52 protein-coding genes and 1 pseudogene (2 of these 53 only partly in view) are annotated in these 55,579 nt (G+C 63.8%); 16 read left to right on the top strand and 37 right to left on the bottom strand.

Features of this window, described 5'->3' with window-relative positions:
• Positions 1 to 825, bottom strand: partial view of a zinc metalloprotease HtpX gene (htpX, locus tag JQ621_RS24730; RefSeq protein WP_212237613.1) — the 5' portion only. It extends 108 nt beyond the left edge of the window; the window shows 825 of its 933 coding nt (coding positions 1-825); it begins with the start codon at positions 823 to 825; the stop codon falls past the left edge of the window.
• A 209-nt stretch (positions 826 to 1,034) separates the two neighbouring features.
• On the opposite strand from htpX, the gene JQ621_RS24725 reads away from it, so the two are divergent.
• From JQ621_RS24725 to JQ621_RS24715, 3 genes are all read left to right on the top strand, one after another.
• Positions 1,035 to 2,339: a lytic murein transglycosylase gene (locus JQ621_RS24725; protein WP_212237611.1), complete on the top strand. Its 1,305-nt coding sequence runs from the start codon at positions 1,035 to 1,037 to the stop codon at positions 2,337 to 2,339.
• Between the two features lie 110 nt (positions 2,340 to 2,449).
• Positions 2,450 to 2,953: a DUF1993 domain-containing protein gene (locus JQ621_RS24720; protein WP_212237604.1), complete on the top strand. Its 504-nt coding sequence runs from the start codon at positions 2,450 to 2,452 to the stop codon at positions 2,951 to 2,953.
• 194 nt (positions 2,954 to 3,147) lie between these two features.
• Positions 3,148 to 4,248, top strand: coding sequence for an alkene reductase (locus JQ621_RS24715; protein WP_212237602.1), 1,101 nt, complete (start codon positions 3,148 to 3,150; stop codon positions 4,246 to 4,248).
• A 203-nt stretch (positions 4,249 to 4,451) separates the two neighbouring features.
• Here the strand turns inward: JQ621_RS24715 and JQ621_RS24710 are convergent, their stop codons facing one another.
• The 7 genes from JQ621_RS24710 to glpD all read right to left on the bottom strand — a co-directional run bounded on the left by JQ621_RS24710 (position 4,452) and on the right by glpD (position 12,155).
• Entirely contained in the window at positions 4,452 to 6,248 is a 1,797-nt protein-coding gene (locus tag JQ621_RS24710; protein WP_212237600.1) for an ABC transporter substrate-binding protein, read from the bottom strand.
• Positions 6,249 to 6,323: 75 nt separating this feature from the next.
• Positions 6,324 to 6,653: a DUF2160 domain-containing protein gene (locus tag JQ621_RS24705; RefSeq protein ID WP_212237598.1), complete on the bottom strand. Its 330-nt coding sequence runs from the start codon at positions 6,651 to 6,653 to the stop codon at positions 6,324 to 6,326.
• A gap of 9 nt (positions 6,654 to 6,662) precedes the next feature.
• Entirely contained in the window at positions 6,663 to 7,469 is an 807-nt protein-coding gene (locus JQ621_RS24700) for a carbohydrate ABC transporter permease (RefSeq protein WP_212237596.1), read from the bottom strand.
• The gene (locus tag JQ621_RS24695; protein ID WP_212237594.1) at positions 7,469 to 8,371 is read right to left on the bottom strand and encodes a carbohydrate ABC transporter permease; all 903 of its coding nucleotides are present in this window, start codon (positions 8,369 to 8,371) and stop codon (positions 7,469 to 7,471) included. The genes JQ621_RS24700 and JQ621_RS24695 overlap by 1 nt, the downstream gene beginning before the upstream one ends.
• On the bottom strand, positions 8,371 to 9,456 hold the full coding sequence (locus tag JQ621_RS24690) for an ABC transporter ATP-binding protein (RefSeq protein WP_212237586.1): 1,086 nt from the start codon (positions 9,454 to 9,456) through the stop codon (positions 8,371 to 8,373). The genes JQ621_RS24695 and JQ621_RS24690 overlap by 1 nt, the downstream gene beginning before the upstream one ends.
• A 12-nt stretch (positions 9,457 to 9,468) precedes the next feature.
• Positions 9,469 to 10,608 carry an ABC transporter ATP-binding protein gene (locus JQ621_RS24685; protein ID WP_212237584.1) on the bottom strand — a complete coding sequence of 380 codons (1,140 nt, stop codon included), beginning with the start codon at positions 10,606 to 10,608 and terminating at the stop codon, positions 9,469 to 9,471.
• Positions 10,605 to 12,155, bottom strand: coding sequence for a glycerol-3-phosphate dehydrogenase (gene glpD / locus JQ621_RS24680; RefSeq protein ID WP_212237577.1), 1,551 nt, complete (start codon positions 12,153 to 12,155; stop codon positions 10,605 to 10,607). The genes JQ621_RS24685 and glpD overlap by 4 nt, the downstream gene beginning before the upstream one ends.
• A gap of 280 nt (positions 12,156 to 12,435) precedes the next feature.
• On the opposite strand from glpD, the gene JQ621_RS24675 reads away from it, so the two are divergent.
• Together JQ621_RS24675 and JQ621_RS24670 are read left to right on the top strand one after the other, a co-directional pair.
• Positions 12,436 to 12,687, top strand: coding sequence for a type II toxin-antitoxin system prevent-host-death family antitoxin (locus tag JQ621_RS24675; protein ID WP_212237575.1), 252 nt, complete (start codon positions 12,436 to 12,438; stop codon positions 12,685 to 12,687).
• Positions 12,687 to 13,103 (top strand): type II toxin-antitoxin system VapC family toxin, encoded by a 417-nt coding sequence (locus tag JQ621_RS24670; RefSeq protein ID WP_212237573.1) that lies wholly within the window; start codon positions 12,687 to 12,689, stop codon positions 13,101 to 13,103. The genes JQ621_RS24675 and JQ621_RS24670 overlap by 1 nt, the downstream gene beginning before the upstream one ends.
• Positions 13,104 to 13,107: 4 nt before the next feature.
• On the opposite strand, the gene JQ621_RS24665 is transcribed toward JQ621_RS24670, so the two are convergent.
• Positions 13,108 to 13,953: a DeoR/GlpR family DNA-binding transcription regulator gene (locus JQ621_RS24665; protein WP_212237571.1), complete on the bottom strand. Its 846-nt coding sequence runs from the start codon at positions 13,951 to 13,953 to the stop codon at positions 13,108 to 13,110.
• An 89-nt stretch (positions 13,954 to 14,042) separates the two neighbouring features.
• Positions 14,043 to 14,717: an HAD family hydrolase gene (locus JQ621_RS24660; RefSeq protein WP_212237569.1), complete on the bottom strand. Its 675-nt coding sequence runs from the start codon at positions 14,715 to 14,717 to the stop codon at positions 14,043 to 14,045.
• Between the two features lie 149 nt (positions 14,718 to 14,866).
• Between JQ621_RS24660 and JQ621_RS24655 the strand changes: the two genes are divergently transcribed.
• A complete protein-coding gene (locus JQ621_RS24655; protein WP_212237567.1) occupies positions 14,867 to 15,259 on the top strand; it encodes a nuclear transport factor 2 family protein in 393 nt (130 codons plus the stop codon).
• 88 nt (positions 15,260 to 15,347) lie between these two features.
• Here the strand turns inward: JQ621_RS24655 and JQ621_RS24650 are convergent, their stop codons facing one another.
• The 13 genes from JQ621_RS24650 to JQ621_RS24590 form a co-directional block, all read right to left on the bottom strand.
• The gene (locus tag JQ621_RS24650) at positions 15,348 to 15,539 is read right to left on the bottom strand and encodes a hypothetical protein (protein WP_212237565.1); all 192 of its coding nucleotides are present in this window, start codon (positions 15,537 to 15,539) and stop codon (positions 15,348 to 15,350) included.
• Between the two features lie 221 nt (positions 15,540 to 15,760).
• Positions 15,761 to 16,171: an acyl-CoA thioesterase gene (locus JQ621_RS24645; protein ID WP_212237563.1), complete on the bottom strand. Its 411-nt coding sequence runs from the start codon at positions 16,169 to 16,171 to the stop codon at positions 15,761 to 15,763.
• A gap of 7 nt (positions 16,172 to 16,178) precedes the next feature.
• Entirely contained in the window at positions 16,179 to 18,275 is a 2,097-nt protein-coding gene (locus JQ621_RS24640; protein WP_212237561.1) for a 3-hydroxyacyl-CoA dehydrogenase NAD-binding domain-containing protein, read from the bottom strand.
• Positions 18,276 to 18,277: 2 nt separating this feature from the next.
• Complete coding sequence (locus JQ621_RS24635; protein ID WP_212237553.1) at positions 18,278 to 19,561, bottom strand: acetyl-CoA C-acetyltransferase; 1,284 nt, start codon at positions 19,559 to 19,561, stop codon at positions 18,278 to 18,280.
• Positions 19,561 to 21,828 carry an acyl-CoA dehydrogenase gene (locus JQ621_RS24630; RefSeq protein ID WP_212237551.1) on the bottom strand — a complete coding sequence of 756 codons (2,268 nt, stop codon included), beginning with the start codon at positions 21,826 to 21,828 and terminating at the stop codon, positions 19,561 to 19,563. The genes JQ621_RS24635 and JQ621_RS24630 overlap by 1 nt, the downstream gene beginning before the upstream one ends.
• Positions 21,829 to 22,111: 283 nt before the next feature.
• The gene (locus tag JQ621_RS24625) at positions 22,112 to 22,735 is read right to left on the bottom strand and encodes a flavin reductase family protein (RefSeq protein ID WP_212237549.1); all 624 of its coding nucleotides are present in this window, start codon (positions 22,733 to 22,735) and stop codon (positions 22,112 to 22,114) included.
• A 137-nt stretch (positions 22,736 to 22,872) separates the two neighbouring features.
• The gene (locus JQ621_RS24620) at positions 22,873 to 23,472 is read right to left on the bottom strand and encodes a TetR/AcrR family transcriptional regulator (protein ID WP_212237547.1); all 600 of its coding nucleotides are present in this window, start codon (positions 23,470 to 23,472) and stop codon (positions 22,873 to 22,875) included.
• A gap of 33 nt (positions 23,473 to 23,505) precedes the next feature.
• Positions 23,506 to 26,643 (bottom strand): efflux RND transporter permease subunit, encoded by a 3,138-nt coding sequence (locus JQ621_RS24615; protein WP_212237545.1) that lies wholly within the window; start codon positions 26,641 to 26,643, stop codon positions 23,506 to 23,508.
• Positions 26,644 to 26,820: 177 nt separating this feature from the next.
• Complete coding sequence (locus JQ621_RS24610) at positions 26,821 to 27,927, bottom strand: efflux RND transporter periplasmic adaptor subunit (RefSeq protein WP_212237543.1); 1,107 nt, start codon at positions 27,925 to 27,927, stop codon at positions 26,821 to 26,823.
• A gap of 373 nt (positions 27,928 to 28,300) precedes the next feature.
• Positions 28,301 to 29,197: a hypothetical protein gene (locus JQ621_RS24605; protein ID WP_212237540.1), complete on the bottom strand. Its 897-nt coding sequence runs from the start codon at positions 29,195 to 29,197 to the stop codon at positions 28,301 to 28,303.
• Between the two features lie 176 nt (positions 29,198 to 29,373).
• Positions 29,374 to 30,534 (bottom strand): winged helix-turn-helix domain-containing protein, encoded by a 1,161-nt coding sequence (locus JQ621_RS24600; protein WP_212237538.1) that lies wholly within the window; start codon positions 30,532 to 30,534, stop codon positions 29,374 to 29,376.
• A gap of 117 nt (positions 30,535 to 30,651) precedes the next feature.
• Positions 30,652 to 30,906 (bottom strand): hypothetical protein, encoded by a 255-nt coding sequence (locus JQ621_RS24595; protein ID WP_212237536.1) that lies wholly within the window; start codon positions 30,904 to 30,906, stop codon positions 30,652 to 30,654.
• A 122-nt stretch (positions 30,907 to 31,028) separates the two neighbouring features.
• Positions 31,029 to 31,271: a hypothetical protein gene (locus tag JQ621_RS24590; RefSeq protein WP_212237699.1), complete on the bottom strand. Its 243-nt coding sequence runs from the start codon at positions 31,269 to 31,271 to the stop codon at positions 31,029 to 31,031.
• 384 nt (positions 31,272 to 31,655) lie between these two features.
• Between JQ621_RS24590 and JQ621_RS24585 the strand changes: the two genes are divergently transcribed.
• Positions 31,656 to 32,297 (top strand): OmpA family protein, encoded by a 642-nt coding sequence (locus JQ621_RS24585; RefSeq protein WP_212237534.1) that lies wholly within the window; start codon positions 31,656 to 31,658, stop codon positions 32,295 to 32,297.
• Between the two features lie 66 nt (positions 32,298 to 32,363).
• Here JQ621_RS24585 and JQ621_RS24580 read toward each other — a convergent pair whose 3' ends face one another.
• Entirely contained in the window at positions 32,364 to 33,629 is a 1,266-nt protein-coding gene (locus JQ621_RS24580) for a phospholipid carrier-dependent glycosyltransferase (protein ID WP_212237532.1), read from the bottom strand.
• Positions 33,630 to 33,839: 210 nt separating this feature from the next.
• Between JQ621_RS24580 and JQ621_RS24575 the strand changes: the two genes are divergently transcribed.
• Positions 33,840 to 34,541: a FecR family protein gene (locus JQ621_RS24575; protein ID WP_212237524.1), complete on the top strand. Its 702-nt coding sequence runs from the start codon at positions 33,840 to 33,842 to the stop codon at positions 34,539 to 34,541.
• Positions 34,542 to 34,543: 2 nt separating this feature from the next.
• Entirely contained in the window at positions 34,544 to 35,641 is a 1,098-nt protein-coding gene (locus JQ621_RS24570; protein WP_212237522.1) for a hypothetical protein, read from the top strand.
• Positions 35,642 to 35,704: 63 nt separating this feature from the next.
• On the opposite strand, the gene JQ621_RS24565 is transcribed toward JQ621_RS24570, so the two are convergent.
• A complete protein-coding gene (locus JQ621_RS24565; RefSeq protein ID WP_212237520.1) occupies positions 35,705 to 36,220 on the bottom strand; it encodes a cupin domain-containing protein in 516 nt (171 codons plus the stop codon).
• A gap of 128 nt (positions 36,221 to 36,348) precedes the next feature.
• Between JQ621_RS24565 and JQ621_RS24560 the strand changes: the two genes are divergently transcribed.
• The gene (locus tag JQ621_RS24560; protein WP_212237518.1) at positions 36,349 to 36,567 is read left to right on the top strand and encodes a CsbD family protein; all 219 of its coding nucleotides are present in this window, start codon (positions 36,349 to 36,351) and stop codon (positions 36,565 to 36,567) included.
• A 65-nt stretch (positions 36,568 to 36,632) separates the two neighbouring features.
• Here the strand turns inward: JQ621_RS24560 and JQ621_RS24555 are convergent, their stop codons facing one another.
• On the bottom strand, positions 36,633 to 37,097 hold the full coding sequence (locus JQ621_RS24555; RefSeq protein ID WP_212237515.1) for an FKBP-type peptidyl-prolyl cis-trans isomerase: 465 nt from the start codon (positions 37,095 to 37,097) through the stop codon (positions 36,633 to 36,635).
• A 70-nt stretch (positions 37,098 to 37,167) separates the two neighbouring features.
• Positions 37,168 to 38,754, bottom strand: coding sequence for a gamma-glutamyltransferase (gene ggt / locus JQ621_RS24550; RefSeq protein ID WP_212237512.1), 1,587 nt, complete (start codon positions 38,752 to 38,754; stop codon positions 37,168 to 37,170).
• Positions 38,755 to 38,968: 214 nt separating this feature from the next.
• On the opposite strand from ggt, the gene trhO reads away from it, so the two are divergent.
• Together trhO and JQ621_RS24540 are read left to right on the top strand one after the other, a co-directional pair.
• Positions 38,969 to 39,736: an oxygen-dependent tRNA uridine(34) hydroxylase TrhO gene (trhO, locus tag JQ621_RS24545; protein WP_212237510.1), complete on the top strand. Its 768-nt coding sequence runs from the start codon at positions 38,969 to 38,971 to the stop codon at positions 39,734 to 39,736.
• Positions 39,726 to 39,944, top strand: coding sequence for a SlyX family protein (locus tag JQ621_RS24540; protein ID WP_312015443.1), 219 nt, complete (start codon positions 39,726 to 39,728; stop codon positions 39,942 to 39,944). Before trhO ends, JQ621_RS24540 begins: the two co-directional genes overlap by 11 nt.
• A gap of 6 nt (positions 39,945 to 39,950) precedes the next feature.
• Here JQ621_RS24540 and JQ621_RS24535 read toward each other — a convergent pair whose 3' ends face one another.
• Positions 39,951 to 41,855 (bottom strand): sensor domain-containing diguanylate cyclase, encoded by a 1,905-nt coding sequence (locus JQ621_RS24535; protein ID WP_212237506.1) that lies wholly within the window; start codon positions 41,853 to 41,855, stop codon positions 39,951 to 39,953.
• Positions 41,856 to 42,021: 166 nt separating this feature from the next.
• On the bottom strand, positions 42,022 to 42,237 hold the full coding sequence (locus tag JQ621_RS24530; RefSeq protein WP_212237504.1) for a hypothetical protein: 216 nt from the start codon (positions 42,235 to 42,237) through the stop codon (positions 42,022 to 42,024).
• A gap of 110 nt (positions 42,238 to 42,347) precedes the next feature.
• On the opposite strand from JQ621_RS24530, the gene hemE reads away from it, so the two are divergent.
• A complete protein-coding gene (hemE, locus tag JQ621_RS24525; RefSeq protein ID WP_212237502.1) occupies positions 42,348 to 43,382 on the top strand; it encodes a uroporphyrinogen decarboxylase in 1,035 nt (344 codons plus the stop codon).
• 185 nt (positions 43,383 to 43,567) lie between these two features.
• Here hemE and JQ621_RS24520 read toward each other — a convergent pair whose 3' ends face one another.
• Entirely contained in the window at positions 43,568 to 44,209 is a 642-nt protein-coding gene (locus tag JQ621_RS24520) for a response regulator transcription factor (protein WP_212237500.1), read from the bottom strand.
• Between the two features lie 1,781 nt (positions 44,210 to 45,990).
• Between JQ621_RS24520 and JQ621_RS35530 the strand changes: the two are divergent.
• Positions 45,991 to 46,134: pseudogene (locus JQ621_RS35530) on the top strand (type 1 glutamine amidotransferase domain-containing protein); the annotation flags it as partial.
• 53 nt (positions 46,135 to 46,187) lie between these two features.
• Here the strand turns inward: JQ621_RS35530 and hemC are convergent.
• The 3 genes from hemC to JQ621_RS24505 all read right to left on the bottom strand — a co-directional run bounded on the left by hemC (position 46,188) and on the right by JQ621_RS24505 (position 49,651).
• On the bottom strand, positions 46,188 to 47,168 hold the full coding sequence (gene hemC / locus JQ621_RS24515) for a hydroxymethylbilane synthase (RefSeq protein ID WP_212237497.1): 981 nt from the start codon (positions 47,166 to 47,168) through the stop codon (positions 46,188 to 46,190).
• Positions 47,169 to 47,192: 24 nt separating this feature from the next.
• A complete protein-coding gene (locus tag JQ621_RS24510; protein ID WP_212237495.1) occupies positions 47,193 to 48,818 on the bottom strand; it encodes a GMC family oxidoreductase in 1,626 nt (541 codons plus the stop codon).
• Between the two features lie 242 nt (positions 48,819 to 49,060).
• Complete coding sequence (locus tag JQ621_RS24505; protein ID WP_212237492.1) at positions 49,061 to 49,651, bottom strand: TetR/AcrR family transcriptional regulator; 591 nt, start codon at positions 49,649 to 49,651, stop codon at positions 49,061 to 49,063.
• Positions 49,652 to 49,750: 99 nt separating this feature from the next.
• Between JQ621_RS24505 and JQ621_RS24500 the strand changes: the two genes are divergently transcribed.
• Entirely contained in the window at positions 49,751 to 50,116 is a 366-nt protein-coding gene (locus JQ621_RS24500; RefSeq protein WP_212237489.1) for a nuclear transport factor 2 family protein, read from the top strand.
• Between the two features lie 397 nt (positions 50,117 to 50,513).
• Positions 50,514 to 51,689 (top strand): hypothetical protein, encoded by a 1,176-nt coding sequence (locus JQ621_RS24495; RefSeq protein ID WP_212237487.1) that lies wholly within the window; start codon positions 50,514 to 50,516, stop codon positions 51,687 to 51,689.
• A gap of 3 nt (positions 51,690 to 51,692) precedes the next feature.
• Here the strand turns inward: JQ621_RS24495 and JQ621_RS24490 are convergent, their stop codons facing one another.
• The 4 genes from JQ621_RS24490 to pgm all read right to left on the bottom strand — a co-directional run.
• Positions 51,693 to 52,673: a PDR/VanB family oxidoreductase gene (locus JQ621_RS24490; RefSeq protein ID WP_212237486.1), complete on the bottom strand. Its 981-nt coding sequence runs from the start codon at positions 52,671 to 52,673 to the stop codon at positions 51,693 to 51,695.
• Between the two features lie 10 nt (positions 52,674 to 52,683).
• Positions 52,684 to 53,430: a GntR family transcriptional regulator gene (locus tag JQ621_RS24485; protein ID WP_212237484.1), complete on the bottom strand. Its 747-nt coding sequence runs from the start codon at positions 53,428 to 53,430 to the stop codon at positions 52,684 to 52,686.
• 3 nt (positions 53,431 to 53,433) lie between these two features.
• On the bottom strand, positions 53,434 to 54,483 hold the full coding sequence (locus JQ621_RS24480; protein ID WP_212237482.1) for an aromatic ring-hydroxylating dioxygenase subunit alpha: 1,050 nt from the start codon (positions 54,481 to 54,483) through the stop codon (positions 53,434 to 53,436).
• A gap of 172 nt (positions 54,484 to 54,655) precedes the next feature.
• Positions 54,656 to 55,579, bottom strand: the 3' portion of a protein-coding gene (gene pgm / locus JQ621_RS24475; RefSeq protein WP_212237480.1) for a phosphoglucomutase (alpha-D-glucose-1,6-bisphosphate-dependent). The gene runs 723 nt beyond the window's last position; only the last 924 of its 1,647 coding nucleotides appear in the window; the start codon falls outside the window, past its right edge — the gene reads right to left on this strand; it ends in the stop codon at positions 54,656 to 54,658.

Below are 55,579 nucleotides of genomic sequence, written 5' to 3'. Positions count from 1 at the left end.
TTGCCGGAGCGCCGCGATACGGTTTTGCGTCGAGGGATGGGTGGCGAAGAGATTGTCGACGCCATGGCCCGACAGCGGGTTGATGATGAACATGTGCGCGGTCGCGGGATTGCGCTCGGCCTCGACATTCGGCACCTGATGCGCCGCGCTCTCGATCTTGACGAGCGCGGAGGCGAGCCACATCGGCTGGCCGACGAGACGCGCGCCAAGATTGTCAGCGGCATATTCGCGGGTGCGGCTGATCGCCATCTGCACCAGCATGGCACCGAGCGGCGCCAGGATCATCATCAGGATCGAGCCGACAATGCCGGGCCCGTTGTTGTCGCGGTTGCCGCCGAAGAACATTCCGAACTGCGCCAGCATCGAGATGGCGCCGGCGATGGTCGCGGTGATGGTCATGAGGAGCGTATCGTGATGCTTGATATGCGCAAGCTCGTGCGCGATGACGCCGGCGAGCTCCTCACGGCTGAGCTGGCGCATCAGGCCGGTGGTGACGGCAACGGCGGCATTCTCGGGATTGCGCCCGGTCGCGAATGCATTCGGTTGCGGCTCGTCCATCAGGAACACGCGCGGCATCGGCAAGCCGGCGCGGCCAGCAAGCTCGGCAACGAGGCCGACCAGCTCCGGCGCGCTTGCACGGTCGACCTCGTGGGCGCCGTACATCGACAGCACCATGCGGTCCGAGTTCCAGTAGGTGAAGAGATTGGTCGCGGCCGCAATGACAAGCGCGATCATCGCGCCGGCGGCGCCGCCGATCAGATAGCCCACGCCCATGAACAGGGCGGTGAGGCCTGCGAGAAGCATTGCGGTACGCAGATAGTTCATGGCCGTCTCCAAAGCCGGCCATGGGCCCTGGAGGCGCTGCAAGCCGGCACACCTCAGGTAGGAATGCCTCCGGCCGGAGCGCAAGGTTTCAGGGTGCGTCGCGGAGCCGCGGCACTGGCTTGAGCTTGGTCATTCCATTAAAGTTCGCCGAGAAATTTCGCCAAGAACTTTCGCCAAGAATCCAAGCGTCTCCCCCTTCCGGAAACCTCATGCGTCAGACCCGATTGACGATCGCGGCCGTTGCCCTCGCCGCGCTCTCTGTTCCCGCCGCCGCCCAGTTCGCGCCGCCGCCAGCAAGGCCCGCCGCTCCGAAGGCCACCGCGCCCTCGCCGCGTGCCGCATCGTGCCACAACGGAGCGAGCTTCGACCGCTTCCTCGCCGACGTGAAACAGCAGGCGGTGGCTGCCGGCGTGTCGCAGCATGCGCTGTCGGAAGCCGGGCCCTACCTCGTCTACGACCAGGGCATCGTCAACCGCGACCGCGGCCAGCGCGTGTTCGGACAGCTCTTCACCGAATTCGCCGGCCGCATGGCGGCGCCCTATCGGATGCAGAACGGCCAGCAGCACATCAAGCAATACGCCGCGGCCTTTGCGCGCGCCGAAAAGGAATATGGCGTGCCGCCGGCGGTGATCGCGGCTTTCTGGGGCCTGGAGAGCGATTTCGGCGCCAACATGGGCAATCTGCCGACGCTGAAATCGCTGGTGTCGCTGGCCTATGACTGCCGGCGTTCGGAGATGTTCGTGGGCGAGACCATCGCCGCGCTGAAAGTGATCGATCGCGGCGATCTCACGCCCGACGAGATGATCGGCTCCTGGGCCGGCGAGCTCGGCCAGACCCAGTTCCTGCCGACGCATTACGTCAACTATGCCGTCGACTATGACGGCGACGGACGGCGCGACCTCTTGCGCTCGGCGCCCGACGTGATCGGCTCGACCGCGAACTACATCGCCAATGGCTTGAAGTGGCGGCGCGGCGAGCCGTGGCTGGAGGAGATCAAGGTGCCCTCGAACCTGCCCTGGGACCAGACCGATCTCAGCGTGCAGCTGCCGCGCTCGAAATGGGCTCAGTTCGGCGTCACCTACCCCGATGGCCGTCCGCTGCCGAATGACAATCTCGCGGCGTCCGTGCTGCTGCCGATGGGACGCTTTGGGCCGGCCTTCATGGCCTATGCGAATTTCGCTGCCTACACCGAGTGGAACAACTCGCTGATCTATTCGACCACCGCGGGCTACCTCGCCTCCCGCATTGCCGGGGCGGCGCCGATGCGCAAGCCTGCCGGGCAAGTCGCGCAATTGCCGTTCAACGAGATCAAGGAATTGCAGCAATTGCTGGTCCGCGCCGGCTTCAATGTCGGCAAGGTCGACGGTGTGCTGGGCCAGCAGAGTCGCGCGGCCGTGAAGGCGATGCAGCTCAAATACGGCCTGCCGGCGGATTCCTGGCCAACCGCCGAGCTTTTGGCCCGCATGCGCGGCGGTACGGCGCAGGCCCAACCGCCGGCGACGACGGTGCGATAGAATTTTCGCACCGCACAAGCCACTTTCGCGATTGTATTGTTTCATGAGGCTCCCATGTGAGTGGCTCAGGTTTTCTCCTGAAATCTCCCACCTTTTGAAGCGAGCAACACATGTCCTTTTACGACGCCGTCGTTCCCGCCTACCTGCAAATGCTGAACAGCCTGACCGGCCTGCTCACCAAAGCCGAGGCGCATTGCGCGGCCAAAAAGATCGACCCGAGCGTGCTGCTCGGATCGCGCCTCTTCCCGGACATGCTGCCGCTGTCGAAGCAGATCCAGCTCGTCAGCGATTTCGCCGCCAAGGGCTGCGCCCGGCTGACCCATAGCGAGGTGCCGGCGATGCCGGACACCGAAACCAGCTTCGCCGACTTGAAGCAGCGGCTCGCGAAGACCATCGACATCGTCAAATCGTTCAAGCCGGAACAGTTCGAGGGCGCCGACGGCAAGGACGTCACTTTCCCCGTCGGTCCCGACCGGACCATGACCCTGAAGGGCCAGCAATTCTTCAGCTCGGCGTCGTTGCCGAACTTCTATTTCCATGCGGCCACCGCGCACGGGATCCTGCGTCATAACGGCGTCGAGATCGGCAAGCGCGATTTCCTCGGCGTCAACTGATCTGACGTGAGCTGATTTGCGCAATCGCACGGCCACGGCAGCGGAATTTCGCTGTCGTGGCCGAAAATGCGCATGAATCATGCTGCGCGGAGCCTTCCGCGCAGCTCGCCTGCACTTTCCGAATGGCTCATCCCTTGCGCCTGATGCCGCAATGCACAAGTGTTCCAGACCTCTTAACCCCTGGAAGCACCCCAATGAGCCGTTCGACCAAATTGTTTGAGACCTACAAACTCGGCCCGATCACGCTGGCCAACCGCCTGGTGATGGCGCCGCTGACGCGCAACCGCGCCGCGCCCGGCACCTTCGTCCCCTCGCCGCTCGCCGCCGAGTATTACGGCCAGCGCGCATCCGCGGGCCTCCTGATCACCGAAGCGAGCCAGGTCTCGCAGCAGGGCCAGGGCTACCAGGACACCCCCGGCATCTATTCGAAGGACCAGGTCGCCGGCTGGCGCAAGGTCACCGACAAGGTGCATGAGCGCGGCGGCAAGATCTTCATCCAGCTCTGGCATGTCGGCCGCATCTCGCATGTCGACCTGCAGGCGGGCGGCGCGGCGCCGGTGGCGCCGAGCGCGATCCGCGCCAAGGGCAAGACCTTCGTCAACGGCACCTTCGCCGACGTCTCCGAGCCGCGCGCGCTCGAGCTGTCCGAAATTCCCGGGATCATCGACGACTTCAAGCGCGCCGCCAGGAATGCGCTGGAGGCCGGCTTCGACGGCGTCGAGATCCATGGAGCCAACGGCTACCTGCTCGACCAGTTCGCCAAGGACGGTGCCAACAAGCGCACCGACGCCTATGGCGGCTCGATCGAGAACCGCGCGAAGCTGATGCTCGAAGTCTCCAAGGCCGTCGCGGCCGAGGCCGGCGCCGACCGGACCGGCATCCGCATCTCGCCGGTGACGCCCGCCAACGACATCGTGGATTCCAATCCGCAGGCGCTATTCGACTACATCACCGACGGCCTTGGCGCCTTGAGGCTCGTTTATCTCCACGTCGTCGAAGGCGCCACCGGCGGCCCGCGCGACTTCGCACCCTTCGACTATGCGTCCTTGCGCAAGCGCTTCTCGGGCGCCTACATCGCCAACAACGGCTACGATTTCGATCTCGCAACCAAGGTGCTGGATGCGAACGCGGCCGACCTGATCGCCTTCGGCAAGCCGTTCATCTCCAACCCCGACCTGGTCGAACGGCTGAAGAAGGGGGCGGCATTGAACGACTGGGACAAGAACACGTTCTACGGCGGCGGCGCCAAGGGCTACACGGACTATCCGACCCTCGCAGCCGAGCCGGCGGAGTAAGAAGCGTCCCACACGACAGCTGTCATGCCCCGCGAAGGCGGGGCATCCAGTACGCCGCGGCCCCTCGATTCAACAACACTGCCGCGGAGTACTGGGTTGCCCGTTTTCGCGGGCAATGACAGCGAACGCGCCGAGACAGCCCATCTCACCAAAAACAAAAAGGCCGGGATTGCTCCCGGCCTTTCGTCGTTATGAGGCTTCGCTTACTGCAGCGAGGCGCGCTTGGGCGGGGTGGCCGGCCACGACTTGATCAGCGTGTCGTAGTCGACGGTCTCGCCCTTCGGCTTCTCGTTGGCAAGCTTGCGCTGCGGCGCGATGGTGCCGTCCTTCTCGGCCTTGGCGAACCAGTATTCGGCCGACTCCTTCTTGTGCAGCTTCGGGCCGCACTTGCCCTGCACGCCGGACTTCTCCAGGCGCTCCATCACGGAGTCCTGGGCAGCTGCCAGCGCGTCCATCGCCTGCTGCGGGGTCTTCGCACCCGACGACGCATCGCCGATGTTCTGCCACCACAGCTGAGCGAGCTTCGGATAGTCGGGCACGTTGTTGCCGGTCGGGGTCCACTGCACGCGCGCGGGCGAGCGGTAGAACTCGATCAGGCCGCCGAGCTTCGGCGCACGCTCGGTGAACGACTTGTCCCAGATGTCGGATTCACGGATGAAGGTGAGACCGACATGGCTCTTCTTCAGCGACACCGTCTTGGAGATGATGAACTGCAGATAGAGCCAGGCTGCCTTGCGGCGATCCGCCGGGGTCGACTTCAGCAGCGTCACGGAGCCGGCGTCCTGATAGCCGAGCTTCATGCCTTCCTTCCAGTAGGCGCCGTGCGGCGACGGAGCCATACGCCACTTCGGCGTACCGTCCGCGTTCATCACGGCGATGCCCGGCTTCACCATGTCGGCGGTGAAGGCGGTGTACCAGAACATCTGCTGGGCGATGTTGCCCTGAGCCGGCACAGGGCCCGCTTCAGAGAAGGTCATGCCCTGCGCCTGCGGCGGCGCGTACTTCTTCAGCCACTCGAGGTACTTGGTGATCGAGTAGACCGCCGCCGGACCATTGGTGTCGCCACCACGGTCGACCGACGAGCCGACCGGACTGCAGCCCTCCATGCGGATGCCCCACTCGTCGACCGGCAGACCGTTCGGAATGCCCTTGTCGCCGTTGCCGGCCATCGAGAGCCAGGCGTCGGTGAAACGCCATCCGAGCGACGGGTCCTTTTTGCCATAGTCCATATGGCCGTAGACCTTGACGCCGTTGATCTCCTTGATGTCGTTGGTGAAGAACTCGGCGATGTCTTCATACGCCGACCAGTTCACGGGCACGCCGAGATCGTAGCCATACTTGGCCTTGAACTTGGCCTTGTAGTCGGGGTTGGTGAACCAGTCGTAGCGGAACCAATAGAGGTTCGCGAACTGCTGGTCGGGCAGCTGATAGAGCTTGCCGTCCGGCGCGGTCGTGAACGACTTGCCGATGAAGTCGTTGACGTCGAGCATGGGGTCGGTGACGTCCTTGCCCTCGCCGGTCATGTAGTCGGACAGCACGATGGTCTGGCCGTAGCGGAAGTGGGTGCCGATCAGGTCGGAGTCGTTGATCCAGCCGTCGTACACGTTCTTGCCGGACTGCATCTGGGTCTGCAGCTTCTCGACCACGTCACCTTCCTGGATGATGTCGTGCTTGAGCTTGATGCCGGTGAGTTCGGTAAACGCCTTGGCCAGCGTCTGCGACTCATATTCGTGGGTCGTGATGGTTTCGGAGACGACGTTGATCTCCATGCCCTTGAAGGGCTCGGCCGCCTTGGCGAACCATTCCAGCTCCTTCTTCTGGTCTTCCTTCGACAGGGTCGAGGGCTGGAATTCCGCGATCCACTTCTGGATCGTGGCGTCGTCAGCGGCGCGAACCGGCGCCGAAGCTGCGAACGCGGTGGCGAGAATGGCCGCGGCGCTCGATACGGTCAGAAAACTAATCTTGGTCAATGGACCTTTCCTTCTCCTAAACTGTCGCATGTTGTTCCTCCGTTGCAGCGACAAACTTTATACAGGCCCGGGTTGACCCCGGATCTGGCCGTCCCTTCGCAAGCTTCAGACCGTGCGAAAAACAAGCACGGCCGTCACCAGCGAAATTCCACTTGCGAGCCACAGGCTCGAAATCTCGATGCCCTCCTCACCGATCGGCAGCGAGGCGATCGGGTTGGTGCCGACGAGGCCGATCCACGCGAGGTGAATGACGGCCGCCAGGATCAACGAGATGAACAGGCGATCGCCGCGCGTGGTCGGAATGCTGAGCACGCCGACACGCTCGGCCTCGGGATACGCAGCCGCGAGCCACGTCATCACCGCGAGCGTACAGGCGAGCGCGACGAAGAAGATCGCCGTCGGCAGCGTCCAGGCCATCCATGCAATGGATTCCATGAGAACCTCCTAGACCCGGCCGAGCGCGAAACCGCGCGCGATGTAGTTGCGGACGAACCAGATCACGAGCGCGCCCGGAATGATGGTGAGCACGCCGGCGGCCGCCAGCAGGCCCCAATCCATGCCGGCCGCCGACACCGTGCGCGTCATGATCGCCGCGATCGGCTTGGTCTGCACCGAGGTCAGCGTCCGCGCCAGCAGCAGCTCGACCCAGGAGAACATGAAGCAGAAGAAGGCGGCGACGCCGATGCCGCTCGCGATCAGCGGCACCAGGATCCGGACGAAGAAGCGCGGGAAGGAATAGCCGTCGAGGAAGGCGGTCTCGTCGATCTCGCGCGGCACGCCGGAGACGAAGCCTTCGAGGATCCATACCGCCAGCGGGACGTTGAAGATGCAATGCGCGAGCGCAACGGCCCAAGGAGTATCAAAGAGCCCGATCGCCGAATAGAGGTTGAAGAACGGCAGCGCATAGACCGCCGCCGGCGCCATGCGGTTCGACAGCAGCCAGAAGAACAGGTGCTTGTCGCCGAGGAAGCGGTAACGCGAGAACGCATAGGCCGCGGGCAACGCCACCGAGATCGAGATGACGGTGTTGAGGATGACGTATTCGAGCGAATTGATGTAGCCGGAATACCAGCTCTCATCGGTAAAGATGCGCTTGTAGTGCTGAAGCGTCGGCGTATGCGGCCACAAGGTCATCGTCGAGACGATCTCGGCGTTGGTCTTGAAGCTCATGTTGACGAGCCAGTAGATCGGCAACAGCAGGAAGATCAGGAACAGCCCCATGATGAGGCGCCGGCCGGGGATCGAGTGCATCACGCGGCTCCTTCCTGGGGTTTCCGTTCGCTGCCGGCATTGGTCATGACGGTGTAGAAGATCCAGCAGACGATCAGGATGATCAGGTTGTAGACCAGCGAGAGCGCGGCGGCCTTGCCGAGGTCGAACTGGCCGAGCGCGATCTTGACGAGTTCGATCGACACGAAGGTGGTCGAGTTGCCCGGGCCTCCGCCGGTGACGACGAACGGCTCGGTGTAGATCATGAAACTGTCCATGAAGCGCAGCAGCACGGCGATCAGGAGCACGCGGTTCATCTTCGGCAGCTGGATTGCCTTGAACACGGCCCAGCGTGAAGCGCCGTCGATCTGGGCGGCCTGATAATAGGCCTCGGGGATCGACTTCAGGCCGGCATAGCAGAGCAGCGCGACGAGGCTGGTCCAGTGCCAGACGTCCATCACGATGACGGTGACCCAGGCGTCGATGTCGTTGGAGACGTAGTTATAGTCGAGCCCGATGTGGTTGAGGACATAGCCGAGCAAGCCGATGTCGGGCCGGCCGAAGATCTGCCAGATCGTGCCGACCACGTTCCACGGAATCAACAGCGGCAGCGCGAGGGTGACGAGGCAGGCGGCGACGGTCCAGCCCTGACGCGGCATCGACAGCGCGACGACGATGCCGAGCGGCACCTCGATGGCGAGGATCACGAGCGAGAAGAACAGATTGCGGCCGAGCGAGGCGAGGAAGCGGCCGCCGAGATCGGTCGAGGGATCGAGCAACTCCTTGAACCAGCCGACGCCGTTCCAGAAGAACTGGTTGTTGCCGAAGGTGTCCTGCATCGAATAATTCACCACCGTCATCAGCGGCAGCACCGCCGAGAAGGCGACGACCAGGAACACCGGCAGCACCAGGAACCAGGCTTTTTGGTTGACGGTCTTGTCCATCAGGCGGTCCCTTCCACCAGAAGGCTGTCAGCATAAACGTGAATATGTGCCGGATCGAGCTTCAGCCCGGCATTTCCATCGGAGCCGGTGAAGCCAGCCGGCGCACGCGCCGCGATCTTGGCCTCGCCGATACGCACGCGCGCGAAACGGATGCGGCCAAGGTCGTCGATGCGGTCGATTTTTGCCGTCAGCAGGCCGGGCCCGGGCGCGATCGCGTCAACGAATTCCGGACGCACGCCGATCTCGATCCTGGCGCCTGCCGGCAGGTTGTCGTAGCTGCGGTTCAGCGCGATGACATGGCCCTCGACCCTTGCCTCGCGCCCCTTCACCTCGGCGGGCAGAATGTTCATGCCGGGCGAGCCGATGAAATAACCGACGAAGGTGTGGGCGGGCTTGTCGAACAGCTCCGCCGGCGTGCCGCTCTGCACCACGCGGCCGTCATGCATGACGACGACGGTGTCGGCGAAGGTCAGCGCCTCCGTCTGGTCGTGGGTGACGTAGATCATCGTGAGATCGAGTTCGCGGTGCAGCGCCTTCAGCTTGGAGCGGAGCTGCCATTTCAATTCGGGATCGATCACGGTCAGCGGCTCGTCGAACAGCACGGCGGCGACGTCGGAACGGACGAGGCCGCGGCCAAGCGAGATCTTCTGCTTGGCGTCGGCGGTGAGCCGCGTCGCCTTGCGGTTCAGATAGGGCTCGAGATCGAGCAGGCGGCCGATGTCGGCGACGCGCTTGTCGATCTCGGCCTTCGGCACGCCGCGGTTCTTCAACGGAAAGGCCAGGTTCTGCCCCACCGTCATGGTGTCGTAGATGACCGGAAACTGGAACACCTGGGCGATGTTGCGCTTCTGGGTCGACAGCGGTGTGATGTCCGCCCCGTCGAACAGGATCTTCCCCCGCGACGGCGTGATGATGCCGGAGATGACGTTGAGCAGCGTGGTCTTGCCGCAGCCGGACGGGCCGAGCAGCGCATAGGCGCCGCCCTGCCGCCAGGTCATTGTGACCGGCTTCAGCGCAAAGGTTTCCTGCGGCGCGTCGTTGCCGCCGTAGGAGTGAGCGAGATCGACGAGGTCAATGCGAGCCATCGCGCACCTCCCTCAAGCTTTTTTCTTTGACGCGTTTTCTTCACGCGAACCGCTAGGCACTTCGCTTGAAAACGCTATGGGACCAGGAGCAGCGACCAGGCGGTCGGCCGCATCGAAGACGAATACATCATTGGGGTCGAGCACGGCGTCCAGCGTCTGGCCGGGCTCGAACTCGTGCACGCCGTGCAGCACCGCAACCCAGTTCGATCCGTCGCGGGTCAAATGCACGAAACTCTCCGAACCGGTGATCTCGGTCACCGTGACTGTGGCATGGAAGGCATGGCGGTCGGTCTCGCCATTGGCGAGCGCTAGCTGGTGGGCGCGAAAACCGACGCGATAGGCGCCGTCGGCAAGAGACGAATAGAGACCGGAGGCCGGCGCAGCGATGCCGCCCGCATATTGCACGGAGCCGTTCTTCTTCTCGATGCCGACGAGATTGAGCGGCGGATCGGAGAAAACCTGCGCGACGCGCAGCGTCTGCGGACGGCGGTAGACGCCGGGCGTCTCGCCGATCTGGAGCGCCTGGCCCTCCCACATGCAGACCGTGTTGCCGCCGAGCAGCAGCGCCTCGGTCGGCTCGGTCGTGGCATAGACGAAGATCGCGCCGGAGGCCTCGAAGATGCGCGGCAATTCCGTGCGCAGCTCTTCGCGCAGCTTGTAATCGAGATTTGCGAGCGGCTCGTCGAGCAGCACGAGATCGGCGCCCTTGACCAGCGCACGCGCCATCGCGGTGCGCTGCTGCTGACCGCCGGACAGCTGAAGCGGCGTGCGCTTCAGGAACGGCTCAAGCCGGAGCAGCCTTGCGGCTTCCGCCACGCGCGTCTCGATCTCCTCGCGCGGCTTGCCCTGGACACGAAGCGGCGAAGCGATGTTCTCGTAGACCGTGAGCGAGGGGTAGTTGATGAACTGCTGATAGACCATCGCGACCGACCGCTGCCGCACGTCGACGCCCGTGACGTCCTTGCCGTTGACCAGCACCTTGCCTGAGGTCGGCTTGTCGAGGCCGGCGAGCAGCCGCATGATCGATGTCTTGCCCGACAGCGTCGGCCCGAGCAGCACGTTGAGCGTGCCGCTCTCGAGCGTCAGCGAGACGTCGCGAATGTGTGGAACCCCATCGACGGTCCGGGTCACGTGATCGAGTGTCACGCTCATGAGCGTCCTCCTGCTTGCAGAAGAGGACTTTGCGATACAACGTGGGCCTTGATCCAGTCGTCCAGGGCGGCAATTTCGTCGGCAGACAGCCGCAGTCCGAGCTTGGAGCGACGCCAGACGATATCCTCGGCGGTCACCGCCCATTCGTTGGTCATCAGGTAGCGAACCTCACGTTCGGTCAGAGTTGCGCCAAAGGCCTGGCCGAGATCGGCGGTCGATTTCGCGTCGCCGAGCAGCTTGATGGCGCGGGTGCCGTAGGCGCGCGCAAGGCGCCGCGCATGCTCGTGGCTCAGGAAGGGATAGCCGCGCTGAAGCTCGGCGATCAGGCCATCGACGGCCGACACGTCCATGTCGCCGCCGGGCAGCGGCCATTTGGCGGTCCAGCCCTCACGCGCTTTCGCGCTGCGAAGATAGGGCGCGAGCCGCTCCAGCGCCTCTTCGGCGAGGCGGCGATAGGTCGTGATCTTGCCGCCATAGATCGACAGCAGCGGCACCCCGCCCGGCGTGTCGAGCTCGAATACGTAATCGCGGGTCGCGGCCTTGGCTTCGCTGGCACCGTCGTCATAAAGCGGTCGCACGCCGGAATAGGTCCAGACCACATCCCCATATGCCACGGGCTTGGCGAGATATTCGCTCGCGGCCGCGCAGAGATACTGGATCTCTTCCGCCGTGGCCTTCACCTTGGACGGATCGCCGTCATAATCGCGATCGGTGGTGCCGATCAGGGTGAAATCGTCCTGATAGGGGATGACGAAGATGATGCGGCCATCTGCGTTCTGGAACATGTAGGCGCGGTCGTGGTCGTAGAGCTTCTTGACCACGATGTGCGAGCCCTGCACCAGGCGTACCTTTGCCTTGGCGTTGACGCCCGCACCGCGCCCGAGCACGTCCTCGACCCAGGGACCGCCGGCATTGACCAGCGCACGGGCCTGGATCTGCGAGCGCGCGCCGGTCAGCGTATCGACCATGCTGACAGTCCAAATCCCGTCGGACTGCTTGATGTCGGTCGCACGGGTGCGGGTGCGGATCTCGGCCCCCTTGTCGGCGGCGTCGCGCGCATTGAGCACGACCAGACGCGCGTCATCGACGAAGCAGTCGGAATATTCGAACGCGCGGCCGTAACGATTCGGGATCAGCGGCTTGCCGACTTCGTCGCGCCTGAGATCGAGCGAGCGGGTTGGCGGCAGGAGATGACGGCCGCCGATGTGATCGTAGAGGAAGAGGCCGAGGCGCAGCAGCCAGGCCGGACGCAGACCGGCGTGATGCGGCAGAACGAAACGCAGGGGGCGAATGATGTGGGGCGCGATGCCCCAGAGAATCTCGCGTTCGATCAGCGCTTCGCGGACCAGGCGGAATTCGTAATATTCGAGATAGCGCAGGCCGCCATGCACCAGCTTGGTCGACCAGGACGACGTCCCGCTCGCCAAATCGTTCATTTCGCACAGGAAAACGGTGTTACCCCGGCCGACCGCGTCACGCGCGATGCCGCAACCGTTTACACCGCCTCCAATGATGGCGAGGTCGAAAATACGCTCCAACAGACGCATCCCCCGGAACCCGCTCGTTCAGTCGAGCGGCAGCTTTCGTTTTGGATTAGATCACACCCAAAAACGAAAGCAAGACGAAAGAGTGACTGCCGAAAGCGAAAATGGAACTTTTTCATCGTCAAAGTGGTGAAGAAATAGGCAGGCAGACAGACAGATTTGAGAGCAATCGGCTTGATCGAACGGCATCGAGAGGCTGCCGGGCCAATGACACGCTTGAATGTAGCAACATATCTACATATACATGCGCGCGTATGACGCCGTCGCTACAAGGGAGCTCACGATGGTGACCACTCTCACCAGCCGGGAATTCAATCAGGACACCAGCGGCGCCAAAAAAGCTGCATCGCAAGGACCCGTCTTCATTACGGATCGCGGCCGCCCAGCCCATGTGCTCCTGACGATCGAAGACTATTTGCGTCTGAGCGGCGGACACATGAGCCTTGCCGAGGCTCTGGCGCAGACGAGTACGGACTTTGATTTCGATCCGCCTCGCGTGGATGGCGGAATCTTCAAGTCCGCCGATCTCGACTGATGTTTCTGCTGGACACCAATGTCATCTCCGAATTGAGGCGACCGGATAAAGCCGATCGCAATGTCGTCGCCTGGGCCAATGCAGTTCCTGCGGCGAATTTTTTCATGTCCGCCATCTCGATTCTTGAAATCGAACTTGGTGCGCGCTTGATCGAGCGCAAGGACGCTGCACAAGGCGCCATCCTGCGCAATTGGATCGACACTCAAGTTCTGGCGCGCTTCGAGGGACGAATTCTGGCCATCGACACGGCCCTGGCACAGCGCTGTGCGCAACTTCACGTTCCCAACCCGCGGGCCGAACGCGATGCTCTCATTGCAGCAACCGCGCTTGTCCACGGATTGACGGTTGTCACACGCAATGTGGGGGATTTCGAACCGACAGGCGTGCCGCTGCACAACCCGTGGAACAGCACATAAGCCCTTAGCGCAGCCGCACCACCGGCGCTGCTTCAGGCGCCGCATCCTGCGCATCGGCCTGGATCTCGTCGATATCAGAGCCCTTCGGCATCGCCGCGACCACCTCGATGCCCTTGCTGTGGCAGATGGTGGCGAGGCGCTCGGGCAGTTCCTGGTCGGTCACGAAGGTCTGGATCTGGGTCATATGCGCGATGCGGACCGGTGCGCTGCGGCGAAGCTTGGTTGAATCGGCGACCAGCATGACGCTGCGGGCATTGGCGATGATGGCCTGCGCCACCTGCACCTCGCGATAGTCGAAGTCCAGCAGCGCGCCCTCCTCGTCGATCGCGGAGGCGCCGATGATGGCGTAGTCGACCTTGAACTGGCCGATCAGTTGCGTCGCGGTCGAGCCGACCACCGCACCGTCGGCGCGCCGCACCGTACCGCCCGCGACCACCACTTCGATGCGGGGATGGCGATACAGCAGCATGGCAACGTTGAGATTGTTGGTGATGACCAGCAGATCCTCGTGCGAGGTCAGCGCGCTCGCGACCTCCTCCGTCGTGGTGCCGATGTTGATGAAGAGCGAGCAGCCGTTCGGGATCAGCGAAGCGGCGGCGGCGCCGATCGCCTTCTTCTCGTCGGCGGCGACGAATCGGCGCGCCTCATAGGCGAGATTTTCCACGCCGGAGGCGATGATCGCGCCGCCATGGATGCGGGTCAGCGAGCGGCGCTCGCAGAGATCGTTGAGGTCCTTGCGGATCGTCTGGGCAGAAACCTCGAACCGGCGCGCCAGCTCCTCGACCATGACGCGGCCGGAGGCGCGGGCGATGTTGAGGATTTCAGCCTGGCGATGGGTCAATCCGGTCACGGCAATGGCCTCAAATCAGAATGATGCATGGTGCGGCTTCTCGGCCGCGCGGTCAATGCGCACCCCGATCACGGTTCATAGACGAGGCCTCACCAGGCCATTGCGCGCGCAAGGCGTGAAAGCAGCGCGGGATCGTCGAAGGCGCTCGCCGAAGCGACCGCGCCCGCGCCGACAAGGTCGGCATCGCCAAGGCTGGTCCGGATGCCGATGGTCGGGATACCGGCGGCCGTGGCCGACTGCACGCCGGAGCGGGAATCCTCGAACGCGACCGAGGCGGCCGCACTGGCGCCGACGAAGCGCAGCCCCTCCAGATAAGGCAGCGGGTGCGGCTTGCCGTGCGGCAGTTCGTCGCCGATCACGAGCGTCTTGAAGCGATGCGCGATGCCGAGGCCGGACAGCAGCAACTCGGCGTTGAGACGCGGCGCATTGGTGACCGCGACCATGGGAACGCCCGCGGCGTCCGCGCGATCGAGCAGCGCCATCAGGCCCGGCAGCGGTTCGATCTGCCCCGCGACCAAGGTCCGGAACACCTGTTCCTTTTCACCGAGAATTTCGGCGCGCCGCTCCAGGGTCTCGTCAGGCAGAAAGCGTTCGCCGATTGAGACATTGGCGAAGCCCTGCAACTCTCTGGAAAAGCGCGCGTGGTCGAATGTATGGCCGCGAGGACCGAGCACCTGGTTGAACGCCTTCAGGTGCAGCGGGTCGGTGTTGGCGAGCGTACCGTCGATGTCGAACAGCAACGCCTTGCCCAGTCCCTGCATCATTCCGTGTTTCCTCTCGCGCGCCGCGCAATGATGCGCGAGACGTATCAATTCGCGCCGGCCGACGCAATGCAGCGGATCGTATCTGGCGATGCTCGACAAAATCGGATGCGGCTGCAACAGTGGGCGCAAGATCAAGACGGGAGGATACGATGACACTCAATCGCGATCATGCGGCCACGACGGACAGTGAGGCTGTGGCCAGGAACGTCGAGGCATTTCGCCTCGCCCAGATCGCAGCCGATCCGAAGGCGCTCAGCGCGCTGTGCGCGGACGATCTGAGCTACAGCCATTCCAACGGCTTCCTCGAGGACAAGGCCGCCTTCGTCGCCAACGCCACCGACGGCAAGACGAAATTTCTCTCGATTAAGTACAAGGATCCGACCATCAAGGTCGTCGGCCCCGCCGCGATCGTGCGCTTTCACTGGATGGCCGAGATGATGACCGAGGGAAAGAAGGTCGAAAACAGCCTTCACATCCTGATGAACTGGCAGAAGCAGGGCGAGGCGTGGAAGCTGTTGTCGCGCTCGGCGACGAAATTGTGATCGATGACGTCATTCCGGGACGCGCCGAACGGCGCGGGCGCGCAATGGATTCCGGGCTCGCGCTACGCGCGCCCCGGAATGACAGACCCTACGCCGCCTCCTTCACGTCGCCATTCACCAGCTTGCGCGCAGCGCGCTCGGCTTCGCGGGCGTTGCGGAAGAGCTGGCCTTCGAGGCGATTGAATTGATGAGACGAGGCGAAGAAACAGTAGCCACCGTGGCCGCGAACCACGATGCCCGCAGTCTCTGAATTCACTTCGATGATATAGCTGTCCGGCATGGCCCGTGGAGTCCTCAGTGCGGGCAAATAACGGCATGTCTGCCCAAATGTTCCTAGGGCAAATCAGCCGGTTTCCACCCCGAATCAACGCGCAACTGAGTACACCGGGACCTCATCCGTTTTATGACCCGCTCCTGGCAAAGACGCGGCGCGTTGACTCACTCGTGCCGCGTTTCAGCGTGTTGCAGTTTTTGTGGGATGGGACGAAGCGCCGCGCGCGACTACGTCGCAATCGGCGGATCGTTGCGCTGGATCGCTTGCGGATGACCGTTTTCGTCGATCGAGACATAGGTGAAATTGCCGTCGGTCACGAGGATCGGCTGCTGCTCGCGTCGCCGCAGCGCCCAGGCTTCAAGATGGACTGTCATCGAGGTCCGGCCCACGCGCACGAGATTGGCGTAGACCGAGACGAGATCGCCGACATATACCGCCTTGCGAAAATTCATCGCCTCGATCGCAACCGTGACGGTTCGCGACTTCGCAACCTTCGAGGCAAACACGCCGCCGCCGACGTCCATCTGGCTGAGCAGCCAGCCGCCGAAGATATCGCCATTGGCATTGGTGTCGGCGGGCATCGCCAGCGTGCGGATGCAGAGATCGCCGCTCGGCCCAGTCGTCCCCTGATCGCTCATGCGCTTCTCACTTGAAGTCGTCCCAGCCCGGATCGGGCGCGAAACGCCCACCGAATCGCTCGGCCAGTGCTCGCATGGTCGATACGACATTCTCCACGCCGCGCGCACGCGCATAGTTGAGGGGGCCGCCGCGGAACGGCGCGTAGCCGGTGCCGAAGATCATGGCGCCGTCCACCGCATCGGGATCCTCGACAATGCCTTCGCGAAGGGCCGCGACACAGACATTGGACATCGGCAGCACCAGTCGGTCGATCATCTGATCGGTCACGCGTGGGCCGGTCTCGGGCAATGGCGCCTTCTCGGCCTTGCCGTCCTTCCAGGTGTAAAATCCCTTGCCGGTCTTGCGACCCAGTTCACCCTTGGCGACCTTCTCGCGGAGCCAGGCCGGCGTCGGCGGCAACAGATCGCCGAATTTGCCGCGCAGCATGTCGCCGACGTCAAGGCAGATATCAAGGCCGACCTGGTCGGCGAGCTCGATCGGCCCCATCGGCATGCCAAACTGCTCGGCCGCGGCGTCGATCAGGCGCTGGTCGGTCTTCTCGTCCAGCATCACCATCGCTTCCAGCATATAGGGTGTCAGCGCGCGGTTGACGAGGAAGCCGGGCGAGCTCTTCACGGGCAGCGGCAGGCGATCGATCGCGCCGACGAAGGCGAGCGCCTCCTTCAGCACCTGCCCATCGTTGCCGTCATGGCTGATCACCTCGACCAGTTGCAGCCGCGACACCGGGTTGAAGAAGTGCAGGCCGACCAAACGCTCCGGTCGCGCCAGCGTGGCGCGGAGGTCCTGGAGCGGAATGCTCGAGGTGTTGGTCGCGAGGATCGCACCCTGCTTCATCTTCGGCTCGAGGCCGGCATAGACCTTCTGCTTGAGCTCGAGCTTCTCCGGCACGGCCTCGATGATGAGATCGGCGTTGCGGACGCCCTCGCCGTCCATATCAGGGATCAGCCGATCCAGCGCGTCGCGCACCTCGGTCGGCTTGCGGATGATCTTGCCGTAAAGCTCGGCCGCGCGCTTCACCGCGCCGGCGATCGGCCCGGCCTTCATGTCGGCGAGCGAGACGCGCAGCCCCTGGCCTGCCACCCAAGCCGCGATGTCGCCGCCCATGGCGCCTGCGCCGATGACGTGGACATGCTTGATGCGGTTGCCGCTGCCGGCCGCCTTCTTCATCTGCTCACGCAGGAAGAACACACGGATCAGATTTTGCGCGGTCGGCGTCACCATCAATTTGGCAAACGATGTCTGCTCGGCCTTCAGCATCGCTGACTTGCTGCCGCCATGCGTTTCCCAGAGGTCGATCAGCGCATAAGGCGCGGGATAATGCTCGCGGGGAGCGGCCTTCGCCGCCTCGCTGCGCATGCGCTTGGCAAGCAGTCCACGTATCGGGCCGAGATTGGCCGCACGGGTGAGCAGGCCAGGCTTGGCCCGCTTGAGGCGGCCGAACAGAACATCCTTCACGGCATGACGGACATGGCGCTCCTGCGTCACGGTGTCGACGAGGCCGAGCGCTTTGGCGCGGCGCGCATCGATGGTGCGGCCGGTCAGCATCATTGCCATCGACTGGGTCGGATTGACCAGCGCGGTGAAGCGCGCCGTGCCACCGAGCCCGGGGTGCAGGCCCAACATCACCTCCGGGAAGCCAAAGCGCGCGCCATCGATGGCGATGCGCGACTGGCAGGCCAGCGCAACCTCGAGCCCGCCGCCGAGGCAGAAGCCGTGGATCACAGCGACCGTCGGCAGCTTCAACGCTTCCAGATGATCGACCACCGCATGCGCGGCGCGGATGCGCGTCTCCACCACCGCGGGATCGGCGGCGCCGCGAAACTCGTTGACGTCTGCGCCGGCGATGAAGCCGGACGATTTTGCCGAGCGGATGACGAGGCCGGCCGGGCGCTCCGTCTCGATCGCAGCGAGCGCGGCGTCGAACTCCTCCATCACGTCGGAGGATAGCGTGTTGGCGCTGGCGCCGGCACGGTCGAACAGCAGCCAGGCGACGCCGTCGGCATCGCGCGTCAGCTTGAAGTTCTTGTAGGGACCATCCGATGCGGGCGAAGGCCCGAGCGTCAGCACGCGATCGCCGAGCGCAGTCATGATCCTGGAATCCATGGTCACACCGCCTCGATCAGCATGGCACCGCCGAGCCCGCCACCGATGCATTCGGTGGCAATGCCGCGCCGCGTGCCGAGCCGCTTCATCGCGTTGACGAGATGCAGCACGATACGGTTGCCCGAGGTGCCGACGGGATGGCCGAGCGAGATGGCACCGCCATCGACGTTGAGTTTTGCGCGGTCAATCTCGCCGGCCGCGCCATCGAGTTTGAGAATCTCGCGGCAGAATGTTTCGTCGTTCCAGGCGGCGAGGCAGCCGAGCACCTGGGTTGCAAAGGCCTCGTTCAACTCCCAGGTCTCGACGTCCTGGAGGGTCAGGCTGTTACGGGTCAGGAGCGGCGTCGCCGACATCACGGGGCCGAGCCCCATGATGCTGGGATCCAGCGCCGCCCAGTTGCTGTCGACGATCGCCGCCTTCGGCGTCAGCTTGTACTTCGCCACCGCCGCGTCGGAGGCGAGAATCACCCAGGAGGCACCGTCGGTGATTTGCGAGGAATTGCCCGCGGTGACCTGGCCCCAGGGGCGCTCGAACACAGGCCTGAGCTTTGCCAGCGTCTCGGCGGTGGAGTCCGGGCGCACGCCGTCGTCATGGTCGAAGAATTTCCCGTCGCGGGAGAAGGCAGTCTCGACTTCGCCTTTCAGAAAGCCCTCGGCTTGCGCATGCGCGAGGCGGCGATGGCTCTCGGCCGCATAGGCATCGGACTGCGCCCGCGTGATGCCGAAGAGATGGCCGACGACCTCGGCGGTCTGGCCCATGTTCAATTCGGTGATGGGATCGGTCAGCCCGCGCTCGAGGCCGATGATCGGCTTGAGATCGCGCGGCCGCAGTCTGAAGGCGGCAGCGAGCTTGGCGGCCACGCCCTTGGCCGTGGCAAGGCCCGCAAACCAGCGCACGCCGGAATTCGGCCAGACCAGCGGGGCGTGGCTGAGTGCTTCAGTGCCGCCAGCAAGGATCATGTCGGCGTGGCCTTCGCGGATGTAGCGGTAGGCGGTGTCGATCGACTGCATGCCGGACCCGCAGTTGATCTGCACCGTGAAAGCGACCATGTCCTCGCCCATGCCGAGCCGGAGCGCAGCAACACGCGCCGGATTCATCTCGTCGGCGATGACGTTGACGCAGCCGAGAATGACCTGGTCGAAATCATCAGGTGAAAACGGTTGGCGCGCCAGCAGCGGCCGGCCACATTGCACGGCGAGATCGACAGGCGTGAATGGGCCCGGCCCGGAGCGCGCCTTCAGGAACGGCGTCCGGCTGCCGTCGACGATGAATACCGGTCGTGCCATCAGCTCGCCGCCCTCTGCTCACCGAGTTCCTGGAAGAACTGATGCACGTCGCCGCTTTTCTTGTAAATCGGCGACAGCGCCTCCGGCGCGAAATCATCGACCTCGATGACTTTTGTGACGGCTTCGTGAGCCAAAGCGAGCTGCTCACCCTCGGCCTGTGTGATCACGCCCCTGGTCACCGCCTCCTTCCAGTCGCGGATCTGCGCGGCGCGCATCCGCTTGGCGATCGGGTCAGTGCCCGTCACCAGCTTGAACGCGCGCTCCAGCCTGGCAAAGCCGCTGTCGTCGTCGACATGAGCGAGATCCGGCGTTAGGCGCTCGCGCGCGGCTGAAGGCTCCAGCACGAGGCTTGCGCATTGATGCACCACGCGGTCGGATGGCCCCAGCACTCGGGCGCCGAAGGGCTGGACCACCAGCTTGAGGATCAAGGCGACGAAGCGGTTCGGCAAATTGGCAAGGATTTCGGCGAGCCTGTTCTCGATGGTTCTGAAGCCCGTCGCCATGCACCATTCCAACGCGGCAAAATCCTCTCTCTGCCGGCCCTCGTCCTGCCAGCGTTTTAGCGCGGCCGAGAGCAAGTACAGTTCGGAGAGGATGTCGCCGAACCGGGCCGACAGCATCTCCTTGCGCTTGAGCGCGCCGCCGAGCGTCAGCAGCGCCATATCGGCGCAGAGCGCGAACGCCGCCGAATAGCGCGAAAGCTGGCGATAGAACGGCGTCGCATCGCCCGCATCAGGCGCCAGCGCGAAGGCACCGAACGTCCAGCTCCGGCCGAAGGCGCGCAACAGCGTCAGAAAACTGTGGCCGACATGCTTCCAGAACGCCTTGTCGAATGCGGTGAGCCCGCGCTCGCGATCGGCGTCGGCCAGCGCATTCATCTCGTCCAGCAGATAGGGATGGGCGCGGATCGCACCCTGCCCGAACACGATGAGATTGCGGGTCAGGATATTGGCGCCTTCGACCGTGATGCCGACAGGCACGGCGCGATGGAGATTGCCGATATAGTTTTGCGGGCCGTCGATCACCGCCTTCCCGCCATGAATGTCCATGGCATCGTCGACCGCGACGCGCATCCGCTCGGTCGCGTGCAGCTTCATGATGCCGGAGATCACCGCGGGATGGACGCCGGCGTTCAACGCCGCACAGGTCAGCCGCCGCGCCGCATCGAGCTGATAGGCGGTGGCGACGATGCGCGCGAGCGGCTCCTCGACACCCTCGAATCTCGCGATGGAGATGCCGAACTGCTCGCGGATGCGGGCATAGGCGCCGGTGGTGCGCGCCGCATAGGCAGCGCCTGCGGCCGACAGCGACGGCAGCGAGATGCCGCGGCCGGCAGCGAGCGCCGTCATCAGCATCTTCCAGCCTTGCCCGAGGCGTTCCTTGCCGCCAATGACGTAGTCGAGCGGGATGAAGACGTCGCGGCCCCAGTTCGGGCCGTTCTGGAACACCTGCATCGACGGCAGATGGCGGCGGCCGATTTCAACGCCGGGCAGATGGGTCGGGATCAGCGCGACCGTGATGCCGAGCTCGTCCCGATCGCCGACGAGATGATCGGGATCGTAGGCCTTGAAGGCGAGACCCAGCAGGGTCGCGACAGGGCCAAGCGTGATGTAGCGCTTGTGCCAGTTGAGCCTGAGGCCTGTGACCTCACGGCCCTCGAACACGCCCTTGCAGATGATGCCGGTATCGACCATCGAGGCGGCGTCGGAGCCTGCCTCCGGGCTGGTGAGGCCGAAGCAGGGAATGTCGCGACCCTCGGCAAGCCGCGGCAGCCAGCGCTCCTGCTGCTCTTTGGTTCCGAAGCGCATCAGCAGCTCGCCGGGCCCGAGCGAGTTCGGCACCATCACGGTGACGGCGGCCGCAATCGAGCGGGTCGAGATTTTCCGAACCACTTCCGAATGCGCATAGGGCGAAAAGCCGAGACCGCCAAATTGCTTCGGGATGATCATGCCGAAGAATTTCTCGCGCTTGATGAAGGCCCAGGCCTCCGGCGGCAGGTCGCGCCATTCCCAAAAGATCTTCCACTCGTCGAGCATGGTGCAGAGCTCGTCGACGGGACCGTTGACGAAAGCCTGCTCCTCGCTGGTCAGCGTCGCCGGAGCGATCTTCAGGAGCTTCGACCAATCAGGATTGCCGGTAAAGAGATCGGCGTCCCACCAGACGTCACCCGCCTCCAGCGCCTCGCGCTCGGTGTCGGACATTGCCGGCAGCACACCGCGCGCCCAGGAGAAGATCGGCTTGGTAATGGTGTCGCGGCGGAAGCTCATGGCGGACCTCATGCAACGGCGCGGTGACAGGCAGTTTAGCGGAAAGTGGCGGGCGGGAACATCTCGCGTGCGACGTTGACGCGGCCGGCGGCCGCCCGGTAGCCATAACGGCCGGGGCGTGGTGGCAGTTCCGGAAGGGGAAAACGGCCGAATGCCGCGCCGTCATTCCGGGGCGACGCGCAAGCGTCGACCGGAATCCATAACCAATATCGGGAGCATGGATTCCGGGCTCGCGCCTAACGGCGCGCCCCGGAATGACGTGTAGAGAGATAGGTAGCTCAGATCAGTCCGGCCGGACCATCTCGAACATGTTTTCCGGCTTGATCTCGAAATAGTCGCCGCGGCGGCCGGCGCGGACGATCGGGCGGGCGGCGGCGGTCTGGTAGACCCCGTCCTTGATCATGGCCTTGTCGATGTGGACGGCGACGACCTCGCCGAGCGTCAGCCAGGCATCCGCCTCCTTTCCATTGGCGCCCTTGAGGCGGACGATGTCGGACACCTTGCACTCGAAGGCAACCGGGCTCTCACCGACGCGCGGCACGTTGACGAGCTTGCCCGGCACGGCGGTGAGACCGGCGATCTCGAACTCGTCGACCTCGGGCGCAACATGCGCGGCGGTCGCGTTCATTTGCCTGGCGAGATCCATGGTGGCGAGATTCCAGACGAACTCGCCGGTCTGCTGGATGTTCTCGACCGAATCCTTCCAGTTCGTGGAGGAGAAGCCGATGATCGGCGGCACATAGCAGAACGCGTTGAAGAAACTGTAGGGCGCGAGGTTGACGTGGCCCCTGGTGTCCCGAGAGGAGATCCAGCCGATCGGCCGCGGCGCGATGATGGCGTTGAAGGGATCGTGCTTGAGGCCATGGCCCTTGGAGGGTTCGTAGAAGTACAGGTCTTTGTCGGTCACGCGATTGCTTCTCCGCTGTCCGTCATTCCGGGGCGATGCAAAGCATCGAAACCGGAATCTGGAGATTCCGGGTGCGGTCCTGCGGACCGCCGCGGAATGACTGCTTTAGCTGCTTATAGGAGAAATTCCCCCGCCCGTCAGTGGCGCGGCGACAGACCCGCGATGACGAAATCGATCATCTGGTCGATGGTCGGGCCCGGCTTGGTGGCGCACTGGGCGATCATCTGGGGGTGGAAGAAGCGCATCATCGCGGTGCAGGCGCAGAGCGCTGCCAGTTGCAGGTCGGGCGCCTCGAACTCGCCGGAGGCGACACCCTGCGCGATCATCTGGCCGATCGTCCCCGCTACGCACTCCATGTGGGTGACGCAAACCGCCCAGTCCTCCTGCATCGCGATCTCGACCATCTCATGCAGCTTGTTGTCGCCGACATAGCGTTCGGTGTTCATGCGATGGACGGTGGTGAGCAGCTCGCGGAAGCGCGGAAGCACCGGACCGGGCCTCGCCACGATCCGCTGCGCCTCGAGTTCGACCTCGCCCATCAGCGAACGGGCCACCGCCTGGTGAATCGACTTCTTCGATTCGAAGAAGCGATAGACGTTGGCGGGGCTCATCCTGAGCTCCTTGGCGATGTCCCCGACCGTGGTCTTCTGATAGCCGATTTGGCGGAACAGCCGCTCGGCCACCTCGAGGATCCGATCCCGGGTGTCGCCTTCGATATGTTCCGAAATAAGGGCCATCAGTCAGGACTCGTTCGTCGGTAGTCTTGTCACTTATTCAGCCGCTTCAGCAAGCGGAATTGCGTGCCCGTCATCGCCGTCATGCTGCGACGCAGCAGGCTGCTCCGGCGTACCGGCCTCGTCGAGGCTCTTCCTGAACCACAGGGCATAGAGGCCCGGCAGGTACAGCAGCGTCAGAAAGGTCGCGACGAACAGGCCGCCCATGATGGTGATTGCCATCGGGCCCCAGAAGGCCGAGCGCGACAGCGGTATCATGGCCAGGATTGCGGCGAGCGCCGTCAGCACCACCGGGCGGGCGCGGCGGACGGTCGCTTCCACGATGGCCTCACGCCGGGTCAGGCCATGCGAGACGTCCGTCTCGATCTGGTCGACCAGGATGACCGTGTTGCGCATGATCATGCCGGCAAGCGCGATCAGGCCAAGCAGGGCCACGAAGCCGAACGGGGCATTGGCGACGTTGAGGCCGAAGGAGGCACCGACGATGCCGAGCGGCGCGGTCAGGAAGACCAGGAACAGGCGCGAGAAACTCTGCAGCTGGATCATCAGCAGGGTGAGCATCACCATGACCATCACCGGGAAGAGGATGAAGATCGAGGCGTTGCCTTTGGCGGACTCTTCGAACGCGCCACCCGGCTCGATGCGATAGGCAGGCTCGAGGTAGTCCTTGATCTGCTGCAGCTTCGGCGCGATCTGGTTGGTGACATCGGGCGCCTGCACGCCGTCGACGACATCGGAGCGCACGGTGATCGCCATGTCGCGGTTGCGCCGCCAGATGATCGGGTCCTCATGGGAATACTCGATCTTGGCGATCTGCTGCAGCGGCACGGCAACGCCGTTCTTCGAGGTGATGGTGAGATCACCGACGCCGCCGAGGTCGAGACGCTCGGACGGGACCGCGCGGGCGACAACGCCGACCTTCTCGATACCATCACGCACGGTCGTGACCTGCGCGCCGGAGATCAGCATGGACAGCGCCTGCGAGACATCCTGCGGGGTCAGGCCCATGGCACGAGCACGATCCTGGTCGACGACGAGCTTGAGGTAAGGCGACTGCTCGTTCCAATCGAGCTGGACGTCCTTGACGTTCTTGTTCTGCCGCATCACGTCGCGAACCTGGTAGGCGATCTCGCGCACCTTGTTGGCGTCGGGGCCGATGACGCGGAACTGAACCGGGAAACCGACGGGCGGACCGAAATTGAAGCGGTCGACGCGCACGCGCGCCTCCGTCAGCGTGCCGTCGGCAACGGCGCCCTCGATCTTGGCCTTGACCCGCTCGCGCGCCTCGACGCCCTTGGCGACGATGACGATCTCGGCGAACGCCTCGTTCGGCAGCTGCGGGTTGAGGCCGAGCCAGAAACGCGGCGAGCCCTGGCCGACATAAGAGGTGTAGGTCTCGATGTCCTTGTCGTCCTTGAGCAGCGTCTCCGCCTTCTTCACCGCCTTCTCGGTCACGTTGAAGGCAGTGCCCTCGGGCAGGCGCAGCTGCAGGAACAGCTCGGGCCGCTCCGACAGCGGGAAGAACTGCTGCTGGACATGGCCGAAGCCGACGATCGAGGCGACGAACACGCCGACGGTCGCGACGACCACGGTGACGCGGTGATTGACGCACCACTGCACGATGGCGCGCAGGCCGCGGTACATGCGGGTTTCGTAGACCGCGTGCGGATCGTGATTGTGGTGCACCTTGATGTTGGGCAGCAGCATGACGCCGATATAGGGCGTGAAGATCACCGCCACGAACCAGGAGGCGACCAGGGCGATCGCCACGATCCAGAAGATGCTGCCGGCATATTCGCCGACCGCGGAATTGGCAAAGCCGATGGGAAGGAAGCCAGCAGCCGTGACCAGCGTTCCCGTCAGCATCGGAAACGCAGTCGATTCCCAGGCAAACGACGCCGCGCGCATGCGGTCCCAGCCCTGCTCCATCTTTACCACCATCATCTCGACCGCGATGATGGCGTCGTCGACGAGCAGGCCAAGCGCGATGATCAGGGCGCCGAGCGTAATGCGGTGCAAGTCGAGCGACATCGTGTTCATGACGATGAAGACGATGCCGAGCACCAGCGGGACCGACATCGCAACCACGATGCCGGTGCGCCAACCCAGAGCCAGGAACGAGACGAACAGCACAATGACGAGCGCTTCCATGAAGGAGTGCACGAACTCGCCGACGGCGTGCTCGACCACCTTGGGCTGATCGGCGATCAGCGAGACGTCGACACCCTGCGGTACGGCCTTCATGAATTCGGCGGTCGCCTTCTCGACGTCCTTGCCGAGCTCGAGGATGTTGGCACCCTTGGCGGTGACGACACCGATGCCGATCGCGGCCTTGCCTTCCTGGCGGACGACGAAGCTCGGCGGATCGACATAGCCGTGGGTGACGTTGGCGATGTCGCCGAGGCGGAACACGCGGCCGTTGCTCTCGACCGGGGTCTCGGCCACGGCCTTGACGCCGTCGAGTGCGCCGGTAACCCGCAGCGGCACGCGCTGCGACGTGGTCTCGACGGTGCCGGCAGGCGTCACATTGTTCTGCTTGGCGAGCGAATCGAACAGCGCCTGCGGCGTGATGCCGAGGGTGGCGAGCTTCGCATGCGAAAACTCGACGTAGATGCGCTCATCCTGGTTGCCGTACATGTCGACCTTGGTCACGCCAGGCACTTTCAGGAGGCGCTGGCGGAAACCTTCGGCGACCTTCTTGAGCTGGGCGTAATCGGCGCCGTCGCCGGTCATCATGTAGAGGATGGAGTCGACGTCGGAGAACTCGTCGTTGACGACGGGGCCGAGAATGCCCGCGGGCAGCTGGCCCTGCACATCGACCAGCTTCTTGCGCAGAAGGTAGAAGAGATAAGGCACGTCCTTCGGCGGCGTGGAATCGCGGAAGGTGACCTGAAGCGCGGTGAAGCCCGGCTTGGAATAAGTCTGCACCTTCTCGAAATAGGGCAGCTCCTGGATCTTCTTCTCGATGGGATCGGCGACCTGCGCCTGCATCTCCTGCGCGGTCGCGCCCGGCCACAGTACGGACACGTTGACCACCTTCACGGTGAAGAACGGATCCTCGGCGCGGCCGAGCTTCTGATAGGAGAAGAAGCCGGCGACGCCGAGCACGAGCATCAGGAACAGGACCAGCGTCGGATGGCTGACGGCCCAGGCCGAAAGGTTGAAGCGCTTCATCGCACTCTCCGGAAAATCAATCCAATTGCCGAAAACGACCGCCGCCCTGTTCGAAGCGTCGTCGCGAGGCAGCGAAGCAATCCAGGGGGCTGGGCAGGTTCTGGATCGCTTCGCCGCTTCAGCCCCTGCATTCGCGCATGGGCCGAAACTCGCCTTGCAACAACGGACGCGTAAACTTCAGAAAGACAGCGACGACACGACCCGCACCTTCTGGCTGGGATCGAGCTTCTGGACACCGAGGGCGACGATCTTGGCGCCCTCGTCGACACCGCTGGTGATGACCACGTCATTGCTGTCGTAGGACTTCACCGCGACCGGCTTCAGGCTGACTGCGCCATTGTCGTCGACGACGTAGAAGGACGGTTTGCCGCCTTCGTTGAACAGCGCCGACAGCGGCAGCCGCGCGACGCGCTCGGTCGCAGCATCCGACAGGGTCAGAGTCGCGGTCATGCCGAGTTCGACCTTGTCGCCGGCTTCGGGCAGCGAGAACTTTGCGAGATAGGTGCGCGTGGCGGAGTCCGCCGTCGGCGCGATCTCGCGCAGCTTCGCCGTATATTTCTTGTCCGGCTCCGACCAAAGGGTGACGCTGGCGGCGCCCGACTTGGCACGTCCGACCAGCGTCTCTGGGATCGCGACGACCGCTTCCTTTTCGGCAAAGCGGGCGACACGGATCGCAGCCTGGCCTGCGGCAACCACCTGGCCGGGCTCGATCAGCGTTGCGGTGACGACGCCACGGGCGTCGGCATTGAGCGTCGCGTAGGAAAGGGAATTCTTGGTCAGCTCGACCGAGCGGACGGCGCGGTCGAGGCGCGCACGGGCCTCGTCGGCGGCGGCGCGGCTCGAATCCATCGCCGCATCCGTGGTCCAGCCCTTGGCCTTCAGATCCTTGGCGCGCTGCTCGGCAGCGGCAGCCTGGGCCAGCACGCCGGTCGCGGCGGTCTGTTCGGCAACGGCCTGCTCGGCCTGGAGCTTCAGATCGACCTCATCGAGAGTGGCGAGCGGTTGGCCGATTTCGACGGTCTGGCCGACTTCCACAAGGCGTTTTGCAACTTTGCCGGCCACGCGGAAGCCGAGATCGCTCTCGATCCGGGGCTTGATGGTGCCGACGAAGCTCCGCTCCGGCGTCTCGGCATCATAATGCGCGGTCGCAACCAGGACCGGCCGCGGCGGCTCGGCCTTTTGCGCCACGGTATCGTTGCACCCGGCCAGCGCGGCGGCCATCAGGGCCAGCGACACACCCGCCAAGAGTCTGGAATAGCTGGACAAAACCGACCGAACGAACATCGGAGGACACTCCTGCGTCTGCAATGAGAGGAATGTCGACTAATCACTGATAAAAGTCAATAATCGTCAGTCATCAGGAAAGCGTGATCGTTAAGGGATGGTAACCCCGCACGTCGCCCTGGCGAAAGCCAGGGCCCATTACCTCTGAGGCTGGTTGATGGAAGACAAATTCGCCCAGCGTGCCCCAAGTGAGGCCGCGGGGTATGGGCCCTGGCTTTCGCCAGGGCGACGTCGACTACCGCCCCTGTTCGGCGAACTCGTGCCTGGTCTCGTGACCACCGATGAAGACCAGGATGCCAGCAAGCATAGGCAGGACGGCGAGCACGAGCAAGCCGGTCGAGGTCTGGGCCGGTGGCTTCCTTGACCCCAAAGCCTAGCGATTCTCGCGGGCCGAAAGTCGCTGAATCAATTGGTCTCGCTGGTTACGAATCTCCTCTTCTTTTTCTTGCATTTGGGCTCTCAGAAAGCCCAAAGCTCTGAAGCATTGGAGATTGGCTATTGCAAATCTTCGAAGCGCGAAGGGATCTACTGTGCGCATCTTCTCAGGTGGCATTTGTTCAACTTCGCGCTCGGCCTCAAACTCGGCTGTCGACATCAAGTTGACGAACGAACTATGACGCAAGGTACCGCGACCAAGGCGTGTCTCAGCTTCTTGCACATAGTCCCGCAACGGCAAGGTTCGAGCCTCAGGATAGCTCTCCGCTTCAATAATCTCACGCGACAAACCAGCTGGAGCTTTAGCTACCAGATCCCGCAACATAGCAAGCGTGGCTATGTCAACGGCGAAGTGAAGCAAGAGGGAAATGTCTAGGCTCGTTTGCGGAAGCTCCACTGGCTGGCCGGCTGCCGGCACAACCTGTGCCGGTGTTTGCTCCTTGGGTCCGAGAAAGCGCCACGCAGCAAAGAAAAGGACCAGCCCGATGAACAGTGGGAGCGCGTAAATCCAGCCGCCGCCCACGACGAGTTGAGCACCCGATGTTGCGAATCCGCCAAACGCAGCCAAAGCCAACAGCACTATCGCCCAAAGCCTAGCATCGCTCGCTGCCGAGGTGACCGCACTTGCTACCGCTGGCATCTTCGCTTTGAGGTGATCCCAATAGATGAGAATCGCCATCAGTACGATTGCGAACGCCAGACTACCGGCAGCAGCTGCCATCTTGCCTTCCCAGAAGAGCACGACAGCCTCAAATCCTGAGGCAAAGACAATAGTGCCACCCAGAAACCAGCGAGCAGCGCCCTCCCAATTCTTTGGCAGATCAGTGTCGGCCATCCAGCGCACTCCGGTCTCGAACTTACCTTATCGCGATTCGTCGTATTGAATGCCGGTGTTCGTCAAGCGATGCCTCGGCAAGCGCTCAAACTCCCGTGGAATTTGGTGGCGTATGCGGTGGGGATCGCCCTCCGCGTTTGGATCGATCGACTCGCCGCGATTTGTCCGGTCTCCGCTCACTCCGCCAGCTGAAACCGCTCGAAGCGATCGAGCTCTTCCTCGATCTTCTGCTTGAGCTCCTTGCGCCCTGCCGTCTTCCTGCCCTGCCCGAGCCAGGTCCATTTCTGCATCAAGAGCTTTTTGGCTTGACGGTCGGCCTTGAGGTCGAGCGCCGCGACGATCTCGTCGCCGACCAGCACGGGCAGCGCGAAATAGCCGAGCTTGCGCTTGGCCTTCGGCACATAGGCCTCGAACAGATGGTTATAGCCAAAGAAAAGATTGGTGCGCTTGCGCTGGATGATTAGCGGATCGAACGGCGAGAGGATGTGAACGAGGTCAGTCGGCACCTGGGCAGGCTCCAGCACCGCGGGCATGGCCCAATGCTCCTGCTTGCCGGCGCCCTCGACCGCCACGGGCATGAGCTCGCCGCGGCGGACGCGCGAGGCAATCAGGGCGGCGACTGCCTTCTTGCTCGGCGCATCGAGATGGCAGACCGAATCGAGGCTGACGACGCCCTGCGACCGCAACGCGCGGTCGAGCAGATAGGCCGTGATCTCCTTGGGAGCCGCCGGCTTGGGCAATTTGTCCCAGCCGAAATGCCGCGTCATCAGATCATAGGTCTTGAGCATGCCCTGGCGCGCGCTGACGGTCGCGACGCCGGTATAGAAGGCCAGCTGCAGCGCCCGCTTCGACGGCTTTCGACTCTGCCAGAGATGTTCCTTTTCGGTGAGCACGTCGTCCTCGATGTCGCGGATCGTCAGCGGCCCGGTGCGGAGCAGCCGCATCACCTTGCGCGTGTCGGCCGGCGTCACCGAGGCATACCATTTGTGCCCCTCGCGCTTGTGCGCGCGCATCGCCGGCAGGAAGAAGCGAAAATCATCCGACGACACGTAGGACAGCGCGTGGGTCCAGTATTCGAACACGCTCTTGTCGACGCTCTGGGCATGACGCAGGTCGGCGCGCCGGTAGGACGGGATGCGGCTGAACAGGATGTGGTGATGGCAACGCTCGATCACGTTGATCGTGTCGATCTGCACATAGCCGAGATGGGCGACCGCCTCGGCGACCGCCTGCGCGCCCTCCCCGAAAGGTTCGCGCGTGTCGAGCCGCTGGGCGCGTAGCCAGATCTGCCGGCCCTCTGTCGTAGGAAGCGGAAGGGGTTTTGGTGCGCGGGACATTGCAAGGGGCAATGTAGCGGGATTCGCGCCAGGCAGAAGCAGGACGGGCGAAAGAACGGGCAACGAAAAGCCGCGCTGCCATCTGCTGACAGCGCGGCGGGATGGTGCGGCCGAGGCCTACTTCATCATCATGGCCTTTTGCGCCTTCATGTAATGCATGCAGGCACCCTTCATCTTGCCCATGCTCATGTCGGTGTTGGCCATGGCCATTTCCTTGTTCATGGCCACCTTGGCCGGGGTGTCGGCGGTGCCGGTCATCATGGCCGTCGATTTCATCATGTTCTCGCTGGTGCACGCCATCATCGCGGCGGAGGCGGGCGAAACCGAAAGGGCGAACGCGACAAAGGCTGCGGCGGTGAGCAAGGTCTTCATCGAAAAGTCTCCTGAAGGAAAACGAAACCGGCGCCATGCCGGCATACGCAGGTACGTATTCTCTATCGAGAACGTTTCGTGGAGAAGACAATTTTCTTGCTGCAGCGCGAAGCGAAACGGCTTCAGCGGCCCTTCGGGACCTTGGACCGATCGCCGACGCTGCCAGTGGCGATATCGGGCTCGCACGAGGCCCTGCCCCGCCCCTCCGCCTGGCAGCGATAGACATTGCCGGTAAGACGGTCGACCAGCCACATATTTTCGTCGGTCGGAGCCTCGAGGCCGGTATAGCGGGAGGTTAACCCCGTGATCAGCGTCGAGAGCAGGATCGCCACCGCGATCATCGCCGCACCGACATAGATGGGCATGGCGTTGAGAGACACGGTCCGGTCCGGCGGGCCATTACGATAGAACTGATAATCACTCGGCCTCGGCACTGGACGAAACTCGGCTCCCCGCATCTGCAATTTGCCGGATGAGAGGTTTTGCTAGGCGTGCATCTGGCCGAAAACTTGTCCGCCGGCGGACCATGCCGCGACCGCTTTGCGACGAATGGTGTACACGGCTTTCAGCGACGCCCCGCGGTCCGCCGGCGTCGGGGTGAAAGCGCAGCAGCCCCAGTTCCTCCAGGCAGGCAGGATAATCCTGAAGTCTCCGGCCGCCAACGTGACGAAGATCACATCGGAGCCTTTGAACCTTCCCTATGCTCGCAGCATCAAATCGCCATCAGGCGTCACAGCGAGGATACGACAATGACCCATTTCAGTAAGTCTTTTGGATTGAAGGCAATCACGCTCGCGGCCGCGCTGTCGATGACGGCGGGCCTGGCTTTCGCCGGCGACAGCAACGTCTCGTCCAGCCAGATCCTGGATGCGTTGAAACCGAAGCCGATCACCCGCGGCCTCTCCGTCGGCCCGCAGGCCGATCCGACCGCGCAGGCCAAGGAAGCGAGCTTCCTGAACACGGTGCGCAACCGGCAGACCCGTTCGCTCTCGACGGGCGAACGTGATCAGATCGCGGAGCTCGCATCGACCAAGCCGAATATCGACCTGGAGATCCAGTTCGACTACAACTCGGCCGACATCGCCAAGACCTCGGTGCCTGCGGTGCAGGCGCTCGGCAAGGCGCTGACCGATCCGTCGCTGAAGGGCTCGACCTTCGTGGTCGCCGGCCACACCGATGCGATCGGCACCGAAGAATACAATCAGGGCCTCTCGGAGCGTCGCGCTGACACCATCAAGAAGTACCTGGTGCAGAACTATGGCCTCAACGGCAGCGATCTGGTCACCGTCGGATATGGCAAGACCAAGCTGAAGGACGCCGCCAACGGCGCCGACCCGATCAACCGCCGCGTTCAGGTCGTGAACATGGACACCAAGACCGCGTCCAAGTGATCTGAAAACGTATCGCGAAAAATCGACAAACCGCCTGCCGCGAAAGTGGCGGGCGGCTTTTTGTTGTCAGATCCAGCTCTGGAACAGCATCAGCCGGTTGAACGTCTGCATCGACGTACCGATGAAGGCGGCTGAGATCGGCAGCATCACCGCAAAACCGATCGCCGCGACGCCGACATAGGCCCACAACGCCCAGCGCGGCAGGCCCTCTGCGCGCAGCACGTAGACCAGCGCGAGCGAGGCCGCGGTCGCGGCCGGCAGATAATAGTAGATGAAGCCCAGCGTGCGTGGCAGCAGCGCCCAGGCGAGCCAGGGGCCGAAATAGAACGCTGCGATCAAGAACGCATCCCAGCGGCGCGCGACGATGAAGTCGCGCACCACAACGCCAAGCGCGGGCAGAGCGGGCCACAGCACCAGCGGATTGCCGAGGAAGACGATTGCTGCAACGTTGTCGTCCGCTGTCTTGTCGAACAGGAACCAAACTGGTCGCGCCAGCAACGGCCAGGACGGCCAGGAGCTCATATAGGTATGGCCGGCGATCGCGGTGGTGGTGTTGTCGGCAAAAATCCGGCGCTGCGCCTCGATCAGATCCGGCAGCGACAGGCCGTACAGTGGAACGAAGGCAGCGAGATACGTCACGGCCGGCAACAGCGCAAGGCAGAGCGCGGCATGATGCGCCCTGAAGGTGGGCCAGAGATCGGGCCGATACCAGTCGGATGGCTTTGCATCGGCAAACAGCGTGCGCCAACCCTGCATCAGGCGGATCGCCGCAAAGATGACGATGCAGACGCCGAGTGGAAACAGGCCGCTCCATTTGCACGCGGCCGCAAGACCGAACAACGCACCCGCGATCGCAAACAGTGCGTGCGGCCGCTCTCTTCGAAAGCCGTGCATGAAGGCAGCGATGGCCAGCAGGCCAAGGCCGAGCGCAAAGATGTCGAGCATCGCGATGCGCGACTGCACATAGAGCATCTGGTTGAATGCCGCGATCAGCGCCGCCGCGATCGCCGGCCCCTGCGATGCGAACAGCGCGAGTCCACAGAGATAGATCGCGACGATCGCAAGCGCACCGAACAACGATGCCGGATAGCGCCAGCCGAGCGCATTGTCGCCGAAGGCCGCGATCGATGCTGCGATCAGCTCCTTCGCCAGCGGCGGATGCATCGGATTGAGCATCGGCTCCGAGGGTGTAGCGCCCAGCATCTGTCGCGCCGCCGGCACGTAGTGCACCTCGTCGAAGACGAATTTTTCCGGCGTCACCAGCCCTATCAGGAGTGCCAAATGGGTGACTAGGAAGATTGCGACAGCGATCACTGCGCTTCGCGACACCATCGGAACCGTATGTGCCTGGAGCGACTGTCGTGGGGCTATTTTGCGTGGCAAATCTGCGTCACCGCGAATAAATAATAACTCAGCCGATCCATTGAACGTATTCTGCCGCAACTGTCACTAAGCTATCGCTCGTCTCGCGCCGCTTGTGACAATTCTGCCACCACAAACGTGTGCGATCCAGTACGATCAGGGACCTCGATCGGTTACGAAATGAATTTGCGTTTTCTGCTTTTCCCCACACTGCTGTCGTTCGCAATCTGCGCAGCGCCTTGCGCGCAGGCCCAGACGCGCGTCGGCGAAGCCGTCCTCGTCCAGAACGAGGTGGTGCGAGTTGCCGCGAGCACGACGCCGATCAACGTCGGCGACAGCATGCTGCGCGACGAGACGGTACGCACCGGTGCCGACAGCGCGGCGCGCTTTGTCATGGCCGACAGCACCAATCTGTCGCTCGGGCCGAGCGCGACGCTGAAGCTGGACCGCACCGTCTTCAATGACGAGCATAGCTATCGCGATGTCGCGATTCGTATGGCCACCGGCGCGTTCCGCTTTGTCACCGGACATTCGGAGAAGACCGCCTACAAGATCACGACGCCACTCGCGACCATCGGCGTTCGCGGTACGATCCTCGATATCCTGTCGCAGCGCGGCCGCTCGGTCGTCGTGCTGCAGGAAGGCGCCGCCAGCGTCTGCACGCTGAACTTGCAGTGCCTTCAGCTGACCCTGCCGGGTGACACCGCGATCATCACCTCGACCGGCGGCAAGGTCAGCATCACCAAGACCAACACGCCACCCTGGACGTTCGCGGCGAATTGCGCCGCGAACGCCGGGCTGTGCGCGGTCAACCAATATGCCGACGCCTCGCCGACCATTGCGCCCGCCGTCCATGACGACGGCATGCTGTGCGGGCGCTGACGATGGCAAAGCTTGGTTTGAAGAGACTTGTCCTGGGCTGCACATTGGCTGCTGTCGCTGCCCTTGGGCTGCTGGCGTTCAGCGGCCCTGCGGCCGCAGCGTGCGAGATCGACTGCGGCAACCCGCCCCCCAGTCCGTCACCAAGCCCCTATCCGTCGCCGAGCCCGTCACCGAACCCGAACCCGTTGCCAAGCCCCACGCCGACAGGCTCGGATTCCAGCGGCAGCTCGGTCGGCGGTCTCGCCAACCAGCGCTTCAACCAGATGATCACCAACCGGGTGCTCGGCACGGTGCTGCTCGGGGTCAACGAGCAGGTCAATTGCAGCGACTGCGTCAGCGCGTTCGGCTCGGCCGGCTCGTTCTCGGCCGGCATCCACGGCCGCAAGGAACTCACCAACAACCTGTCGCTGCTCGCCGGCCTCGCCTACACGCAATATAGCGAGGGCGGCTACCACATCACCAGCGCGCCGATCGGCGCCTTCGCGCTGCGCTACGACTTCACCGATTGGGGCTCGTCGCGCCCGTTCTTCGACGTCGGCACGATCCTGACACCATGGGAGAAGGCGCGCTACACCCGCAGCTACACGACCAGCCTGGGTCCGGTGAGTGTGACGAGCTCGACCGACGCTTCCAATTATGCGGTCTATGGTCGGGCCGGCTGGATGAGTCGCGTGTCACCGCGCGACGAGGTCGCGGCCTCCATCGAGGTCTGGCAACTGTGGCAGCGCGTGTCTGGCTATGCGGACAATGCGGTCGCGTTCAATCCATTCGACGCCAGCATTGCTGATGGCACCGACCGCACCAGCCTGGTCAAGATCGGCGGCCAGTGGACCCACCTCTTCGCCGGCAATATCGAGACCAACATCAATGGCGGCTGGGTACAATCGTTTGCCAGCCACACCGGCATCGTCGCCACCGTGACCGGCAACGGCACGGTGGTGCCGACGATGGGCAACCAGGGCTGGTTCGAATATGGCGGCCGCGTCGGCTTCCGCGTACAGAAAGGTTGGGTCGTGGATCTCTTCGCCAATGGCACGCTGGGTCCGCAGCCGGTGGGGAATACCATCCACGGCGGCGTGGGGCTGAGGATCAATTACTAGAAGGCGCGCTTCGGGTGGTTCACCCCCGAACAGGCAGACCAGCGCCGCCGCGCCGTTCTCGGACTACTTCTTCTCGTTGGGATCCCGGTGGACCGGATCGATCCACAGCACGGTCTCGGGCTTCTCGACCGGTTCGATGTCGAGATTGATCGCAACCGCTTCGCCATCGCTGCGCACCAGCACGCATTCCAGCACTTGATCAGGGCTGGCGTTGATCTCCTGGTGCGGCACATAGGGCGGCACGAAGATGAAATCGCCAGGGCCGGCCTCGGCGGTGAATTGCAGGCTCTCACCCCAGCGCATCCGCGCCTTGCCCTTCACGACATAGATGACGCTCTCGAGATGGCCATGGTGATGTGCGCCGGTCTTGGCATCCGGCTTGATGCTGACCGTGCCCGCCCACAATTTCTGCGCGCCGACGCGAGCGAAATTGATGGCGGCCGCACGATCCATGCCTGCCGTCGACGGCACGTTGGTATCGAGCTGATTGCCGGGAATGACGCGCACGCCGTCATGTTTCCAGCGATCGTCATGATGATCGTGGTCATGGTGGGAATGGCTGTGGTCATGGCCCGTCATGTGACTTGCTTTCTGTTGGTTCCGTGCGCGGCAAACTAACCAAAGCGGCCCTATCAAGCCATACCCAAAATCGGAACTCTCATAGCCATCACGCGTTGTCATCGCGAGCAAATTGGAAGGAGAGTTTCATGAGCAGCACGACTGACAAGATCAAGGGTACCGCTAACGAGGCGATCGGCAAGGCCAAGCAAGGTATCGGCGAAGCGACCGGCTCAGAGCGGTTGCAGGGCGAAGGCGTTGTCCAGGAAGTGAAGGGCAAGGGCCAAAAGGCCATGGGCGACGCAAAGGATTCCGCCAAGGAGGCGATTGATCGCGCTGCTTCTGCTGCAAAACGAGCGGCCGAGTAGCCCAGGCAGAACGAAAATGAAGAGACCGGCCGTAAGGCCGGTCTCTTTTTTGCGGTGATCCGTGGTCACTTCACCGCGAGCAATTCCACATCAAACATCAGCGTCGCATTCGGCGGGATCACGCCGCCGGCGCCACGCGCGCCGTAGCCGAGCTGCGGCGGGATGATCAATGTGCGCTTGCCGCCGACCTTCATCGTCGCAACGCCCTCGTCCCAGCCCGCAATGACGCGGCCCTTGCCGATCGGGAATTCGAACGGCTCATTGCGATCGACGGACGAGTCGAATTTCTTGCCCTTCTGGCCGTTCTCGTAGAGCCAGCCGGTGTAGTGCATCACGCAAATCTGGCCGGGCTTCGGCGAAGCGCCGGTGCCGACGACGCTGTCGATAGTCTGCAAGCCTGAAGCTGTGGTCATGGTCTTTCCTGCGGTCTGGGCCGAGGCCGTGGTGGAAACGAGGCCGGACACGCCGCCGATCACGGTGATCGCGAGCGCCGACATGATGGCGAGACGTGCGCGCTGGAAACGCTGCATAGAACACCTTCCGTTTGAGGCGGGAGGGGTCTACCGCAACGAGGGTCGCGTTTCCAGCCCCGGGGCGCCCTTAGTAGCCCAGCGCACAGCCGTCCTTGCGCGGGTCGGAGCCGCCGGTGAGCGTACCCTTGTCCCAATCGATCCAGATGGCCTGGGCGCCGCCAAGCGGGCCGACCACGCTGGTGGTCTTGTGGCCGAGCTTCTTGAGACCCTCGACGATATCTGCCGGGACGCTGTCCTCGAGCTGATACTGGCCCTCGTAGTGCAGGCCGCGCGGCATGTCGATCGCCTCCTGCACGTCGCAGCCATAGTCGAGGATGTTGGTCAGGAGATGGGTCTGGCCGGTCGGCTGGTATTGGCCGCCCATCACCGCGAACGACATCGTGGAGCGGCCGGCCTTGGTGAGCAGTCCCGGCATGATCGTGTGCAGCGGGCGCTTGCCGCCCTCGATGCAGTTCGGATGGCCCGGCTGGATGCGGAAGCCACCGGCACGATTCTGGAACAAGACGCCGGTCTTGTTGGAGACGATCGCCGAGCCGAAGGAATGCGCGACCGAATTGATGAACGAGCAGACGTTGCGGTCCTTGTCCACCACCGTGATGTAGATGGTCGAGGGATTCATCGGCGGCGCGACGTTCGGCAGGTCGAGCATGCCGTCCAGACGGATCTTGCTGATGTACGCGTCAGCAAAGCTCTTTTCGAGCATCTCGGCGACGTTGATCTTCATGTGCTCGGGCGAGGCGACATGCATCTCCCGGTTCATGTAGGCGATGCGCGCGGCTTCCGCCTCGAGATGGAAGCGCTCGACGCTGACCGGCGCGTATTTCGTGAGGTCGAAGCGCGACAGGATGTTGAGCATCAGTAGCGCAGTGACACCGGGGCCGTTCGGCGGGCACTGCCAGACGTCGTACCCCTTGTACATGGTGCCGATCGGCGTCGTCGTCTCGGTGGTGTGCGCGGCGAAATCGTCGAGCGTGTGCAGGCCGCCGATGCCGCGCAGGGTCTCGACCATGTCTTCTGCGATCGTCCCCTTGTAGAAGGCGTCGCGGCCATCCTTGGCGATCGCGCGCAGAGTCTTGCCGAGCTCAGACTGGTGAATGACGTCGCCTGCGATTGGCGGCTTGCCGCCCGGCAGCAGGTAACGCACGGTGTTGGTGCCGTTCTTCAGCTTCTCGAACTGGTTCTTCCAGTCGAAGGCAATGCGGGGGGCGACGACGTAGCCTTCCTCCGCCGCCTTGATCGCGGGCTGCAGCAGCCGGTCGAAGCCGAACTTGCCGTGGTCACGCAGCACGGTTGCGAAACAGTCGATCACTCCGGGGATCGATACCGCATGCGCCGAGGTCAGCGGCACGGAATTGATCTTGCGCTCCAGATACCAGTCGGCGTTGGCCGCCTTCGGCGCCCGGCCGGAGCCGTTGTAGGCGATGATCTTGCCATCGCCGCGCGGCTGGACCAGCGCGAAGCAGTCGCCGCCGATGCCGGTCGATTGCGGCTCGATCACACCGAGCAGGGCCGAACCCGCCACCGCCGCATCCACCGCCGTGCCGCCCTCACGCAGCACCTCGATCGCGGCAAGGGATGCCTGCGGATGCGAGGTCGCCACCATCGCGTTGGTGGCGTGAACCGTGGACCTGCCGGGGAAATGGAAGTTTCTCATCGAAGTTTTGCTCTCTCAGGGCGTGGGCGCGGATGGCACGCCATCCGGGAAAAAACCGGGTCTACATGACACATTCCAGCCCATCCGGGCAATGCTGGCATACCAGCGAAATGGCTGCCATCCGCTGGGCGTATAGACCTTTGGGCGTCTGGAGCCATGCGGGTTTTCTGGGCGCCGGGCGCCTGCTAAACGGGCCGCTGGGATCCATGAGAACATGACGTACAAGGTCTGCGCCTTCTACCAATTCGCCGCCCTGCCCGATTATCGCGGGCTGCGCGAGCCGCTGCGCGCATTCTGCGACGGCCTGTCCCTGAAGGGCAGCGTGCTGCTGGCCGAGGAAGGCATCAACGGCACGATCGCGGGCGCGGCCGAGGCGGTCGATGCCTTCACTCAGGAACTCGCACATGGGGCCATGTTTGCGGGCCGGCTGAACAACCTCGAGCTGAAATTCTCGACCGCGGAAGCCATGCCGTTCGGCCGGCTCAAGGTGCGGCTGAAGAAGGAGATCGTCACGCTTGGCGACGCGGCCGCCGATCCGACCCGGCAGGTCGGTACCTATGTCGATGCGACCGAGTGGAACGACCTGATCGCCTCACCCGACATGCTGGTGATCGACACCCGCAATGCTTTCGAGGTGGCGATGGGGACATTCGAGGGCGCGGTCGATCCCGAGATCAGGAGCTTTGGCCAGTTCAAGGATTTCGCCGCCCAGAAGCTCGATCCCGCAAAACACCGGCGCATCGCGATGTTCTGCACCGGCGGCATCCGCTGCGAGAAGGCGAGCGCGCATCTGTTGGCGCGCGGCTTTGCCGAGGTCTATCACCTCAAGGGCGGCATCCTGAAATATCTGGAAGAAGTGCCGGAAGCGCACAGCCGCTGGCGCGGCGCATGTTTTGTGTTCGATGAGCGCGTGGCGCTCGGCCATGGCCTGCAGGAAATTGGTTTGCGCGAACGGGATAAGGGGCTCGCAGGTGACGAATGAGATCAAGACGCTCGCCGAACGGGTCGACACGCTGGAGACACGTCTCGCCTATCAGGACGACACGATCGAGACGCTGAACCAGACCATCACCGCGCAATGGAAGCAGATCGACGGGCTGACGCGGCAGCTCGCGCAGCTCATCGAACGATTGCAGGAAGCCGAGGCGAATGTGCCGGGCCCCGCCAACGAGCGCCCACCGCACTATTGAGGAAGACTACTGGCCGGAAGCCCTGGCCATGAGGGTCATCACCTCGCCGGACATCATCAGCCTGTTGCGGCCGGCATCCTTGGCGGCGTAGAGCGCGCGGTCGGCGGCCTCCACCAGCGAGCCTGTGCCCGCCGTACGCTCCAGCGCCGGCCGGCAGGCCGCACCACCGACCGAAACGGTGACGCATGCCCCCGCCGGGTTGGAGGCGTGAAGCAGTCCCGCATCGTGGACGGCGCTGCGGATCCGCTCGCCGATCCGGGCGCAGCCGGCGGCATCGGTGTTCGGCAGCAGCATGGCGAATTCCTCGCCGCCATAACGGGCCGCAAGATCGCCGATCCGCTGCACCTCGTCCGCGATGATCTTTGCGACCACGCGCAAGCAGGCGTCTCCGGCGGGATGGCCATATTCGTCGTTGTACGCCTTGAAGTGATCGACGTCGATCATCAACAGGCCAAGGCTGGTGCGATCGCGATAAGCGCGCGCCCACTCCTCCTTGAGCCGCTCGTCGAAACGGCGGCGGTTGGCGAGCCCCGTGAGGCCATCCTCGATCGCCAGCGTCTCGAGCCTCGTCTCCAGCTTCTTCTGCTCGGTAATGTCGCGAGAAATCGCAACCACGCCGTCGACGCTGCCGTTGTCCTTGCGCGTCACGCGCATGGTCGATTCCAGCCAGACCTCGGACTTCTGCCGGTGCACATTGCGGTAGGTCACGCGCGCTTCCTCCGCGTCGCCATGCTTCATGGCGTCGATGATGGCCTGGACGTGCGGCCGGTCCTCCGGATGGATGCCGGCAAGCGCCTCCGTGCCAATCAGCTGGTTGGCGCGCCAGCCGACCACGCGAATTGAGGACGGCGAGACATAGCGCAGCCGCTGGTCGAGCCCGATGCGGGTGACCATGTCGCTGGAGCTTTCCGCCAGCAGGCGGAAATGCGCCTCTTTCTCGATCAGCGCGGCCGCCATGTGCTGGCCTCGCTGCAGCTGCCGCACCAGCACCGAGCCGATGATCGCGATCAAAATCACCAGCGCGAGCACGTAGAGCATGCGGGAGATCGCAGCAGAGCGCCACGGCGCGAGCAGCTCGTCCTTGTCGACGGTGGCGAGCAGCACCAGCGGATAGCGCGCGCTGCGCTTGAAGAAGCTGACGCGCTCGGCGCCATCGAGCGGAGAGGTGAAATGAAATGCCCCGCTCGGGCGCTGCAGATTCTGGTCGCGGAACAATTGGGTGTCCGCGACGCTACGGCCGACGAATCTGTCGTTGCTCGGATTGCGCGCAATGATGATGCCGTCGCTATACATCACCGACACCGAGCTGTTGCGGCCGATCTCGAACTGCTCGTAGAAGTGCGACAAATATTTCGAACTGATGGTCGCGAGCACCACGCCGCCAAAGCTGCCGTCCGGCTTGTTGAAGCGGCGCGACAGGGTGACGACCCATTCGCCGTCGAGCAGGCTCTTCACCGGATGCCCGACATGGGCGTCTCGCTTCTGGGATAGTTCGTGATAGCGAAAGAACGCGTTGTCGCTGAATGTCGAACCGATCGTGCCGGGTGAGGTCAGCGAGTTGCCCCGGTCGTCGATGACGGCGAGGCTGTGCACGCGGTCCATCGCCGTCTTGCGGGCATCGAAGAGACTTCTGAGCTTTGCGATGGTGTCAGGATTGGTGCCGTCGATCTCCAGCCGGCTGACCACACCGACCACGCCATAATCGAGCAGATCGAGACTGTCCTCGGCATGCTGCGTCAACGAGCGGGCGACGTTCGCCATCTCGGTCTCGGCACCCTTGAGCACCTGATCCCGCGCGGCCCATTCACGCCAGCCACTGACGCCGAGGATCGCCACGCAGGTGAGAACGACGAACGCCGCCGCGCTCAGCGGCAGGCGACTCCATCCAGCTCTCTGTGAAGCGAAGTTCATGCGACAGAAATCTCCGATGGTCGGAAACTCTGCCGCTTCTGTTATTGAACCCTGAAGCGCCCGGGCAGATTCGCATTCATCTACGGGTTTTCCCGTACTCCTACGGACCGGGGCTTCCGCAGATCACTAACAAGGTCTTAGCAATCCCATCGGAAACCGGCGGCCCCTAGCCGAAGATCGCCTTAACCCTCTCCCACAGCGAGGGAGCGTCGGCATCCGCGTCGGCCTTCGACGGCGTCGGCTGTGCGGCGCTCACGGGATCGGACGCGGGGAAGCTGTCTTCCAGGCCGGCGTCGAGCCCGGCGTGACGGTCGGCGGTCAGCGCATCGCGAAGATCGTCGGCGTGCTTGTCGTGCGGCGCGGGATTGAATGTCTGGGCCATGGGATTCCTTCTCCATCGACCAGGTCAACGCGGGGCATTTGCGCTGGTTCCTCTGTTCCCCTCCGGCGGGGCGGTGTATCAGGAACCTCAATTCTGCATCAGGATCGCTCGTGCCCCAGTCTGCGACAAAGCCATTCATCGACGTGCTCTCCGGCCAGCGCCGGGCCGTCCCGCCCATGTGGATGATGCGGCAGGCGGGCCGCTATCTGCCTGAATATCGGCAGGTGCGCGCCAAGGCCGGCGGCTTTCTCGATCTCTGCTTCAATCCGGAGCTTGCGGCCGAGGTCACGCTGCAGCCGATCCGCCGGTTCGGCTTCGATGCGGCGATCATCTTCTCGGACATTCTCGTGATCCCCTACGCGCTCGGCCGTGAGGTGCGCTTCGAGGTCGGCGAGGGTCCGCGGCTCGAGCCGCTGGATGATCCGGCCAAAGTCGCAATGCTCGCAGCGCAGGCCGACTTCGGCAAGCTCGCACCGGTGTTCGAGGCGCTGAAGATCGTGCGCGGTGCGCTCGATCCAAAGATCGCGCTGATCGGCTTCTGCGGCGCGCCGTGGACGGTTGCGACCTACATGGTCGCGGGACACGGCACGCCGGACCAGGCGCCGGCGCGGATGATGGCCTACCGGCATCCGGAGGCGTTTGCGAAGATCATCGACGTTCTGGTCGAAAACTCGATTGACTATTTGCTGGCGCAGCTGGAAGCCGGCGCCGATGCGCTGCAGATCTTCGACACTTGGGCCGGGGTGCTGCCGCCCGCCGAATTCGCGCGTTGGTCGACCGAGCCGACACGGCGCATCGTCGAAGGCGTGCGCGCAAAGGTGCCCGACGCGAAGATCATCGGCTTTCCGCGCGGCGCCGGCGCGCAATTGCCCGGCTATGTCGAGGCGACCGGCGTCAACGCCGTCAGCATGGACTGGACCGCCGAACCGTCGTTCATCCGCGAGCGCGTCCAGAGCAAGGTCGCCGTGCAGGGCAATCTCGATCCGCTGGTGCTGATCACGGGCGGCGCGGCACTCGACCGCGCGATCGACGACGTGCTTTCGAACTATGCGCAAGGGCGCTTCATCTTCAATCTCGGCCACGGCATCCAGCCGGAGACGCCGATCGCCCATGTCGAGCAGATGATCAAGCGCGTGCGGGGGTAATTTTATCCCGCTTTCAAGAGGTGGAAACAGCACTGCGAAAACAACCCCATGCACAGTAGGATGGGATTGAAAGTGCTCGCTAATTTCGGTATAACCGAAATCGCTTGCATCGTCGGGCAAAACAGGGGCATGATGGCATCATTGCAGGACGAGGCGCGGAACACGTCGCAGGCTCCGTTGCTCCTTCAATGCAAGGTGCCGCGCGCAGGATCGGCCAATCGGTTCTTCAAGACCCGCGCTCCTTCGAAGGCCATGACCGACAGCTGCGCCATCGACTTGACGCGGGCCTTTCGCATGATGCTGGCGCGGTGATCCTCGACCGTCCGCGGACTGATGCCGAGCTTCCGCGCGATCATTTTGGTGGTGGACCCCGCGAGCAGATGATCGAGAATTTCAGATTCGCGTTTGCTCAGTCTGCGCGAATGCTTGAATTGCGCGATCGAACCTGCCGAACGGACCGGCTCGCCAGCGCCAGCCGACACAATCCGCGCGATCAGATCAGTCGGGCTGAAAGGCTTCTCGACAAAATCCGCGGCCCCGATTCGAAGCGCGCGCACCGCAGTTGCAATGTCGCCCTGCCCCGATACCATGAGGATCGGCGCCGAATAGCTCCGGTGAGCCAGTTCGCCAAGGACGTCCAGGCCGGATTGTCTCGGCAGGCAGAGGTCGAGCAGAATGCAGGCCGGCGTGGTGTCGCGGGCCTTCGCGATGAGCGCTTCGCCATCCGCAAAGAACAACGGCTCATATCCGGCTTTCTTGAGCACGACCCTCAGCATTGCGCGCATCGTCGCATCGTCTTCGAGAATAAGGACTTCGTTGGCGGTCATGATCACGGCCTTTCCTGCTGAAACCCGCAGCGCCTATGCACTCGTCGCGGCGGATGGAAAAGCAAAACATGTCGATACAGTTCTCGACCGAATAACGACAAGTTTGCTAAAATTTGTGCGCGATTAGGCCGGAATTAACGCGTTCACCGCGGCCGGCTGCGCTCGATGATCTCGGCGGCACCCTTCCCCAGAAGATCGAGCCGGCCGCGCGGCCAAGCCCTTGCGCAGCACCAGGGCGTCGCTCGCCGGATCGCGCGACAGCGTGGCGTCGATGGCGAGGCCGGCGTCATCCACGGATCAGATTTCAGCTTGTGACTGGCTACATCGAGCCCTGAAGGTGTTGTCCGTTGAACTGCCGGCGGCCCAGCGACCAAACGGGATGGTCACCTTGAGGGATCGCGCCGTCAGCCCGCTTGTGCAGCTCGTCATGGACAGCGCCCGCGAGCTTGCAAAGCCAATGGCGAAACGAAAGTGACGAAACGGATGTCTGTTTGTGGGCCGTCAGCGAAGCAGAGGCGCAACGCGTTGAGGTCGTTTGTGGTCCATCTGCGACCTCGGGAAATGTTCGCTTTTGGGGCCCTATTGGGGAGTGACCGGACATCGCTGGGCAGCCGTAAGCCGGCTCATTTCAGCTCAATCGTATCAACCCTGCGACAAGGCAAGCACCTGTAGGCATGCGCAGCCGGAAGTTCTGCAATCTCTGGCAGTGTCGCGAGATAATCCATCGGGCGCTTGCATTGTTCGCAGATGAGAATGGGTGGATTGTCCTTGGCTCGACGGCTCGTCATCCCAACGCTCACTTAGAGCGTGCCACCATAAGTTCAGGCGGTGGCGAGCACACCTCCGTTCAAATACCGAAGCCTATCGAAATTCGGCACCCTCCAGCATAGGGCCCGGCGCAAGACCGGGCCGACCCAGCATTCACGGGCCGCAAAGCACCCGCTCGAACAACGCCGCAGCATTGTTCAAAATCAGACATATGACGCGCGCCTCCGACGCCGTGGCTCGACGCGTTGTCGACACCGACGTCGAGGTCCCTGCCGCGTTGCAAGCCTTTCATCGCCTCACATTCGACCAAGGCGTTCGATCTTCAGCTACGGCTGCCCCCGCATGAGGTTCCCACTCCGGAACTGCAATTTCGTCTCGCGACGAAATAATGTTGAAACAACGCCCTGCTTGATTGGCGTCACCGGGCACGGGTTTGTATCCTTAGCTTTTTCAATCCCGGGGCTGGCTTTGAAGCACCTGTCTTTTGGATCTTCCGTAACTCCAGACTTCGCGAAGGGCCGCCCTCAAGGCGGCCCTTTTTCCGGCCCTGTGCGAAGCTCGCAGCAATATCGACCGTTCGAATGCGGCGCTTTGCATGAAATGCCGCCTCGAAGCGGATCGGGGTCGAAGTCTCGAAGTCGTCATAGCCCTCGGAGGTTCGGCGCCTCCTCCGCCCCGCAACCAGTCGCGGCTTTTTGCAACTTCCTCAGCGGGATCGCGTTGGTGACTGCACTTGCCGGGTGACAACCGGACGTAACAGGGATGTTGAACGCGAAGCATTTTTCCGGTTTCTGCTCGCGACATCAACGTATCGGTACGCGCTGACAACTAACCTGTTCCCGGCATGTGCACCCTGAAGTAGCCCCCGCAACTTGGTCGCTCCAGGTGCAAGCCGAACATTGCCGCACTCCACTGGGCCTATGGGTACAGCGATAGCGCAGCAGGCTGCACGCGGTGATCTCGGCGGCGCCCTTGCCCAGCACATCCAGCCTGACGCTACGACCGAACTCGCGCGGGCGGTTGGCGCGGACTATGCGTCAACGGAGAACTGGCAACCAAAGGAGGTTGTCGATGGTCGACTGATGACAGGCCAGAATCCGGCCTCTGCGGGCCCGATGGCAAAAGAGCTCCTGGCGGCGCTCCGGAAGTCTGTCTGAAGACGAGTCGATCCGAGAGGCTGCGCGACAAACCGTACCTGAGAGGTCGCGCCTTATCGCGGCCGGCTGCGCTCGATGATCTCGGCGGCGCCCTTGCCCAGCAGATCGAGCCCGACCGCGCGGCCGAGCTCGCGCGGCCGGCTGGCGGGGCCGGTGCGCGAGGCTTCGATGATGGTGTTGCCGGAGAGATCGAGCACGGAGGCGGTCAGCGACATCCGATCGCCTGATATGGTCGAGAAGCCGGCGACGGGCGAATTGCAGTGGCCGTTGAGCACCCACAGCACCTCGCGCTCGGCATCGGCGCAGAGATGCGCGTCAGCGTCGTCGATCGAGGACAGGATCTGCCGCGTTTGCCAGTCCTGCGCTGCGCATTCGACCGCGACGATGCCCTGCCCGGCCGCGGGCAGCATCTCCGCCGCAGTGAATTCGTAGGCGATCCGGCTGGAAAGGCCGACACGATCGAGACCCGAGCGCGCCATGATCAGCGCGTCCGCGGGCCCGACCGCACCACCGTCAGGGAGCTTCTGCTTCTCACCATGATCGAGCTTTCGCACGCGCGTATCGGCGGCACCGCGGAAGTGGATCACCTCGACGTCAGGAAACAACCGCCGCGCATAGGCGGCGCGGCGAACGGCATTGGTGCCAATTTTAAAACCCTTGCCGCGCGACTGGCGCAGCGCGTCCAGCGTCACGCCCTCGCGCAGCACCAGGGCATCGCTCGCCGGGTCGCGGGACAGCGTGGCGCCGATGACGAGGCCGGGCGTGTCCTCGTTGCCGGGCATGTCCTTCAGCGAATGCATCGCGGCCTGCAGTTCGCCCGCCAGCACGGCGGCGCGGATCTGCGCGACGAAGGCGCCGCCCTTGCCGCCATGCGGCAACAGCTTGCTGGTCTGGTCGAGATCTCCCGTGGTGTCGAACTTGACGATCTCGACGTCGAGACCTGATACGGATGAGGTCAGGCGGCGCGCGATCTCTTCCGTCTGTGCCAGCGCCATTGCGCTCTTGCGGGTACCGATCCTGAATCGCGTGGCCAAGTCCAATCCTCTTCAGACGCGTGGTTAGCGCGCATCCTCCAATATCATATCGGAGGCCTTCTCGGCGATCATGATGATCGGCGCGTTGGTGTTCCCCGACACGAGATCCGGCATGATCGAGCCGTCTACGACGCGAAGGCCCTCGAGCCCCCTCACCTTCAGCCGCTGGTCCACCACCGCGAGCGCGTCGTTGCCCATACGACAGGTCGAGGTCGGATGGTAGATGGTGCTGCCGCGCTCGCGGCAATAATCCAGGATCTCGGCGTCCGTGGATACCTTCGTGCCGGGATCGTATTCGCCGGCCACGAACGGCTTCAACGCCGGCGCATTCAGGATCCTGCGCAGGATCTTGATGCCTTCGACATTGGTGGTGCGGTCGGTCTCGGTCGACATGTAATTGATGCGAATTTCCGGCGGCACGGTCGGATCCGCGCTCCTGATGCGCAAGCTGCCGCGGCTCTCGGGCCGGAGCTGGCACACCGACGCCGTGAAGCCCGAGAAATCATGCAGCCGCTCGCCCATCTTGTCGGTCGAGAACGGCAGGAAGTGGACCTGGATGTCGGGCGAGGCGAGGCGCGGACTGGTCTTGAAGAATGCGCCGGCCGTGCCGGCCGCGATCGTCAGCCATCCCTTCCTGAACAGCGCGTAGCGCGCGCCGGCGAGCGTGCGGCGCAGCGGATGGTTGATGGTGTCGTTCAACGTGATCTTCTGCGAGCAGCGCATCACGATGCGGACCTGCATGTGATCCTGGAGATCATGGCCGACGCCCGGCGCGTCGAGCACGACGTCGATGCCATGTTGGCGCAGGAGATCGGCGGGGCCGACGCCGGAGAGCTGCAACAGCTGCGGCGAATTGTAGGCGCCGCTCGACAGCACGATTTCTTTCCGCGCCCGCGCGCGGCGCACGGTCGTGCCCTGCCGGTACTCGACACCGACCGCGCGACGGCCCTCGAACAGCACGCGCTGGCCGAGCGCCTCGGTCTCGACCTTGAGATTGCCGCGGGTCTTCGCCGGGCCAAGATAAGCCACCGCGGTCGAGGCACGGCGGCCGTTGCGGGTGGTGGTCTGGAACAGGCCGACGCCTTCCTGCGTCGCGCCGTTGAAATCGGGATTGTAGGGCAGACCGGTCTCGACCGCGGCGTCGATGAAGGCCTTCGACAGCGGATCGGTCACGACCATGTTGGAGACCGGCAGCGGACCGCCCGTGCCGTGGTACTGATCGGCGCCGCGCGTCTGGTTCTCGGCCTTCTTGAAATAGGGCAGCACGTCGTCATAGCCCCAGCCGGCATTGCCGTGCTGGCGCCAGCGATCGTAATCTTCGTGCTGGCCACGCACGTAGAGCAGGCCGTTGATCGAGCTCGATCCGCCCAGCGTCTTGCCGCGCGGCTGGAACACCTGCCGTCCCTTCAGTTCGGGCTCCGGCTCGGTCTGGTACATCCAGTTGACGGACTTTTCCTTGAACAGCTTGCCGTAGCCGAGCGGCACGTGGATCCAGATGTTGGAATCCTTCGGCCCGGCTTCGAGCAGCAGCACGCTGTGCTTGCCGTTCGCCGAGAGCCGGTTGGCGAGCACGCAGCCGGCGGAGCCGGCGCCGACGATGATGTAGTCGAATGCGGGATCGGAAGGCGTGAGGGAGGAAGTTGCGTTCATATTTCGCTAGTCTTCTTGTTGATGGGAGCGTTTCCGGTGTCGTCACCTCTCCCCGACGGGGAGAGGTCGGATTGCTTTGGCACGCAATTGCGTGCCTGAGCAATCCGGGTGAATGGGCCGCAACGGCAAGTGAGACCGCAACCCCTCACCCGGATCGCATCTTCGATGCGATCCGACCTCTCCCTACGGGAGAGGTGATCCGGGTTCTGGGCTCGCTTTGCCTGCAAAACGACCTAGCACAATCATGCGCGCAGACGCAGCGCCTCGACCAGCGACTTGAACGCACGGGCATATTCCGCGCCAGCCCTTGCGATATCGGCGCGTCCGGCGCAGGCGACCGCGGCCTCCGTCACCGCGCCGAGCAGCAGCCGCGCCAGCGGCTCGACCGGCTGCTTTGCGATCAGGCCGGCCTCCATCGCCGCCGACAGCGCGCGCGGCATCTTGCCGCCAAAGTGCTTTGCATCGATCTCGCGCCAGCGCTCCCAGCCGAGCACGGCCGGGCCGTCACGCAAGATGATCTGGCCGGTCGGGCCCTTGGCGGTCGCGGCAAAGTAATGCTGTGTGCCGGCGACCATCGCGGCGAGCACGTCCTTCTCGGCGCGCGCGGCGCCGTCGATCTCGGTGACGAGGTCGCGCGAGACCAGGTCAAACACCGCTTCGAACACCGCCTCCTTGGTCTTGAAGTGATGATAGACCGCGCCCTTGGCGATGCCGGCGCCTTCCGCGATGTTGTCCATGGTGGTCGCGGCAAAGCCTTGCGTCCCGAACAGCCGTCGCGCCGCCGTCAGGATCGCCTCCAAGGTTGCCGCCCGCCGCTCCGCCTGTTTGGCCATGGGTCCGGTCTATTCGAATTCCTGAGGCGCGGCCAGTTGACTTTTCGACCACCGGTCGGTATTTACCGACCCACAGTCGGTTTTAATCGTGAGGACATCATGCCGAGCCGTGGGATCGTCGAAGCCTTTGCGAAGCGCCTGGAGGACGGAGATTTCATCGGCGCGATCGAGCAGTTCTGTACGCCCGATGCCGTGACCTACGAGAACAACACCGCACCGACGGTCGGCCGCGACAATCTCGTCGCCAAAGAGCGCGGCGTGCTGGCGATGTCGCGGGAGGTCAAGGCGGTCCGCATCGGGCCGAGCTTGATCGAGGGAGATAACGTCGCGACGCGCTGGAGCTTCAGCTTCACGAATGCCGAAGGCGTCACGCGGACGCTCGAGGAGATTGCCTGGCAAACCTGGCAAGGCGACCAGTTGATCGAGGAGCGGTTCTTTTACGACCCGAAGCAGCTGGGACGGTGACGTCCGCGGCCTCGTGAACATTGTCAGACCAACTCCTCCGGCGCGGTCATCGGGTCGGCGAGCTTGCGCATCAGGCGCACGAGTATCCTCGATCTCCTGATCGTCCCAGCCCGCAAACATCCCGCCGACAATCCGCTCGCGTGCCCGGTTGACCGCGTCCGTCATCGCGCCGGGGGGCATGACAGCGGAGATGGTCGCGACATGCGTGCCCGACTTGACGTTCGCGCACGCAGGATCAACAATGCCAAACAAAGGCCAAGCGGGATCGAACCTGCAGTTTTTTTGAGGCCGGTACGCGCGCAGCAGCGGTGTTAGAATCGCGTTGAAGTGACGCGCAGATTGATCGATTTTCGTAGCAGATACCACACCTCGTCATTGCCGGAGAGAGGAGCTTTTCATGCTTGGTTTCTCGCGATTTGGCACGATCTCCCAGCCGCTACTCTACCTTGCAGCGGTCTTTCTGCTGCTCAACTCAACATCGGCTGTGTTCGGGCAATTCATGATCGGAGGCGACCGCGGCGACCGTCCCATGGACGGTCCGCGCGGCGGCGGGATGCACGACCGCGCCATCGGCGAAGGCGTGGGCTTGGGAATAGGCCTTGGGCTTGAGATCGGCAATGCCGTCAGCAAGCAAGGGGCAGAGGACAACGCAAAGAAGAAGACCGGCGACGGATCTGCAACCGTCACGAAATCACCTGAAGTGAAGAAGCCGAAACGCGCCGCCAAGAAGGGGGACGACGCGCCGGCGCCAGTGCATCCGCCGAAGGCGCCGGATCAGCCCGCGACGACGGCCGGGCCACCCCCGAGCAGCAATCCCGACACTCCGCAAACGGGTTCAAATCCACCATCAAATCCGCCGCCGCAGACCACGTCGCGATCCGATCCCCCGACGCCGCAGGATCCAAAGGACGTGCCGAAGCCTCCTGTCGATCCACAGGACATCGCATGGGAGTGCGATGAGCCGATCTGCGTTGGCGGTCCCTCAAGAAAGGACGTCGCCGGCATGCTGCACGACGGCTGCGTGCGAACGGAAAAGGTTCTCAGCCTGCTCGAATTGCCGGGCTCGATCGAGGACAATCTGAACAAGGCCAGCGGGCCGGCCCGACTCTATCTGGACTTCTTCTCGGGCAAGGACGGACCGAGCAACCGGGAAACCTTGAAAGGCTGGCTGATCAAGATCAAGGATGCCTGCAAACAGAAGGTCGCCTTGATCTGCGAGAAATGCGACGCGAAGACTCTGCGCATTGGCTATTCCTACACCAACGGCGGCAGCGGAATCCTCGGCACTCTCAACACCATGGTTCACGACAGCAAGATCCACCTTTGCGTTCCGCAATGGTGCAACGCCAAGGGGCAGACGCCCCGCGGACAGGCCGGCTCGCTCCTGCACGAGCTGTCGCATCTGGTCGGGACCGATGACATGACCGGAAAAGCCGGCGAGAAGACCGAATTTACCGCGCAGGGATTGACGGAGAAACTGATTCCAACTCTTTCGGATGCATACGACAAGCTGGCGCCGAGCACCTCAGGCGCGGCGTCCGCGAGCGCGACGCCTCCTCCCGCTTCGAAGTAGGAATCAAACCGCATCCGCCCGCAGGAGCGTGTCCACGGTGATGGTGCCCCGCGCGCGGGAGACGCAGGTGCAGATCTTCGCGTTGCTTTGCTTCTGGTGGTCGCTGAAGAAAACGTCGCGATGGTCGATCTCGCCGTCGACGGCGACGACGTCGATGGCGCAGAGGCCGCATTCGCCGCGCTTGCAGTCGGATATCACCTCGAAGCCGCTGGCGTTGAGAACATCGAGCATCGAACGCTCGCGCGGAATTTCGAGCTCGACATCGCTGCCCTTCAGGCGCACGCGAAAGGCCTCGGTCGGCAGCGTGCCGCTGGAGCCGAAGGTTTCGTAGCGGAGATCGGAGAGTGGATGGCCGGTGCCGATCCAGGCGTGGCGCGCGGCATCGAGCATGCGCATCGGACCGCAGAACAGGGTCAGCGCGCCCTTCGGCAGCGAGGCGAACAGCGCGTCGAGATCGAGCCGCTTGCCTTCGTCGCTGGCGTGGACGACCAGGCGGTCGCCGAGCATTGCGGCGAGCTCGTCGAGGTAGGCGGCATCCGCGCGGCTGCGCACGGCATAATGCAGGATGACGTTGGCGCCGCGGCGCGCCAGCGCTTGCGCTGCGCCGAGGATCGGGGTGATGCCGATGCCGCCGGCGATCAGGCAATAGTTTTCACGAGCCCAGTCGACCGCGACAAGCGAGGCCGGCCGGGTGATGTCGAGCCGCGCGCCCGGCGCGAGCTGCCACATGTAGCGCGAGCCGCCGCGCGAGTCCTCGGCGCGGCGCACCGCGATGGTGAAGCCGCGCGGCGAGGCTTCGCCGACCAGCGAATAGGACCGCGTCTCGGGCAAGCCATCGATGGTGACGCTGACATTGATGTGGCTGCCGACCGGATAGGCTGTGACGTCGAACTGATCCGGCCTGATCAGGAATTCGCGGATGCCGGGCGAAAGATCGCGCGTCGACACCAGCGTCGCGGGAATCCAGGTTTCGACGAAGCGCATGGCGTTGCCCTCAATCGGTTGCGGTCTTGATCAGCGCGAGCGCCGGCAAGAGGTCGAGATGGGTCCTGTTGCGCAGCGCAAGGCGCAGGTTTCGCACGGCGAGACGCGCATGCTCGCGCATGACGGCTTCGGCGCGCGCGCCCTCGCGGTTCTCGATGGCGTCGATCACGATGCGGTGGTGCTCCTGCCCGATGATCAGGATCTGCTGTGCTTCGGGCAGCGCCGATTGCGCCATCACGAAGCCGCTTGGGGATGCGAAGGGAAGCGCCGAAGCGCGGTCGATCTGCCGGATCAAAGGCGGGCTGCGCGATAGTTCCGTGAGCAGCGCGTGAAAGCGCGCGTTCAGCGTGACATAGGCCGAGAAGGCCTCGATCGAGATCGGGACCTGACGCAGCAGATCATCGATCGCCAGATGGCATTCCCTCAGCGGCTCGAGCTCGCGCGCGGAAACGCCGCGCTCGGCGGCAAAGCGCGCCGCGAGGCCTTCCAGCGTGCCGCGCAGCTCGATGGAATCGGAGATGTCGCGTTCCGAAAACGCCTTCACCATGAAGCCGCCGGACGGGATCGCCTCCAACAGCCCCTCCTCCTCCAGCCGCACCAGCGCCATGCGCACCGGGGTGCGCGAGGCGCCGGTCGTCTCCACCGCCTGAAGCTCGGAGATGCGCTCGCCCGGCCGCAAAGACCCCGACAGGATCTGGTCGCGCAGCGCGAGCTGCGCCTTCACGGTCTGCGAGACCGAGCGGTCGACCTCGGCCATCCCCTACTCCGCCGCCTGAAGCTGCTGCGGTCCGTTTTCCTTCGCCACCATCCTGTCGATCAGCTTGCGCATCCACATCGCGCCGGCGTCGATGTTGAGATTGTAGAAGATGCGATCCGGATTCTCGTCCATCGCGCGCTGCTGCGCCTCCAGGATCAGCTCGTCTTCGCGGAAGATACCGGAGACGCCCTCGCGGATCTCGGTGGTGATGCGCTGCTCGCCGATCTGATAGTTGCGCACGAACGCCCAGAAATAGTGGCAGGTCTTCTCGGTCTCCGGCGTGATGGTGTTGAGCACGAAACCGTTGACGCCCTGCGAGCGGTCGCCTTCCGGCGCGCCGGTGCCTGTTGGCGCGACGCCGACGTCGATGGCGATGGTGCACGGCGCCTCGAAACGGATGATCTGCCAGCGATCGACGAGGCCCGGCTTGCCGAGTTGCCTGGCCCAGAACGGCGGCGCCTCGACGCCGCGCATCCATCGCGTCACGGTCACCGTCTTCTCGCCATGGGTGACGTCGAACGGCGCTTCGGCGACCGCATCGTTGCCGATGGAGGAGCCGTGCACGAAGGTCTCGTGGGTGAGGTCCATGAGATTGTCGAGCACGAGGCGGTAGTCGCAGGCCACGCGGATGGTCTTGCCGTCGCCGGCCCAGGCCGGATCGTGATTCCAGTGCATGTCGGGCACCAGCGCGGGGTCGGCGAGCGCGGGGTCGCCCATCCAGAGCCAGATGTAGCGGTGACGCTCGACCACGGGATAGGCGCGCACGCAGGCCGACGGGTTGATGGTCTCCTGCGAGGGCATGAAGGTGCAGCGGCCCTGCGCGTTGTATTTCAGACCGTGATAGCCGCAGACGACGGTGTCGCCCTCGAGCCGGCCCTTCGACAGCGGCACCAGGCGGTGCCAGCAGGCATCCTCCAGCGCGGCCACCGAGCCATCGGCCTTGCGGTACATCACGACGTGCTTGCCGCAGATCGTCCGCGGCAACAGTGCCGGCTTCACATCCGCGTCCCAGGCGGCGGCGTACCAGGCGTTCATGGGGAAGGGTTTTGTCATGGGGCCTCCCAAGGCTTATGTATGCGTTATGTATACAATAGCCGGAGGCGGAGACTGATTCAATACCAGAATAGGCGTATTATATTACCTTAAACTGATATCGTGTATACAGGATGAAGCAGTCTTACACCCTCCCCTCCAGGGGAGGGTAAGAAACCGCCTGCCTGCGTCGCTACGTCCCGAACACCTTCTTCAGTCCCGCCTGGGCCTCGTCCTGAATCCGCATCAGGTGCTCGGTGCTGCGGAAGCTTTCGGCGTAGATCTTGTAGACGTCCTCGGTGCCCGAGGGCCGCGCCGCGAACCAGCCGAAATCGGTCTCGACCTTGATGCCGCCGAACGGCTGGCCGTTGCCGGGCGCCTTGCTCAGGGTCGAGCGGACCGGGTCGCCGGCGAGCTCCTTCAGGCCGAGCTGTTCGGGCGTGACGGACTTCAGGATGGTCTTCTGCGAACCCGTCGCGGCGACGTCGATGCGGGCATAATGGGGCACGCCGAGCTCGGCGGTGAGGTCGCCAAAGAGCTGGCTGGGATCACGGCCGGTCTTGGCCATGATCTCGGCAGCGAGCAGGCCGAGGATGATGCCGTCCTTGTCCGTCGTCCACACCGTGCCGTCGCGGCGCAGGAACGAGGCCCCTGCGCTCTCTTCGCCGCCGAAGCCGAAGCCGCCCGTGAGCAGACCATCGACGAACCATTTGAAGCCGACCGGCGTCTCCACCAGCTTGCGGCCGAGCTTCTTGGCGACGCGGTCGATGATCGAGCTCGACACCACGGTCTTGCCGATGGCGGCGTCCTTGCCCCAGTTCGGCCGGTGCGCGAACAGGTAGGAGATCGCGGTCGCCAGATAATGGTTGGGGTTCATCAGCCCGCCGGTGCGGGTGACGATGCCGTGACGGTCGGCGTCGGTGTCATTGGCAAAGGCAACGTCGAAACGGTCGCGCATCGCGATCAGGCCCGCCATGGCATAAGGCGAGGAGCAGTCCATGCGGATCTTGCCGTCCCAGTCCACCGTCATGAAGCGGAAGGTCGGGTCGATCGCCTCGTTCACCACCGTGGCCTTGAGGCCGTAGCGCGCGATGATCGGATGCCAGTAATGCACGGC

Origin of the sequence: Bradyrhizobium manausense (genome assembly GCF_018129685.1) — a bacterium.
In the GTDB taxonomy this organism is placed as follows: Bacteria; Pseudomonadota; Alphaproteobacteria; order Rhizobiales; family Xanthobacteraceae; genus Bradyrhizobium; species Bradyrhizobium manausense_D.
The sequence above is the reverse complement of the archived record's forward strand: the minus strand, read 5'-3'. Positions and strand labels throughout refer to the sequence as shown.

What these genes read in the sequence shown, in the direction of transcription:
- JQ621_RS24670 (WP_212237573.1), top strand. Translation starts at nt 12,687, where the DNA reads ATGTTTCTGCTGGACACCAATGTCATCTCCGAATTGAGGCGACCGGAT.
- JQ621_RS24510 (WP_212237495.1), bottom strand. Translation starts at nt 48,818, where the DNA reads ATGAACGCAACTTCCTCCCTCACGCCTTCCGATCCCGCATTCGACTAC.
- JQ621_RS24645 (WP_212237563.1), bottom strand. Translation starts at nt 16,171, where the DNA reads ATGAGCGATCAGGGGACGACTGGGCCGAGCGGCGATCTCTGCATCCGC.
- JQ621_RS24615 (WP_212237545.1), bottom strand. Translation starts at nt 26,643, where the DNA reads ATGAAGCGCTTCAACCTTTCGGCCTGGGCCGTCAGCCATCCGACGCTG.
- JQ621_RS24620 (WP_212237547.1), bottom strand. Translation starts at nt 23,472, where the DNA reads ATGGCCCTTATTTCGGAACATATCGAAGGCGACACCCGGGATCGGATC.
- JQ621_RS24480 (WP_212237482.1), bottom strand. Translation starts at nt 54,483, where the DNA reads ATGACAAAACCCTTCCCCATGAACGCCTGGTACGCCGCCGCCTGGGAC.
- JQ621_RS24705 (WP_212237598.1), bottom strand. Translation starts at nt 6,653, where the DNA reads ATGGAATCCATTGCATGGATGGCCTGGACGCTGCCGACGGCGATCTTC.
- JQ621_RS24685 (WP_212237584.1), bottom strand. Translation starts at nt 10,608, where the DNA reads ATGAGCGTGACACTCGATCACGTGACCCGGACCGTCGATGGGGTTCCA.
- JQ621_RS24690 (WP_212237586.1), bottom strand. Translation starts at nt 9,456, where the DNA reads ATGGCTCGCATTGACCTCGTCGATCTCGCTCACTCCTACGGCGGCAAC.
- JQ621_RS24605 (WP_212237540.1), bottom strand. Translation starts at nt 29,197, where the DNA reads ATGGCCGACACTGATCTGCCAAAGAATTGGGAGGGCGCTGCTCGCTGG.
- JQ621_RS24710 (WP_212237600.1), bottom strand. Translation starts at nt 6,248, where the DNA reads ATGCGACAGTTTAGGAGAAGGAAAGGTCCATTGACCAAGATTAGTTTT.
- JQ621_RS24635 (WP_212237553.1), bottom strand. Translation starts at nt 19,561, where the DNA reads ATGGCACGACCGGTATTCATCGTCGACGGCAGCCGGACGCCGTTCCTG.
- JQ621_RS24485 (WP_212237484.1), bottom strand. Translation starts at nt 53,430, where the DNA reads ATGGCCGAGGTCGACCGCTCGGTCTCGCAGACCGTGAAGGCGCAGCTC.
- JQ621_RS24575 (WP_212237524.1), top strand. Translation starts at nt 33,840, where the DNA reads ATGAATTTGCGTTTTCTGCTTTTCCCCACACTGCTGTCGTTCGCAATC.
- JQ621_RS24580 (WP_212237532.1), bottom strand. Translation starts at nt 33,629, where the DNA reads ATGGTGTCGCGAAGCGCAGTGATCGCTGTCGCAATCTTCCTAGTCACC.
- JQ621_RS24630 (WP_212237551.1), bottom strand. Translation starts at nt 21,828, where the DNA reads ATGAGCTTCCGCCGCGACACCATTACCAAGCCGATCTTCTCCTGGGCG.
- JQ621_RS24520 (WP_212237500.1), bottom strand. Translation starts at nt 44,209, where the DNA reads ATGACCGCCAACGAAGTCCTTATTCTCGAAGACGATGCGACGATGCGC.
- JQ621_RS24655 (WP_212237567.1), top strand. Translation starts at nt 14,867, where the DNA reads ATGACACTCAATCGCGATCATGCGGCCACGACGGACAGTGAGGCTGTG.
- JQ621_RS24495 (WP_212237487.1), top strand. Translation starts at nt 50,514, where the DNA reads ATGCTTGGTTTCTCGCGATTTGGCACGATCTCCCAGCCGCTACTCTAC.
- JQ621_RS24720 (WP_212237604.1), top strand. Translation starts at nt 2,450, where the DNA reads ATGTCCTTTTACGACGCCGTCGTTCCCGCCTACCTGCAAATGCTGAAC.
- JQ621_RS24500 (WP_212237489.1), top strand. Translation starts at nt 49,751, where the DNA reads ATGCCGAGCCGTGGGATCGTCGAAGCCTTTGCGAAGCGCCTGGAGGAC.
- ggt (WP_212237512.1), bottom strand. Translation starts at nt 38,754, where the DNA reads ATGAGAAACTTCCATTTCCCCGGCAGGTCCACGGTTCACGCCACCAAC.
- JQ621_RS24570 (WP_212237522.1), top strand. Translation starts at nt 34,544, where the DNA reads ATGGCAAAGCTTGGTTTGAAGAGACTTGTCCTGGGCTGCACATTGGCT.
- JQ621_RS24585 (WP_212237534.1), top strand. Translation starts at nt 31,656, where the DNA reads ATGACCCATTTCAGTAAGTCTTTTGGATTGAAGGCAATCACGCTCGCG.
- JQ621_RS24565 (WP_212237520.1), bottom strand. Translation starts at nt 36,220, where the DNA reads ATGACGGGCCATGACCACAGCCATTCCCACCATGACCACGATCATCAT.
- JQ621_RS24530 (WP_212237504.1), bottom strand. Translation starts at nt 42,237, where the DNA reads ATGGCCCAGACATTCAATCCCGCGCCGCACGACAAGCACGCCGACGAT.
- JQ621_RS24505 (WP_212237492.1), bottom strand. Translation starts at nt 49,651, where the DNA reads ATGGCCAAACAGGCGGAGCGGCGGGCGGCAACCTTGGAGGCGATCCTG.
- JQ621_RS24560 (WP_212237518.1), top strand. Translation starts at nt 36,349, where the DNA reads ATGAGCAGCACGACTGACAAGATCAAGGGTACCGCTAACGAGGCGATC.
- JQ621_RS24610 (WP_212237543.1), bottom strand. Translation starts at nt 27,927, where the DNA reads ATGTTCGTTCGGTCGGTTTTGTCCAGCTATTCCAGACTCTTGGCGGGT.
- JQ621_RS24640 (WP_212237561.1), bottom strand. Translation starts at nt 18,275, where the DNA reads ATGGATTCCAGGATCATGACTGCGCTCGGCGATCGCGTGCTGACGCTC.
- JQ621_RS24695 (WP_212237594.1), bottom strand. Translation starts at nt 8,371, where the DNA reads ATGGACAAGACCGTCAACCAAAAAGCCTGGTTCCTGGTGCTGCCGGTG.
- JQ621_RS24650 (WP_212237565.1), bottom strand. Translation starts at nt 15,539, where the DNA reads ATGCCGGACAGCTATATCATCGAAGTGAATTCAGAGACTGCGGGCATC.
- glpD (WP_212237577.1), bottom strand. Translation starts at nt 12,155, where the DNA reads ATGCGTCTGTTGGAGCGTATTTTCGACCTCGCCATCATTGGAGGCGGT.
- JQ621_RS24725 (WP_212237611.1), top strand. Translation starts at nt 1,035, where the DNA reads ATGCGTCAGACCCGATTGACGATCGCGGCCGTTGCCCTCGCCGCGCTC.
- trhO (WP_212237510.1), top strand. Translation starts at nt 38,969, where the DNA reads ATGACGTACAAGGTCTGCGCCTTCTACCAATTCGCCGCCCTGCCCGAT.
- JQ621_RS24535 (WP_212237506.1), bottom strand. Translation starts at nt 41,855, where the DNA reads ATGAACTTCGCTTCACAGAGAGCTGGATGGAGTCGCCTGCCGCTGAGC.
- JQ621_RS24715 (WP_212237602.1), top strand. Translation starts at nt 3,148, where the DNA reads ATGAGCCGTTCGACCAAATTGTTTGAGACCTACAAACTCGGCCCGATC.
- JQ621_RS24490 (WP_212237486.1), bottom strand. Translation starts at nt 52,673, where the DNA reads ATGCGCTTCGTCGAAACCTGGATTCCCGCGACGCTGGTGTCGACGCGC.
- JQ621_RS24555 (WP_212237515.1), bottom strand. Translation starts at nt 37,097, where the DNA reads ATGCAGCGTTTCCAGCGCGCACGTCTCGCCATCATGTCGGCGCTCGCG.
- JQ621_RS24590 (WP_212237699.1), bottom strand. Translation starts at nt 31,271, where the DNA reads ATGCCCATCTATGTCGGTGCGGCGATGATCGCGGTGGCGATCCTGCTC.
- JQ621_RS24600 (WP_212237538.1), bottom strand. Translation starts at nt 30,534, where the DNA reads ATGTCCCGCGCACCAAAACCCCTTCCGCTTCCTACGACAGAGGGCCGG.
- JQ621_RS24660 (WP_212237569.1), bottom strand. Translation starts at nt 14,717, where the DNA reads ATGATGCAGGGACTGGGCAAGGCGTTGCTGTTCGACATCGACGGTACG.
- JQ621_RS24675 (WP_212237575.1), top strand. Translation starts at nt 12,436, where the DNA reads ATGGTGACCACTCTCACCAGCCGGGAATTCAATCAGGACACCAGCGGC.
- JQ621_RS24595 (WP_212237536.1), bottom strand. Translation starts at nt 30,906, where the DNA reads ATGAAGACCTTGCTCACCGCCGCAGCCTTTGTCGCGTTCGCCCTTTCG.
- JQ621_RS24700 (WP_212237596.1), bottom strand. Translation starts at nt 7,469, where the DNA reads ATGCACTCGATCCCCGGCCGGCGCCTCATCATGGGGCTGTTCCTGATC.